We start from the raw sequence: 42,596 nt of genomic DNA, 5'->3' as shown, positions 1-42,596 counted from the left end.
CGTTCGTTTATTGCTTGATAAATTGTAGATCAATTAAGACGTAAGAAGTTGGAAATGAATTTGAATGAAGATCGGTCGTATATTTCGGGGTTACGGAAACGAGACACCCGAACTTATGAGGTCGTATTTAAAAAATACTATCAGCCACTTGTTATGTTTGTTGTGCGTCATGTTGGAAATGAGGATGTTGCGAAAGATATTGTACAGGATATTTTCTTTAAATTGTTTGAAAGTAGTCATTCTCTTCCCGATAATTTTCAGTTAAAATCATGGTTTTATAGGGTTGCCCGTAATGCTGCGGTTGATTATCTTCGTCACCTGCAAGTGGAGGATAAGTATAAATTTCTGATGGCGGAAGCGATGATTAGTATCCCGGATATAGATGAAGAGATTGACGAACAAGTGTACGCTAAAGTGAATTTGGCTATAGAGAGTTTGCCGGAACAATGTAGGTTGATTATTAAGTTGAACGTGTTGGAGGGGAAGAAATATCAGGAGATTGCAGAAGAATTAGGAATCACGATTAATACGATTCGTACACAGGTGTCCAGAGGATATAAAAAGTTGCGGGATATTCTCTCGGAAGAGGTCGATTCTTCTGTTTTATTTTTCATGTTTCTGAAAAATAAATAGTCGAATTCGTTCATGTTATCCGGGGTATTTGCAGGATATTTACGTTATAGTTTCTTTGGTGTCTCACTAAGAGGTCAACGATAGGTTAACGATAGGTCAACGATAGGTTAACGATGCAGACAATGGATTTTTATTTGATTTTGTCTTGAAATTGAATGAATGTATTAACGAGACATCGGTGAGACTTGTTTACAAGTATTACGAGGGATGGATGAAGTCTTTCCAAAAATATTTTTCATATTATTCGGAAAAAAATTGAAATTCTTGTCACACAAAATAAATGGCTGTCCGTTATAGGTATGTTTTTAAGACTGGGATTATGGAAGATAAAACTATATCGGCTAGATTGATTTATCGCAAGATTAAAGGAAAGCTTTCTGCGGCGGAGGAGGAACGTTTTGATGTATGGCTAAAAGAGGGATGGGAACATCGGGAATACTATGAGCGGATGCAGCGAATGTATCAGGAAGAGAATATGCAGGAAGTTACGGTAGGAAAAATTCAGGATGCATGGGAGATGTTTGAAAAGCGTGTACAAGGCCGGTGGTATGTAGAGAGGAAACGGCGTTGGATGTGGGGAATGAGTGTTGCTGCATCTGTGGTGGTCATGCTTTGTTTGGTAATGTATTATCAGGTCAACACGAGGAAGGACGTGAATATAGCCGTACAAAATATTGTGCCGGGACAGTATAATGCTATTTTGGAAATGGCTGACGGGTCCACATACCATTTGGGAGAGCAACAAGGCTCATTGCAAGAGAAAACGGGGAGGCTGATAAAGATTGATAGTACACTAGTGAGTTATCTACCCGTGAGTAACAAGCAGGAAATACCTCAAGAGATCGTGTACAATAAATTGAGCGTGCCCAGAGGGGGTGAGTACCGGATTGAATTGGAAGATGGAACAAAAGTATGGATGAATTCGGAATCTTGTTTACGGTATCCGGTTGCTTTTTTTAATGATATGCGAGAAGTGTATTTGGAGGGAGAGGCCTATTTCGAGGTGCAACGGGATGTGGATAGACCTTTTATAGTTCATTCCGGTGAACAAAAAGTGACGGTGTTGGGAACGAGTTTCGGTATTAGTTGTTATGCTAGTGAGGTAAATGATTACACGACGCTGGTTTCAGGAAAAGTAAAAGTCGATTTTGAGCGGAGAAAGCAAAGTTTCGTGTTAGAACCGGGAATGCAGGTTGTATATAATAAAGAAAGTGGTGTTGCCACGGAGAAGAAAGCGGATGTTGCGGAATTCGTGGCTTGGAAAAATGGGAAATATGTATTTAAACAGAAACGTTTGGAGGATATTTTATCCACCTTGTCTAGGTGGTATGATTTTGAGGTTTTCTATCGAAACGAAGACGTGAAGGAGGTCTTGTTCTCTGGTGAGTTGAGGCGGTTTGATGACTTCAGTTACCTGTTGCAATTGATAGAACGTACGAGTGATGTGAAGTTTGTTATAGATAAAAAGATAGTACAAGTAATGAGATAAAAGCGAAACAGGAGAATACGGCAATATCCTCCTGTCACATATAAGCCGGCAAGCTTATTTGATTGTTTAATTTTACACTACAAATCTATGAAAAAAAGAGGTAAACTGTGCACACCTTTTCAAAAAAGGTGGTGTCAAAAAATTCTTTTATTAATGAAGCACCTTTGTATTTTTTTGTTCGTGTTCAATTTCGGATTGAATGCGGCGGTTCATTCTCAGAACCAGCGAGTAAGTATTGAGTTAAAGAATGCGAGTATCGAGGAATTGATCGGGGCGATCAAGAGCCAGTGTGACATGGGATTTTTGTATGATTACAGCAAAACGAAATCCGTGAAAAATATCACGGTGAGTATGCAAAACGTTTTGTTGTCGGAAGTTCTGGTAAAGGCATTGGCGGGTACTGGTTTCGTGGCGGAGATCGAGAATAATATGATTATTATTAAAGAGGCTCCCCAAAATCAACAAAAAGAGACCCGAACGATTAGGGGGCGGGTGACGGATAACAAAAAGGCTTCTCTGCCGGGAGTAACGGTTTTGATCAAGGGAACGTCTATCGGTGTCGTGACGGATACGGCAGGAATGTATCAGATCACATTGCCGGATCAGAAGGAGGTTATCTTAGTTTTTTCTTTTGTTGGAATGGAAAATGTTGAAATTAAGGTTACTCCTGAACGTCAGGTGTATGATGTCATTATGCAGGAGTCTCGTACGGCCTTGGATGACGTGGTGGTTACCGGATTTTTCACGAAAAATAAGCAGAGTTTTACCGGATCGGTAAAAACTGTTTCAGTTGAAGAAATCAAAGCAGTTTCCAACACGAATTTGATCAGTGCCTTAGCGATGTTGACACCGGGCCTCAAGCTTGTGGAGAATAATCAAGCCGGTTCGAATCCGAATCACCTTCCGGAGATTGTCATTCGTGGAACTTCTTCTTTGACTACCGAGGCGGATGTTAATCCGAATCAGCCGATTATTATTTTAGATGGTATTGAAATTACGCTTCGGGATTTGTATGATCTTGATATTAACGAGATTGAACGAGTTGATGTGTTGAAGGATGCGTCGGCATCCGCTTTGTATGGGGAGAGGGCTGCCAATGGAGTTATTGTTATTGAGCGGAAAAAAATCTTGAATGACAAGTTACGCTTGACTTACAATCTGGATGGATCGGTTGATTTTCCTGACTTGACAACGTATGATTATTTGAATGCGGCGGACAAGTTAGAATTTGAACGAAGGGCCAAGTTGTATGATTTCGAGAATAAGTATGATTTGGAGGATTATAATCGGAAAAAGCTATTGATTTCTAAAGGAATGGATACGGATTGGATGTCCAAACCTTTGCGTACTGGTTATACGATCGGTAATTCGATCGGAATTAGTGGTAAGGGAAATGATATGACTTATCGGGTGAATGCCAACTTGAGAAATGTGAAGGGGGTTATGAAGGGCGATTATCGAAATACGTATAGTGTAAGTGTATTTCTGTCTTATCACATTGCCAATAAAGTAACGGTTTCTTACCAAAGTAATTATTCCGGCGTGAAGTCAAAAAATAGTCCTTATGGGACCTTTTCCGATTACGTGACTTTAAATCCTTATGATAGTCCTTACGATGAAACTGGTGTTCTTGTTCAGAAATTGTCATGGGATGTCAATAATCCTTTGTATGAGGCGAAATGTGGCAATTTTGACAAGACTTCTGATAATACATTTACGAATACGGTTAATATCCGCTGGGATATTATGAAAGGTTTGTATTTGACGGCTAATGGTTCGCTTGTGACGGGTCAATCCAATCAAGAGATTTTTACTTCTCCGACTTCTGCCGTTTATCTGAGTGAAAAGGATTTGACGAAAAAGGGACAGTTATTAGAGAGTCATAAGAAATCTTTGAATTTGAGTGGAAATTTTGTCGTAAGTTATAATCGGCCAATCGGGGATAACAGTTTGTTGACCGTGAATGTTGGTGGTGATATTTATAAAGATGATTCGAAATCTCATAGTTTTGTTGGAACGGGATTCTTGAAACCGGAATTACATTCACCGCAATATGCCGCAACGTATCAAGAAGATTCACGTCCTAGTGGTAGTCAAAGCCTGACGACTAGAGCCGGTTTTTTTGCTTATCTTAATTTTATCTTGCAAAATAAGTATTTTGTTGATGGAACGATCCGTCGTTCCGGTTCTTCTCAATTCGGGGCGAATAATCGTTATGCTCCTTTCTGGTCTGTTGGTGCAGGTTGGAATTTGCATAATGAATCGTTCTTGCAAAGAGAATGGCTTGGTACGTTGAAACTTCGTTATTCTTACGGAGTAACTGGAAATATTTCTTTCCCGTCTTATCAAGCTATTACGACCTATACTTATAACCAGGATAATTATTATTTACATGGTATGGGTGCCGTTCCAAAACAGATGGGGAATAAGGACCTTACTTGGCAGTCGACGAAAACTCATAATATCGGTTTGAATGCGGATTTCTTGGATAATCGTTTTAGTTTGACTTTTGATTATTATATTAAAACAACGGATGATTTGTTGATAGACCAGACGATTCCGCCATCCATTGGAGAAACGACAGTCAAGAGTAACTTGGGAAAACAACGCAATAAAGGTTACGAGTTTGATATTTCTGCCGTGTTGGTTCAAAATAAAGATTGGCGATTTAGCTTGAAAGTGAATGGTTCTCACAATAAGAATAAAATTTTGGCAATTAGCAATGCCTTGGCTGCGGCTAATGATGTGGCTAATGAATCCAGTGCCGGTAAACCGAAAGTGTTGTATAAAGAGGGACAATCCACGACAGCGATATATGCGGTTCGTTCTGCCGGAATTAATCCAGCCACGGGAAAAGAGGTTTTTATCAACAAGAACGGAGAGTATACTTTAACTTATAATACAGATGACAAGGTTGTTATTGGAGATGAGGCTCCTAAATTGGAGGGATCTATTTTCCCGATGTTATCTTTTCGGAATTGGTCGTTAAATATTAGTATGTCTTATAAATTTGGAGGACAAACTTATAATTTAACTCGTGCCGAGAATGTTGAAAACGTGGACCCGAGGAAGAACGTGGATCAACGGGCGTTTGACGAGAGATGGACAAACGTGAATGATCTTTTCCCTTATTTGGATATTGCAGACACGGAGTCAAGGACCAATTATCAGAGTAGTCGATTTGTAGAGGATGATGATATATTAGAAATTAACCGGATAGAAATTGCTTATGAATTCCGTTCGAATTGGCTTAAACAAATTGGTTTTAAACGGTTACGCTTATCGGCTGGAATGAATGATATAGCCCGTTTGTCGACAGTGAAATACGAGCGAGGAACTTCTTATCCTTTCAGTCGAGGATTTTCTTTCACGATTAGTCCAACTTTTTAAACCACAAGAGTCATGAAAAAATTGAAATATATACTGATTATTTTCTGTTTCACGTTTCACTGTTCATGTGATAGTTTTCTGGATGTAAGGCCGGAAGGTGAAGTGGTGAACAATGAACTTTTTAAAAATGCAGCGGGTTTTGAGGATGCTATTTACGGAGTATACTCGACGTTAGCCGGGCCTTCTTTTTATGGGCGTACGATGACCTATAATTTTAATGACGTTTTGTCGCAATATTTCTTTCATGATTGGCCGGGAGACGTTACGCTGAAGATTTGTAACTTCGAATATAAGGATGCTTTGGTTCGTCCGACGGTGGATCAGATCTGGGGTGGGATGTATAAAAATATTTCCTATGTTAATAATATTCTGGAAAATTTGGGCCATCATAGTGAGAGTTCTTTGCCATTGTATAACGTGTATAAAGCGGAATGTTTGGCTTTGAGAGGTTTTATGCATTTCGACATTCTTCGATTTTTCTGTGAGAATATAGTGAATAACCCTTCGGCTCAAGGTATTCCTTACGTGGATAAATATGATTTGACTGTTAGTCCGTTTTTAACGGCAGAGGCCGCTTACGGGAGAATTATCGAAGACTTGAAAGCTGCGGAAGAGATTATGCAGGAAAACGGGGAGTATTTTGATGACGCTGATAAACAAAATAATGAATTCTTGAAAGATCGCCAGATTCATATGAATTTATATGCTATTCAAGGAATGTTGGCCCGGGTGTACTGGATGAAGGGTGATTTAAAAACAGCAGCAGAGTATGCCCAAAAGATTTTGGATTGCAAACATTTTGAGTTGGCTGATAAATCTGAAATTGAGGATTTGATAAATGGAGTTCTTTCTCCTAAAGAAACAATTTGGGGATTATTCTCTGCCAATTTTTACACGAATGTTCGAGCTGATCTCTACTTGTCTGGAGGTTCTTCTAGTTTGTTCTTGAAAGCTGATCATGATGATACTTATATGGCTGATAAAGAGGGTACGGATTATCGATATGAAAAATGGTTTAAGAATTATAGTGCCATAGAAGCAAGTGGTATGCGTTGTATTAAAGTTTTGGATACTTATGAATTGAATTATGCAACACGTTCGGATGCCAGAGTGAAGGGTGTGAATATGCTTCGTTTGCCAGAATTGTATTACATTATTACCGAATATTATTTAAGTATAGATAATCAGACTGAGGCCGTGAAGTATTTCGACAAAGTATTAGTTTCCAGAGGACTTACAGGTTATGCCGATCGTCAAGGTGCTACACTTACTTTAGAAAAAGTTATTCAAGAAAGAAGGAAAGAGCTTGTTTGTGAAGGGCAGTATTTTTTTACGCAGAAGAGATATAATCAAAATATTTATGAGCCTAAAAGCGGTAAAATCTATCAGGCGTCTAATGATATTTATGTACTTCCGCTCCCGGAAAATGAAACCGAATACAGATATTAATTCGATATGACTATGAAAAAAGCATTTGTGTATTTATTATTTTTTAGTGGTCTTATTTCGTTATTTTCTTGTGAAGATACCGATTACCAGATATACGATAAGAATCAGAAAGATAAGCTGTTTTTTACGGAGGATTCAGTCCAGTTTACTTATGGGTTAACCCGAGATCAAGATGTCGATTTGAATTTGGAAGTGAATTTAATTGGTTTCGTGGATTTGTCACAGAACAAGACGTTTAAAGTTGAGATCGTGAAAGAGAAGACGACAGCTTTAGAAGGAGAACATTTCACGTTGGCAGAGGAAAACACGATTCCCAAAGATTCGGCGGTGGCGTATGTCCCTTTGGATTTTCACAAGTTACAACTTGAAAAGAACAAAGAGTATGTGTTGACGCTGCGTTTGGTGGAAAATGAAAATTACGTGCCGACGGATATTAAAGAGTGTATAATCTTGTTTAGCAACAAGGATATTGAAGCTCCCGTGTGGTGGCAATCCGGTAAACTTGGGGAATATAATCAGGAAAAGTTAATTCTGTTCGTTGATTTTTATCACCAGTCTAAAGAAAAGAGTCCTGTAATCTATGAACTTATTCGAAAAACGTGGGGGGAGAACTTAGATCAAGGAACGGCAACGAACTTATTGACAATCTATCGGTATCAAGGATATTTGAAACGTTATATTTTGACCCCGATGTATGAATATTATTTAGAGAGTAATGATCCGATGTATCAAATTCCTAATCCTAATAATTAAGCCATGAAACGATTATATTATATCATATCATTTCTAGTTATTCTGTTTTCGTTCAATTCTTGTTATGATGATTCTTCTTCTCTTGCCGTGAAAGAGATTGCGGAAATTCAGGTAACAAGTAACGTGAAGGATACCATTAATCTATATTTGGGAGATAACATTTCCATTAAAAATCAGTATTCTTACACGGGAGATGACATCAGTTGGCAATGGAGTATCGGTAAATACACGGAAAATGCGGTAACTGATCAGGTGTCGACTGTCTTTAAAGAGATTAGTACGGAGCCGGATTTGGAATATAAAACAACGGATTTGGGACATTATTTCCTTCGTTTGGTGACTACCAATAAATATGGGAGTGATATTAAATATTATCACGTGTTTGTTAATTCCGAATTCGAAGAAGGATATTTGATCTTGGGTAAAAGAGAAGATGGAAAGGGGAGCCTCGCCTTTATGAAGACTTTGACACCGGAAGAAATCGCTCAAGGATTACAACCGGAGTTTCGGCAGAATCTTTTCGCTTACACGAATGATGGAGAAGAATTGGGTGAAGGACCCATTGATTGCGATAAAGTGTACGATAAACTTTATATTATGTGTGGTAAAGCTCAAAAATTATATCAGATAGATGCGAAATCGTTTCAGTTGGTACATGTGTTTGATTACTCTATCTATGGAAATGATTTTGTACCTCAGGATTTAATCTCCTATGATTCCAAGTATTGCAGTGAAATTTATAGTACCTCTCCTAATGGTGGAGTTACCAAGGTACAAATTGCCGATTTGGAAATTTTCCCGTACACGGATCTTCCACAGAATATAAAATTTACCCGGACGTATGATCGACCGAATTATTCTGCCTCTAAAGTGATCGCTTTTATTGATGATGTAAATAGTAAGATATACGCAAGTGGTTTTAATGCAGCGGATTTTAGTTTCAGTTATTTCCCTTGTTATGACTATTTTGATGGACGTGAGATTATTCAGGTATTTTTCGATGTGGATGGGAATATGTTGGTCTACACGATTAAAGAGGATAAGTATTATTTAACTAAGATCGGATCAACTTTAACGAGCTTTGAAACGTTGCAACTGGATGTGGTGTATGAAAGGGAGTGTACGGAGAATACAACCTTATTCAATAAAAATTCTGTATTTGAAGTTAACGATCCTAGTTCTTGTCTTTTCTTTGGAAATCAGAATATGGTATATAAATGGACTTACAATCAATCGGAAATTCCATCAAAGGCTTTTATTACCTTGCCTGATGGTGAGATTATTAAATGTATGAACCAGTCTGCAGATCATAAACAGCTTTATATCGGGACTTATAATAGTAGTCGTTCCGGTCTGAAAGGCTCTTTGTATATTTATGATAGTGATACGGGGAAAGTTATTGGAAAGCCTTATGAAGGAGTTGCTGACGAACCAGTTAAGGTAATGTATAAAGTAAAATAAGTGGCAATGAGTAAAATTATATTTTTTATGTGCGTGGTCGGATTACTTGTTCCGGCCACTCTCATGGCTAAAGTTGAGAAAGTAACTTTGAAAGGTACTATAAAGGGACTTGGTAATGAAGAATTGATTCTTATGAATAGTGACCGAAGTGAAATAACCCGTACGAAAACGAAAAACGATCATTTCGAGATCGTGACAGAAGTGGAGACTGGGGATCTACGTTATTATATTCTTTATGCGCCATCGGTGGGTCCATTAGGACCTTCTATGGCAATTCCTACGATTCACTTTTTTATTGATTCTCCTAAAATAACCGTCGAGGCAGAACTCAAAGACAAACAGATGCGCTTGAAGTCGTTGAAAGGTTCTCCGGGCTGGGAGGAGCATAATCGAATTCTGGAATCTTTGCCATCAAGTTTGACGATTCAGAAGGTGTATGATCGCTATAATCAAGCTTTTCATGAATATAACGAGGTCGAACAGACCGAGGAAAATATGAAAGAATTAAAAGCAGCAAGTCATGAGATTGATGTTTTACAGGGGCAAAGACGTGAAGAGATATTTGGTCTGTTACCCCAATATACGACGAGTATGCCTTTTGCTGTCATCATTTCGTCTTATTTTGGAATTGATAACATTGATGAGGCGGAAAAAGTGTGGAATCAATTTGATCCTTCAATTCGGCATTGTTATGCGTTAAAGCAATTAGAGAACTTAATTCAGCGTGGTAAAAATTGTACAGTTGGGCATGAGGCTCCCAATTTTGAATTGATTACCTCTACGGGTGGAAAAATTGCGTTGTCTTCTCTTCGTGGGAAATATGTACTCATTGATTTTTGGGCCTCTTGGTGTGGACCTTGTCGTCGAGAGATTCCCAATATTAAGAAAGTATATGCGGAATTTAAGGACAAAGGATTACAAGTTGTGGGTGTTTCTATTGATAATTCCGATAAGGCTTGGAGGAAAGCGTTAGAGGAGGAGAATATAGATTATTTGCAACTCTATGACCCGGAGGGGATTACTTCTAAATTATATAATTATAATGGAATTCCTTTTATTATATTGATTTCTCCGGAGGGAATTATATTGGAGAAGGGACTTCGGGGAGAGAATATTCGGGAGAAAATCACGGAATATTTGAAGTAAATGAATTTGAAAATATGTGTTTGATGGGGAAAAATATTTTGATTTTAATGTGTTTTATGAGCTTGATAGCTTGTAAAAGAGAGGCTGTTTTTGAATTGGAGGGGAATAGTGAACAAGTTCTGCGAGAACGTACCGTTGGATTAAGATATCCGACAGCTCCGGGACGTCAATACTTTCTTTCGACTCAAGCGGATTCAAGTGGTCATTTCTTGTTAACCGGAGAAATTATTCCCGGTAAAGCAGCCTCGCTTAATTTTGGTTACCAACATCTTCCTTTGTATGTTGAAAAAGAGCATTATCGGGTGATTAAGGAAAATGATAAGTATTTCGTTGTTTCCGACAGGAAAGAGTCTTTACAGAATCGGTATGTACAGTATATGCGTCGAATAGATTCATTGGATGCGACTTATAACCGATTGAGTCATGGTTATGATACTATTTCTGATATAAATCGGAAAGCTCAACTTTCAGATCAGATGAAAAGGAAGTTTGCATTACGGAATGATCAGGTTATTTCAGGTATAAAAGAATTTGCAGGAACAGAAATCGCTTTGAATATTATTAATGAGCTAATGTATCTCTGTGAGGTTGATTATCGTTTTTTTACAAAGGCGATGAAAGCATTGGGAGATTCAATTCCTGAAGGAGATTTGAAAGATAAGATAACGGAAGCTTATCGTCAAGCACAAGGGCGGCAACTCACGGGGAAAGCTCCTGTATTTCGTTTGCCTGACGTGGAGGGGAGAATGTATACATTAGAGGATTTTAAAGGGAAATATTTGTTAATTGATTTCTGGGCTTCTTGGTGCGCTCCTTGTCGAGCTAAGAATAAAGAACTTAATAAACATTATCAGGAATTAAAAGACCTAGGAGTAAATGTCGTGTCGGTTTCTTTAGATAATGACCGTAAAAAATGGGTAAAAGCAATGGAAGAAGATCAGGTCGCTTGGTTACAATTGGTAGATCTGGATGGGTTCGAGAAAAGTAAAGTTAGGGCTGATTACAAGGTGAGTGGGGTACCAACGGTATATTTGATTGATCCTGAAGGAAACGTGTTGATTACAGGGCCGAGTTTGGAAGAGATTAAAAATGCAATCAAGTAGTATACTGGTATAACAGGAAATATTTGGATTTAAAATAAAGAGTCGTCCGGGAATTTTGGGCGACTCTTGTCTGTATAAAATAAAGTCATACCTTTGTGTTAGCAATATAAACGTGTATGATGAATGTTGATGATGTTTTATTGGCTAAACGTATCACGGAGAGAGATGAAGAGGCGTTTAAAATCTTGTATGAAGAGTTCTTTCATGCGTTACTTTCTGTTGCGTGTAAGTACGTGGGGATAGAAGAGGCTAGGGATATTGTACAGGATACATTTTTCAAGTTATGGAGCGCCCCGCATAAGTTTATGCACATAAATGATTTGCGTTTTTATTTGTATCGTACGGTTCAGAATCAGTGTCTTAATTATATCCGGGATAAAAAGGTAGAGGATAGTTACCGGAGTAAGACGGAGGTGACCACGGAAGATTATTTTTATAACGCTTTGCTGGAAGAGGAAATTTTTATTCGCCTGAGACAGGCGATCGATGAACTTCCGGAAAAATATCGGAACGTGATTAATTTGAACTTGGAAGGGTTGAGTGATAAAGAAATTGCAGAAAAGTTAGAGATCACGATAGATGCTGTGAAACAGCAAAAGAAGAGGGGAAAAGAACAATTGAAGGGAAAGTTAACTCACCCATTTTTACTTTTACTGATAAATTTCATTTAAAATTTTGTCACTTTTTAAAGGGGTTCGTGTCATAAGATAAAATAGTAGAAATTATGACGGAACGATTTAAGCAGATTACCCGGCTTGCGGATTTGATAACAGCAGAATTGACAGGAGAGATTAATGATGCTGATCTCGAAGAATTGGAGCGTTGGAAAGCCGCATCTGCAGAAAATCTTGCTTTATACGAGCAATATAGGTCACAGGCTTTCTTGGAAAAAAAGATACGTTTTATCGGGCAGAATAGTTGGGAAGAGGCTTATCGGGATTTTGAAAATGAAACGAGAAAAGTCAAGCGTCGGAAAAGGAGTTTAATATTTTATCGGTATGCCGGAATTATAGCGGTGTTAATCATTTTAGGTGGTTCTTTTTATTTATTCAAGGATAAACGGAATGAGGATGTGTTACCAGTGGTAACTCAAAAGATTCATCCGGGAGGCTTGAAAGCTATCCTGACTTGTCCGGACGGGACAACGGTGGATATTTCAGATACGACGTATTTGGCTTTTGTTGAAAAAGGAAAATTGAATGTTTCCTCTACTGAAGAGGAGGTGACAACACGGGAGGATCAAGAGCATTTTCATACGATCACGATACCGCGGGGAGGAGAGTATGCCTTGACGTTGAGTGATGGGAGTCGTTTGCGAATGAATTCCGAGTCTGAAATACGCATCCCTGCACATTTTAACGTGAATTCCCGTGATGTATATATGACAGGAGAAATTTACTTTGACGTTACTCGTAACGCAACTATTCCCTTTGTTGTTCACACTCAGCAAGGGACAATAAAAGTGGTGGGGACTTCATTCAACGTGCGGAATTATTCTGATGAAATATTTATGGCCGCAACGTTGGTTTCTGGGAAAGTTGCTTTTGAGGTAGAGGGGAAAGATACTTATTTAAGTCCGGGAAAACAGTTGAAATTGAACAAAGAGAATGGGGAGACAAGTGTCGAAGAGGTCGATGTCGGATTGTTCTGTTCGTGGAAAGACGGGCGTTTTGCTTTTGAAAAGCAACGTTTAGAAGAGATTATGAACACGATTTCACGGTGGTATAATATCAATGTTTTTTATGAAAATCAATCGATGAAAGATATTCTGTTTACAGGAAATATTAAGAGATACGAGGACTTGGATCAAGTGATAGAAATGTTGAGATTAATAAATAAAATAGATATAGAAGTCAATGGAAATAATGTTTTTGTAAAAAATAGTTAATAAAACAGGTGATACTGGTAATATCACCTGTCGTAGTCCCTGAAAAAGGATTCAGGAAAATAATTTATCTAATTCACAAATGTATGAAAAAAAAGTTTAAATGCAAGGGCCGATGTTTCGGTCTTGGAAACTTTCGTTCTATGAAATTTTTTGTATTGTTTATGTTACTTGCGGTGTTTCAGGTGAATGCCGAAGTGAGATCTCAAGAAACGTTCTTGAGTATTAAGAAGACGAATGCTACATTGATCGATATTTTAAAGTCGATTGAGGCACAAAGTGAGTATACTTGTTTGTATAGTTATAGTGATGTGGCTAAAGTGGCTAATCTGACGGTTGAGTTGAAGAATGTTCCCGTGCAGGATGTTCTGGAGGTTTGTCTAAAAGATACGAAGTTGGGATATAAAATTGTTGACCAGACGATTATCATTCGTAACTTAACGGAATTGGAGCAGAAGAAGGACGAGGTGAAGAAAAAAAGTATCACGGGTAAGGTTACTGATTCCAAGAAAGAACCTCTTCCCGGGGTGACAATTTTGGTCAAGGGTACAACTATCGGAGTCGTGACTGATGTGGAGGGTAATTATAAAATCACGTTACCCGATCAAAAAGAAATATCGTTGTTGTTTTCGTTTATCGGGATGGTTTCACAAGAGATAAAAGTAACCAATCAAACTGAGATCAACGTGGTGTTGGAAGAGGATGTCGAGAATTTGGAAGAGGTTGTCGTGAACGGTATTTTTACACGGAAGGCAAGTAGTTTCACGGGGTCTATTGTTTCCGTGACGAAAGAAAAGTTATTACAGGTGAGTAATCAGAATGTTTTTCAGAGTTTGAAGAATTTGGACCCGAGTTTGATGATCTTTGATAATATGGATTATGGTTCGGACCCGAACCGTAATCCCAAGATGCAGTTACGGGGAACTTCTTCTTTTAATTTGAGTGGTGGCGAGGTCGATCTGAAAGGAACGTATGGGACAGACCCTAATGCCCCGTTGTTTATTCTGGATGGTTTCGAGGCAACGGTACAAAAAATCATGGACTTGGATATGAACCGGGTGGAGAGTCTGACGATCTTGAAAGACGCGTCTGCAAAGGCTATTTACGGTTCAAAAGCGGCAAACGGGGTTATTGTTATTGAAACCAAGAAGACGACGGACGGGGAGTTACGGGTATCATATACCGGGAGTGTCGATCTTTCTATCCCGGATTTATCTTCCTATCACTTGACGAATGCCGCTCAAAAGTTGGAAGTGGAGAAAGATGCTGGTTTATATGATGGTGATAAGTATGATCCCACGGGATTGCCTAAAAAATATAATCGTATTCTATCGGCAGTTTTGGCCGGAGTGGATACGGATTGGTTAGCTAAGCCTTTACGTACGGGCGTCGGAACCAAGCATACATTATCCGTGGAACTGGGAAGTAATGATTTGCGGGTAATTGCTGATTTATCGTATAATAATATACAAGGGGTCATGAAGGGGTCCGAGCGCGTGAACACGGCCGGTTCGCTGATGGTGTCTTACCGGCATAAGAAATTTAATTTCAGAAATATATTGACCGTGACCTCCAATGTGAGTAACGATTCCCCTTATGGTCAATTTAGCGAGTATGCACGTTTGAATCCCTACTGGTCTCCTTATGATGAGAATGGTTTATTGTCTCAGAATATCGCGCTTCAATTTATTGATGATAAAGATAAGGAAACGTCCGATGAATTCGTGGCTAACCCGTTGTATAACGCCTCGTTGAATACTCTTTTAAGACAGGAATATATTGACGTGACGAATAATGCCTATATCGAATGGATGATAAAGCCGGGATTGAAGGCAACGGGACGTTTCGGGATCACGGAGAAACGGACGAAAGCCGATGAATTTTATCCGGCCAATCATTTGAAATTCAAGTCTTATTCGGATGATGATTATTTTCGCAGGGGATCCTATCAGATCAACGAGGGAGATAACAAGACGCTGACTGGGGATTTGAACGTAAATTGGTCGAAAGAGTGGGGAAAGCATTTCGTGTTCGGTAATCTTGGATATACCCTTTCGGAAAATACCTTTGAAGAGGATATTTATAATGCCGAGGGTTTCCCTAATGATAAGATGAATAATATCATTTTTGCCAAACAATACACGAAAGATATGAAACCGACCGGAGTGGAGTCAACTACTCGCGACATGGGTTTTTTGGGTGTTGCCAACTATGCATACGATAATCGTATTCTCGTGGATGGTTCTTACCGGGCGAGTGCGTCGAGTCAATTCGGTAGCAATAGTCGTTGGGGACAGTTCTGGAGTGTCGGGATGGGATGGAATATTCATAACGAACGCTGGATGAAGGACAGATGGGAACATTTGAATATGTTGAAATTAAGGGGATCTGTCGGTTATACCGGTTCACAAAGTTCGGAAGCTTACGCGTCAATCGCATCGTATAAGTATTTCATGGATCAGACATACGATCAGTTCTTGGGTGCTTATCTGAAAGGGATGAAGAATGATGATTTGAAATGGCAGGAAAAACTGGATTATAATATTGGTATTGATGTGGATATAGCCCATAATTTCACGTTGAAGTTTGACTATTATATTTCACAAACGACCAATACATTGTTGGATTTTACGATTCCGCCTTCCACGGGTTTCACTTCGGTAAAAGAGAATATCGGTGACGTGAAGAATACCGGATTTGATGCCTACCTGACTTACACGCCTTGGAGAAACATAAAAGATCGTTCTTTTTTCACTTTGACGGCGGCCGTATCACATAATAAAAATAAAATCACCGGTATATCCGATGCCATGAAACAGTATAATAAGAAACAGGACGAGATTGCCAGTGATCGTTTCGATAATCGCCCGGTGCAGAAGTATTACGAGGGTGTTTCCATGACAGCGATATGGGCGGTAAAGTCTTTGGGTATTGATCCCGCGACAGGTGAAGAGATTTTTTTGAGCAAGGATGGAAAAAGGACAAATTCTTGGAGTGCGGCCGATATGGTGATTTGCGGGGATGAGCTGCCGGACTTTTCGGGTAATTTCGGATTCAATTACACGTGGAAAGCGTTGAGTTTGAATTGTGTGTTTCGTTACCAGTTCGGGGGACAGATGTATAACCAGACATTGGTAGATTTGGTGGAGAATGCAGATCTGAATTATAACGTGGATAAAAGAGTGTATGACGGACGTTGGAGAAATCCGGGCGACGTCAAGCCTTACAAGCGCTTGAGATACGTGAATGTGCAGAAACCGGGAACGAACGAGTGGGAGAGTAAGATGATCAAAACACAGGCGACTTCCCGTTTCGTGCAAGACCGGAATGACTTGACTCTTTCTTCCGTGAATCTCTCGTATGATATGATGAATCATGATTTTATAAACAAGATTGGCTTGAAAGTGTTGCGTTTCTCGTTTTACATGAATGACGTGTACACATGGTCATCGATTCGGGTGGAGCGAGGAACTTCCTATCCGTTTGCCCGGAGTTTTAATTTTTCATTGTCTGCAACTTTTTAAATAGAATAATATGAAAACGATCATAAAAATATCTCTGGTTTTATTCACGTCACTCTCGATGTCTTGTTCGGGATGGCTGGACGTGGAGCCGAAGACCGAGGTGAAATCAGATATTATGTTTGAATCGGAAAGCGGTTTTAAAGATGCGATCGTGGGTTGTTATATCCTGATGAGTAATTCTTCCATGTACGGACGGGAACTCACGACCGGTTTCTTGGATGTTATTGCTCAGCAATATAGTATTGATCAGAATGGTGGGGATTACTACCGGATTAAAAATTTCGAGTACGATAAAGCCGAGCCGATTATTAATAACATTTGGTCTCAAGCGTACACGACAATAGCGAATCTGAATAATATTCTTGAGAATATAGAAAATAAAGAAAATATTTTACATCCTACCCACTACAATATTATCAAAGGAGAAGCATTAGGATTACGTGCTTTTCTTCATTTTGAGTTATTGCGAATGTTCGGATGGGGTGATGTGGAGAATCATCCGGAGAATCAGAAAAAAGCCTGTATTCCTTACGTGAAATCCTATAACAAGGAGATCACGAAACAGAATACCGGGGAGGAGGTATTACAATATATTCACAAGGATTTGGAGGAGGCATCCGTGTTGTTGGAAAAATACGATCCGTGGTCCACGGCAAAAAGAGATGAATCGTATATTCTGCCTAACGATGATAAATTTTACACGAACCGGATGACCCGTTTTAATTATTGGGCATTGCAGGCGACATTGGCTCGGGTGTATATGTGGGAAGGTAACCGGGAGAAGGCTCTGTCGATCGTGCAGAATTTTATCAATAACCGTTCTCAAATCAAAAACCTAGATTGGATCAAGGATCAAACGATCAACAATGAGGCAGAGATTGAACGTGATCTGACGTTTTCCACGGAACATATTTTCCGTCTGGACGTGCATAAGTTGTATGATGGTTTGAGAGATTTGATTGATCCTGATTATAATAGTCCGAATCCCAATTACAAGTTATTGTTCCACACGTCGGAATATGCTCAAGAGCTGTTTGAAATTGCTGATCATGTCGGGAATTCCGATTATCGTTACACTCGCTTGTACACGAAAACATCCTCTAAATACGGTATCCGTAAATTTTATGATATGGAGAAGTATAAATACCCGAACATGATGCCGTTAATTAGGATGTCCGAGATGTATTACATGGGAGCCGAATGTTTGAACCAACAGGGGAAAACGAAAGATGCGGTGGGGTTGCTGAATACTGTTCGTCGCAACCGGGGGATAGCTGAAGACAAGATGATACCCGAGGGAATTACTTCCAAGGATTTAACGAAGGAGATAGAGAAAGAGTGGAAAAAAGAATTTTTGGGAGAAGGGCAAATGTTCTATTTCTATAAACGTTTAGGTTATACCAAACTCCCGAATTCTTCGCAGTTGATTAACGAAAAAGTGTATGTGTTGCCAATACCGGAGGATGAAATCAACGTGGGTGGTAGAGAACCTAATAGTAGTACGGACGAGAAAAAATAGGTAAATATGAAAACAATCAATAATTTAAGGGGATTACTGGTACTCGTATTTTTAGGGATAATGAGTTTTTCTTGTAATCAGGAAGAAACCATGATTTTTGATACGGACGGGAGTGTGTATTTCACAACGGCTGATTATTCTTATTCTTTCTTGGATTATCCCGGGAAACAAGTGGATACGATAAAATTGCCGGTTCAGATTTTCGGGAAGACGGCGGATGTAGATCGTTTGGTGAAGATTGAACTGGTGACGGATGATACCAGCAAGGTGAATACGGCCCCGGAGGAATTGTATAGTTTGATAGGTGGTGTAGTCCCGGCTAACGAACAGTTAGGTTCGGTTTCATTGGAATTAAGGCATGCAGATGAATTGAAAGATACTGTTTATGCATTTTATGTACGGATTGTACCGAATGACGATTTCAAGGATGTGACTTACAATAGTCGGATTGTGGAGGTTTTGTTCACGGCGAAGGAAATTCAACCGGCTAATTGGAACGGTTATTTAAGATATTTCTGGGGGGATTATTCTACCCGTTGGTGGCAATTTATCAAGGAGGCAACGGAAAGGACTTCTATTCCTTATTGGCCGGGAAACGCGGATAAAGAAACTTGGTGGATGTCCGATAGTGAATTTGAGGCTTTGCAGGTTGTCGTGAAACGGGCGTTGAAGAAGTATAACGAGACGCATGAAACCCCGCTGACTCACGATGATGGGCCAAGTAAAGGAAAAGAGGTTTCGGTTTTATACTAACGTGTTGTAATATGCAGAATACTATGAAAATAAAATTTATTATATTGATGCTTGCGATGGTTGGCTATTTCACGTCTTGTTATGACGATAAATCCAACGATTCGATAAAAACAATCAATCCTTTGGTGATAGATATGGGGGGAGTACCCACCTCGATGTCAGCCTTTTTGTTGGATACTCTAGAAATTAAACCGGTCGTTTACAAGATCGGTTCGGATGATGCGGATTTGAGTTACAAGTGGGAGATTTCCGGGAATGATATTATACCTTTCGTGTTGGATTCCACGATGACATTGAAAGCGATCGTGTCCGTGGCACCTAATTCGAATCCCTACACGATTATTCTTACCGTGACGGATAATCGAACGAATTTGCAGAATTACGAGAAGTTCTCTTTGTCCGTGTATAGTAATTTGGGGAAAGGCTTGGTCGTGGCTGACACTCGGGACGGGGTGAACACGGATTTGAATTTGATCATGTCACAGAATTTCACGGAAAATTTCTTACAGCAATTTGACGAGAAAGATAACACGATCCTGAAAAACGTGTATTCCACGACAAATAACGGGAAGTTAATAGAAGGTTTGGCGACGGCAATCATGACCTCTTTTTATGATGATAATCGCATACTGACAGTGACTACCGATCATTCCGTCCTTCAAATGGACCCGTTTGATTACGTGCAGGGAATGGTGGATAATGAAATATTCTTTATTCCAATTCCGGAGGAGCGGTTTAAACCGATGTGCCTGATGTACGATAATTCGGCTTATTACGAATTACTGATTATGGATCACGTGGTATATGCACGTCGCACCCGGTGGGGAAACAAGAATTATTCAGCTAGTTTAGAAACCTCGGATCTTTCGCCTTATCGTGCGACGTTGGGATGTAGTTTTATTGAAGGTTCCAATACCCGGTCGCTTTACGTGTATGATGAATTGAATGGTCGTTTCTTGAAATGTCCGTACGAGTATAATGAATTGCAGGTTGTGCAATCAACGGGAACGGGGCCATTTAATTTGAATAATGTCGGCAAGATGAATGCCTTATTCATGGCTCCCGGGAAAGATGATGCGATTTACACGGTATTTGAGACAAAGGATGGCGGGAAACGGTATCTCTATACTTTTGATGGGGGAACTCTTTATGTACCTACGTGTTCGGCTTTAAAATTGTATGATTTGACCTCTTATCCCGGAATCATGAATACCGTGGGTTTTGATTCTTCTCCTTTGGAAAATGTTCTTTATTACGCGACCGATAAGAAGGTGTACTCTTTACTCTTGGAGGGGACTAATCCGCAGACTTTCGAGAGGTACGTGGTGGAAGATCCTAACGAGAAAATTACTTCCATCATGGTCTGGAGAAAAGGATGGCAAGGGAAAATGAAGTTCAAAGATTCTTCTAGTGGTGAGGGATATTATACGGATTGGGCGATGAACCGGATGATGTTGATTACCATCTATAACGAGAGTACGAAGGAAGGAAAGATTGTCGCCGTTCCGATTATGAACATAGGTAGCGGTATTCTTGAAAAAGATAAAGATTTTCATCAGGTATATGAAGGGTTCGGACGTATTCTTTGTATTGCACCTCAGACAGTTTAGGGTTGAATTTTAAGTAGATACAATAATGAAAAAATGGATGATATATTTGTTGTTAGGTGCAATGTTGTTTGCATGTAGCGACTCTGACGATGATGTAGATGTTAAAGTGACTCCCAAGAATAAATTTCGTGTGAAAGAGATCACGGGTAAAAATAGCCACTGGGGAGAATACGTCATGAATATGGTTTATTATTATGAAACGCTTGATTCTGTCGTGGTGCGTGATAAAGAGAATAATAAGCTTGCCGTAATGACTTCTTATGACGTGGATAATGGGTTGAAATATAGTTTGGAAGATTATATCCCCAATATTGATGCCGATTCGATTCAAAAGCTGTATGATAAATACGGTGCTGATGCAAAGGATAGTATTCCTTTGATTGGTCGGGAATTGTTTGCATTGACGAACGAGTATAAACATGAGGAATTGGTGGCGCAGACTTTCGTGTATAATAAGGCTAGGGAAGACGTTGGGAGTGGGAAGGATTTTAATAATAAGTATTTGAAAAATAAGCGGGTTCGTTATATATACGAATATGATGAACGGGGAGATTTGGTCATTTGCCGGGTGTTGGAAGATGCTTATAAAAAGGAGATAAAAGATAACGAGAAATTCGATCGGCTCGTTTATAAGGCCGTGATGGAGTTTAGCGGAAGTACGGTAACATCCGTGGCTCTTTATCAGTCCGATGAAGTTTATGGGAGTGGGGAGGATTATAAGTTGAATGATACATATACTTTTTCCTATTCTGGGGGATTGTTGACAAAAGTCTCCGGTGAGAAGTTGAATCTTGAATATCAATATTCCGGAGGTCAAGTCACCGCTATTCTATACACGGATGGAGAAAGAACATACGAGTATAATAGTGATGGTTTCCTGAAACGTGTAGATTTCGGAAATGGAGAATATATGGAAATCAAGTATGAGGCGGGACATGGTGACTTCCATTTGTTTACACCTCTGATTGAGAATAGTTTTAATATTCCAAGCATTTTGTAAAAGAAGGAATTATCTGGAAAGTTAATTTTGGAATAATTATTACCCTTATCATCCTCTATTAAAGAGGAAGGTAAGGGTAAATCTTTTTACAATTTCACTTTAGTATAATCCGTTGTCTATATAAAATAAAAGTCATATCTTTGAATATTATCTTAAAATCAAGTGTATGGGACGGTTATATGCATTAATTCTTTTCATTTGTTTGGTTTCGTCTGAGGTTACAGCCCAATCGTATAATAAGTTTTTGGACAAGCTTTGCGATTACCAAGATAGTGTTCGTTTAGAGGAAAAATTGGTTGGAGATAAGGAGTTTCAGGACATTGATACAAATACGTTTAATTTGAAAGATTATATGTCTATTTTCTCAAAGTTAATTCCTGAACCTAGGTATATTTTGGAGTATATCTACAATTATAGTTGGGATGGAGGGGTACCGTTGTTATATGCACGGCGGGATGATTTTGAAGAGGAAGAATATATTTCTACTGAAAGAGAAAGAATTCGGGTGCAATGGGATTCGATAATGAACGTGCGAGTTGAAAAAATTGAAAATGGAGATTGGGAAAAGGAGGAGAAAAATAAACGAATAGAGAGAATAAAAGGAATGTGCATGTATATGAGTGAAGTAAGTGACGAACGCCTTCTTCTTGAATTTGCATGGGACTCTGTGAATCATGCTGTTCGACATTTAATACCGGAAGATTGTAAGATGGGGTATTTTCAACTATTGATTTTTAAACTGTATAATAATAATTTTGCTCTATGGTGGCATGCAAACTATAGCTATCGTTTTCCTGTTTACAAGAAAGAACAAATTGAATTCCTGATCGAGAGAAACAGAAGGAAGGATTTTAGTATTTGGTTTGATGAAAAGAATATATTGCCTCTTTTAAAAGAAAATTTAGATCCACGAGTAAAAATGGAGCAACACAGGTGTGTGATTACATTATATGAATTTTATGCGGGTAGTGGTCTTTATCGAAATGTTTACTCGATTTCTCGTGTCGCACCCTATACGATTAAGAAGGAGCAATCAGAAAAATTAGTTTCCAATGATTTCCGAGGGGTTTATTGATATTACGTGTTAACGAATTTGTCGAGGAAAAGAGGTAGGTTAATATTGGCATCCAATTTATAGATAAATTTGAACAAAACATTCATTTTTGTATCAGTGTGGAGTGTTTAAAAATTAAGATTGTTAAAATTTAAGTGATTCTCATGTAAAAAGAGGGATTCGGGTGAAACATACAATATGTTTAGTCCGTATATAACACCGTAAATATTAAATATTTCACAGATTAGAGAGAAAAAGAATGAGAAGGTTATAAATTTTTATTTAAAGGGGGGATTTGATTCGTTTTTGTAAGTAAAATAATTAATTCATGTTAAATATTAAGTTAAAATCGACTTTTGAGTCACCCTTTTTGCTCCTAAAGGTGTTATATGGGTGTAAGTTCAAATTTAAGTATCAAGTATTATGTTGAAAATTGTATTAATCGTAGGTGTTTTATTATTCAATCTTGTTGGAGTGCAAGCTCACGAGAAGGAGATGGATTCATTGGATAATTTAGTGAAGAAGTTCGAGGCGAATCCTGCGGACCCCCAAACGACAATTCAACTTCTGAGAGAGTTGAAAAACCAAGGGAAGCCGAATCGTGATGTTGTGAACAGGTATTTTCAGACTCAAAAAGAGGCGGATTACTTGAAGGATTATAACTGGTCGATTATCCGGGATTACGTGGATGATGTGAATGCTCCCCAGATTAAATATTTGTTTAACAATCAGTCCAAGTTCATGCAGAACTTCTCGAAGGATGATGTGTTTCAGAAGTTGGATAACGTGTTTGTCGGTCATTTGGAACAATACTACAACAGTAACAAGATCGAGTATAACAAGTATCTGGATTTCTTGAAGAGTAGCGGTTACGAGCATTATGACGTGGTGGCTGACTATTTTTACATCAAGCAATTGCGGGCAGAGCGTAAGTCAGAAGATTATTTCTACAAGGCTAGAAAATTATTCCGTTATTTCCCCGAGAACAGGAAGATGATCAAGGAGATCACCGATGGTGCGTTGGAGATCATGAATGATGTTTCCCGTTTGAAGGTGATTCAATTGTGGGCAGGTAAAACCGTCGAGTCAAAGAAAGATTTTGATGCCCTTTATAATTATGCCTTGATCTCTAACAAATGTGGTTTCGAGGATGTTGCTAAAAGATATGCTAAGATTGCTACTTCTTTGGCAGAAGAGTCTTCTAACCAGACCATGATGGAGAAGGCAAAGAAATTGTTGCAGTTGGTAAACTAGAATTTGTAACAAAAATATAGCAGGGGGTGATCGTCATGATTACTCCCTTTTTTTGTATCTTCGCAATCTGAACAGATAAAATTGAAAATGGAAAAGAAAGGTTTGATTGTTGCCGTTGATGGCCATTCTTCTACGGGAAAAAGCACGGTATCCAAAATACTGGCTGCACGTTTGGGGTACACGTATATTGACACGGGAGCCATGTATCGGATCGTGACGTTGAAAGCAATGCGTGAAGGATTAATCCGAAACGGGAACGTGGATGATGAAAAATTGAAAGAAGTACTTCCGACAATTATTTTCGGTTTTAAATATAACGAGGAAAAAAAACGTTATGAATCTTACATGAATGGCGAGTATGTAGAGGTAGCCATTCGCGGATTAGAGGTTTCTGATAACGTGAGTTTGATCGCCGCGTTGCCTTACGTGCGGGAGTTGCTTGTTGAGAAACAACGGGAGATGGCAAAAGAGGGTGGTGTAATCATGGATGGACGGGATATTGGGAGTGTCGTGTTTCCTCATGCGGAGGTGAAGTTCTTTATGACGGCAAGTCCTGAAGTACGGGCTCAACGACGTTACAAGGAACTGATCGAGAAGGGGGAGCAGGTGACTTATGAAGAAGTGGAGGCGAATGTCCGGAAACGGGATTATATAGATGAACACCGGGAAACAAGTCCTTTGGTGAGAACGTCGGATGCTGTGTTGATTGATAATGGCGATATGACCGTGGAGGAAGAAGTGGAAGAGATGTTAAAGATCATTCGTTCGAAATATGAAAGTAGAAATTGACGAAAATTCCGGTTTCTGTTTTGGGGTTGTGAATGCGATTGCCAAGGCGGAGGAAGAGTTGCAACATGGAAGATTATATTGCATAGGAGATATTGTGCATAATAGTTTGGAGGTGGAGCGATTAAAACAACTGGGATTAAGTACGATAGATCATGATGAGTTTGCCCGGTTGAAGGCGTGTCGTGTGTTGTTCCGGGCTCATGGTGAACCACCGAGTTCATACGAACTGGCAAAGAAGAACGGAATTGAGGTGATCGATGCCTCGTGTCCCGTGGTATTGAATTTGCAGAAGAAAATACGAGAGGCATACGAGGAGGTGAGAGAGAACGGGGGGCAGATCGTGATTTATGGAAAAAGAGGACATGCCGAGGTGAACGGGTTGGTAGCACAGACGAATGATGAGGCGCTGATTGTCGAGCAAGAGGAAGATTTGAAATCCATCGATTTTTCCCGTCCGGTAATCCTGTTTTCCCAAACAACCAAGAGTTTGGATGGTTTCAAGCGTGTCGTGGAGTTGGTGAAGGAGAATGCGAGGGCCTCCGTGGTAGTAAACGATACAATCTGCCGTAAGGTGGCAAATCGAATCCCGCAGTTGAAAGATTTTGCAGCAAGACATGATGTGATCTTGTTTGTTAGCGGGGAGAAGAGTTCCAACGGGAAGCAACTTTTCGAGGTTTGTCGGGAGGTGAATTCCCGGACTTATTTTGTGCAGGGGGTGAAAGACCTGCGTGATGAAATGTTTGATAAAGCCGATAGTGTCGGGATTAGTGGGGCCACTTCAACACCGAGGTGGGTGATGGAAGAGATAAAGGAGGAGTTGGAAGCTAAAAGTTAAAAACTAAAAGCTAAAAAATAAATTATAGAATTGGGGGTATAGAGATTAACATTTTTAATTTCCAATTTTCAATTAAACATTGTTTTTATGGGAAAGATTAAAAAAATAGGAGTTTTAACTTCAGGAGGCGATGCTCCGGGAATGAATGCCGCGATTCGGGCGGTTGTGAGGGCCGCTATTTTTAATGGCTGCGAGGCTTATGGTATTTACGATGGATATGAGGGATTGATCGAGGGAAATATTGTGCGTATGCATTCCCATGACGTGAGTAATATTATTCAACGAGGAGGAACGATCTTAAAGACGGCCCGTAGCGAGGAATTTCGTACGCCGGAGGGACGTACGAAAGCTTACGAGAAGATGCAGGAATTGGGAATTGATGCATTGGTCGTGATTGGTGGGGATGGAACTTTTTCCGGAGCTCGGTTGTTCTGTCAAGAGCATAACGTGCATGTTGTCGGGATTCCCGGTACGATAGATAATGATCTTTACGGGACGGATTACACGATTGGATATGACACGGCGGTAAACACCGTGGTGGATGCCGTGGATAAAATCCGGGATACGGCAAGCGCTCATAATCGTTTGTTCTTTATCGAGGTTATGGGACGGGATGCAGGATTTATCGCATTACGGTCGGCCGTGGCTACGGGGGCCGAGGCTGTACTGGTTCCGGAAATCGAGACGGATTTGAATGACTTGGATCGTTACCTAGAACATGATTATAAACCTCATAAGTCAAGTGGTATCGTGATCGTGGCAGAAGGTGATAAATCAGGTGGAGCGTACACGATTGCCGATCAGATCGCTAAAAAACATCCCGAATATGACGTGCGAGTAACTGTTCTAGGTCATATCCAGAGAGGAGGATCACCTTCCGCTTTTGACCGCGTGACGGCTAGTACGTTGGGAGTGGCGGCAGTGGATGCTTTGTTGGATGACCAGACCAGTATCATGGTTGGGATTATGAATAAGGATATTGTTCATGTTCCTTTTAACAAGGCTATCAAGAATTCAAAACCGTTAAATCATAATTTGTTGGACATTACGGAAGTCTTGTCTATTTAAAATCTAAAATTGATTCGTTTGTTGTACGCGGATGTCATTATCCCTCTGGGAGTGGAAAGTTTTTTTACTTATTCGGTACCGGAAGAATATGAACATTCGGTAACGGTGGGTGCGCTCGTGGTCGTTTCATTTGTTAAGAATAAACGTTACACGGGTGTTGTCTATGCGTTGCATACGAATCCGCCTGTCGGATTTGAAACAAAACCGATAGAACGAGTTATCGAGGAAGGATTCGCTCTTTCTGGTTCTCATTTGAAATTTCTATTGTGGCTCAGTGAGTATTACATGACACCACCGGGAGAGGTTATGCGTGCAGCATTACCTGTTTCGATGCGCTTGGAGAGTTACACGAGTTTGAGTTTGGTGAACGGCTGGGAAGAACGGTTGGTAGATGAAAGTGAATTAAGCCGGGAAGAGAAGGAGATCATGGGAGTATTTCGAGAAAGAGGTGAGATATGTATGGCCGAAGTCGAAAAACTCTTGAGGAGAAAGGATGTCTATGTTGCAGTTCGAGCCTTATTGGAAAAAGAAATTATCGGAATCAAGGAGTCGGTAGATGATCTGTTCAAGCCTAAAATTGAACGTTTGGTGAGATGGAAACGAAAGTTCACAAGTGAGGAACTGGACGAGATTCTTGATAGCTTAAAACGGGCGAGGGCTCAATACAAAATGCTGTGTGATTGGGTGTATTATAGCGACGAGCATCGAGTCGAGGGGTTGCCTAGAACGGAGTTTATTCAGAAAATCGGTAGTTCAGCCTCAGCCTTGAAAGGATTGTGTGAACGGGGCGTGTTGGAAATTGTTGTGCAGGAAGTCAGCCGTTTAGAGGTATCTAAAGAGGAAGTGGAGGATGTACACGCTTTGTCGGGGGCGCAAGAAAAGGTTTTTGGCGACATTCAAGGGTATTACAAGGAGAAGGATTGTGTCTTGTTGCAGGGCGTAACTTCTTCGGGTAAGACTGAAATATATATTCATCTGATACAAGAGACGCTAAGGCAAGGAAAACAGGTGTTGTACTTGTTGCCGGAAATTGCGTTAACGGTACAGATCGTGAAACGCCTGCGACGGGTCTTTGGAGATCAAGTCGGCGTTTATCATTCGGGAATGGCAGATAGTACCCGGGCAGAGATGTGGCGTAAACAGAATGGCATGAATCCTTATCCCGTGGTGTTGGGTGTGCGGTCATCCGTGTTCTTGCCTTATAAACAATTGGGTTTAGTTATTGTTGACGAGGAGCATGAAAGTTCTTACAAGCAAAAAGAACCGGCACCCCGCTATAACGGTCGTGATGCCGCCATAATGCTTGGAAAGATGAGTGGGGCAAAAATATTGTTAGGTTCTGCAACACCTTCTTTTGAAAGTTATCAGAATGCCCTAAGCGGGAAATATGGTTTCGTGCAACTGACAACCCGTTACGGGGAAGTTATGATGCCGGAACTGTTGTTCGTGGATATGAAGGAATATCGTCGTAAAAAGATGATGAAAGGGAGTTTTACTCCGGTTTTGTACGAGGAAATGAAACGGGTGTTGGAGAACGGGATGCAGGTGATTTTATTCCAGAATAGACGGGGATATTCGACTTATTTACAATGTGACCGTTGCGGTTCCATCCTGAAATGTAAACATTGCGATGTGAGTATGACTTATTATCGCTACCGGAACACGTTGAATTGTCATTATTGCGGGAGCCTGCGGGCTGTTCCGGCCGTGTGTCAGGAGTGTGGGCAGGGACATTACGTGAATCGTACTCCGGGAACGGAACGGATCGAGGAAGACGTGAAACAGTATTTTCCGGAGGCCCGGATTGCCCGAATGGACTTGGATGTGATGAGTAATAAGGCAAAGTTCAGGGCTTTAATCGATGATTTTGAAAGTGGAAATTTGGATGTGCTGATCGGCACACAGATGGTTTCGAAAGGGTTGGATTTTGAACGGGTGAAACTTGTCGGGGTGATGGATGCCGATAGTCTGATGGGATTTCCCGATTTCCGGGCAGAGGAGCGAGCTTATGATATGTTGATGCAAGTGAGTGGACGCAGTGGACGAAAAGGTGAGCGCGGAAAGGTGGTAATTCAGGTAACAGATATGCAAAGTCGAGTGTATCAGTTGGTGAGGAAGGAAAACTATAGAGAGTTTTACACTCAGTTATCCCAAGAACGGGAAATGTTTAACTATCCCCCCTTTTCCCGGTTGATTCAGGTAGAGTTGAGGCATGTGGATGAGGTGGTTTTGAGAAATGCCGCGAACGAGTTAGCTAGGTTGCTGCGGGAACGGTTGGAACGTAGGGTATGCGGCCCGGCAGAACCGGATGTGTCCCGGGTTAGAAAAATGTATCGGATACAAATTCTGATAAAGGCGGAACAAGGTCTTTCCCTGTCAAAATTGAAAGCTTTCTTAAAGCAGAAAAGTGATGAATTGGTGAAAACTCCTATTGGTAGGGGAGTGCGTATTTATTTCGATGTAGACCCGTTATAATTGGGGTGTATTTTGTCGCTAGTATCGGACGTTGAGCATGATTTATTTCTTATCTTTGTTTGGAACGAAGGCCGTTCCGACTGTTTCGTCGAAAAATAGTATAGGTTATTGTTAAGTCGTAAAACCTTGATTTTTGCTTACTTTTTGAGAGTGGTCTGTTAACAAGTGTGTCATGAGAAAAGGTGAAATGTTAAAAAATAGGCCATATATTAGTAATGTTCTGCATTTTAAGAGGAGATTAGAAATTATTTGGGAAAACCTTAAAATTTGTTTTAACATTATTTAGTGTCTTTGATTTTAACATTTGGCGGAATAATCTCTATTTTTGGAAAAACAGAAAACGGTGAAGATATAGATTCTCTTTTTGAGGAGATTGAAACCGAAGTGGAATATTTACGTTAGACAAAGTAGTAATATAAATCAATATAAAAATCGATGATATGAATACGGTTGATATCAAAGCATTGAATGAGCGCATACAGCAAGAGAGTTCTTTTGTGGATATGATTAGTATGGAGATGAACAAAGTGATCGTCGGACAGAAACATCTGGTAGAAGGACTGATGATCGGTATGCTTTCTAATGGACATATTTTGTTGGAGGGAGTTCCCGGTTTGGCGAAGACCTTGGCGATAAATACGCTGGCACACATTATTAATGCTAAATTCAGTCGAATCCAGTTTACCCCGGATTTGTTACCGGCTGACGTTGTCGGTACGATGATTTATTCTCAGAAAAGAGAAGAGTTCGTGGTGAAGAAAGGACCGATTTTCGCTAACTTTATTCTGGCGGATGAGATTAACCGGGCCCCGGCGAAAGTGCAATCGGCTTTGTTGGAGGCGATGCAGGAGCGTCAGGTGACTATCGGGGATATGACTTACAAGTTGGAAGAACCATTCTTGGTAATGGCAACCCAGAATCCGATCGAGCAGGAAGGTACTTATCCTCTTCCCGAAGCTCAGGTTGACCGTTTCATGTTGAAAGTGGTTATTGATTACCCGAAAAAAGACGAAGAAAAATTGATCGTTCGTCAGAATTTGGAGAAAATTTATCCCCAGTCTAACACGATCCTACAACCGGAAGATATTCTGCGGGCTCGTGAGGTAGTGAAGGAGGTTTACTTGGACGAGAAGATCGAGAAATATATTGTTGACATCGTGTTTGCAACACGTTACCCGCAAGAGCATGGCTTGGAAAAATTCGTTTCCATGATTGCTTACGGGGCATCTCCTCGTGCTAGTATCAGTTTGGCCAAAGCAGCACAAGCGTACGCTTTCATTAAACGTCGCGGATATGTAATCCCGGAAGATGTTCGTGCTGTTTGTCATGACGTTCTGCGTCATCGTATCGGTTTGAGCTACGAGGCTGAAGCGAATAACTTGACCAGCGAGGATATTATCAGTGAAATTTTGAACACGGTAGAGGTACCTTAGTGATTGAAGACCGATTAATTTACGATTTGTGAAAACCGATTTACGATTAAAAAAGCATTGATTTGCGGTTGGAGATCATAAATCTAAAATCATAAATTAAGGGGGCTGGAATTTAAAATCTAAAATTCTTAAATCTAAAATTAACTAAGGTGGAGACTTCAGATTTATTAAAACGTGTCAGGCAGATAGAGATAAAGACTCGGGGGTTATCGAGTAATATCTTCGCCGGGGAGTATCACACGGCTTTTAAAGGTCGGGGAATGACGTTTAGCGAGGTGCGGGCCTATCAATACGGGGATGACATCCGAAGTATTGACTGGAACGTGACCGCTCGTTATAACCATCCTTACGTGAAGATATTCGAGGAGGAACGTGAGTTGACCGTGATGTTGTTGATTGATGTGAGTGCCTCGCGTAATTTCGGTACAGTGTCGAAACTGAAAAAGAATCAGATTACCGAGATTGCGGCCGTGTTGGCTTTCTCTGCCATTCAGAACAACGATAAGATTGGCGTGATCTTCTTTTCTGACCGGATCGAGAAATTTATTCCGCCGAAGAAAGGACGCACACATATTTTGCATATCATCCGGGAACTAGTGGATTTTTATCCGGAACACAAGGAAACGAATATCTCTGTGGCGTTGCAATATCTGACAAACGCTATCAAGAAACGGTGTACTTGTTTCCTAATTTCCGATTTCATGGATGATCACGATTTCGAACACCCGTTGATTATTGCCAATAAGAAGCATGACGTGGTGGCTTTGCAATTGTATGATCGTAGAGAGAAAATATTGCCTCCTGTCGGGTTGATGTACTTGACGGATGCGGAGACGGGAGAAAGTGTTTGGGTGGATACATCCGACAAGAAAGTCCGGGACGAGTTCGAAGCGTATGGCATCGAACGAGACAAGGAACTGGATCGGATATTCAAACATGCCGGTGTCGACATGGCATCTATCAGTGCTGATGAAGATTACGTGAGGTCATTGATCACGTTATTCAAAAAAAGAGGGGCTGGATATTAATTGAACATTGAAAATGGAGAATTAAAATGAAAAATAGAATTATTCTATTCGTAATTATCCTACTAGGTTGTGTCAGTGCTTTGAAAGCACAAAATCGGGAATATAGTGCCGAGATTGACACAAACTATATCATGATCGGGGATCAGATTCATTTCCGGATGAAAGTGAAGGCTGAACCGGGTGTGAAAGTGGCATTCCCTCAATTGAAGGACACGATAGCACAAGGAATCGAGATTATATCCGGACCAGTTCGTGATTCTATCGTGGAAAAGGACGGGCGGGTACTCGTGCAGGAAAGTTACGTGATAACTTCTTTTGATTCGGGCGTGTTCGTGATCCCACCAATGCCCATCGAGATTCAACAGGAAAGTTATAATAACACGCTCAGGACCGATCCGTTGCACTTGATCGTGAATACTTTTGTGGTCGATCAGCAGAAAGGAAATTACGATATTGTGATGCCTTTGGCTGCCCCGTGGACATTTGCCGAGATATTACCTTACTTGTTATGGACATTGTTGGGAATCGTGGTGATTCTTCTGGTTGTCTGGATTATCAAAGTTCGGAAATCCCGTAAGAGTCTTTTCCATCACGAAAAACCGGCAATTCCTCCGTACGTGTTGGCCATGAAGGCTTTGGAGGAGATCAAGAAGGAGAAGTTATGGCAGAGTGGAAAGACCAAAGAGTATTACACGCAATTAACTGACACGATCCGGAATTATTTGGATGGAGAATTGGGTATCTCAGCGATGGAACAGACTTCTTTTGAGACTTTGAAGGCTTTGGAGAAATGTGAGCAGGTAGATGCAAAACAACGGGATAAGTTGGCTGATATGTTTGAAACGGCTGATTTCGTGAAGTTTGCTAAAGCGGAGCCGTTGCAGGATGAGAACGTACGAAATTTGGATATTGCCTATGATTTTGTACAGGAAACTAATGATACAATTCGAGCCGAGCATGAGAAAGAACGTCTGGAGCAGGAGTTGAAAGAGCAACAGGAGAGGGAGGCGAGAGAGAAGGCGGAAAAGGAAGGGAAGGAAAACGGAGAGGAGAAAGATAACGAAAATTAATTTATGATTTATGATTTATGATTTATGATTCGTTTGCAATCAAAACCTTAAATCAAGAAATAAAATAGGATCTAAAATAGAAGATATGTTTGGATATGAATTTGCAAATCCCGAGTACTTTTGGTTGTTGTTGGTGCTGATACCAATGATTATCTGGTACATATTCAAGGAGAAACGCTCGCATGCTGATTTGAAGTTTTCTTCAATCCGGGTGTTCAAGCAAATGAAACGGGGTAGCCGGATCTGGTTACGTCATTTGTTGTTTGCAGCTCGGGTTTTGGCCATTCTATTTTTGGTTCTGGCATTGGCTAGACCACAATCCAGCACGAGTTGGCAGACCTATAACAGCGAGGGTATTGATATTATGCTGGCATTGGATATTTCCGGTAGTATGTTGGCACGAGATTTTACTCCTGATCGACTGGAGGCAGCCAAGGAGGTTGCGACTAAGTTTATATTGGAGCGTCCTCAGGATCGTATCGGACTGGTTGTTTTTAGCGGGGAAAGTTTCACGCAAAGTCCTTTGACAACGGATCAAGCCGTGTTAGTCAACGTGATGAAGGATATTCATAGCGGGATGATTGAAGATGGAACAGCTATTGGCCTCGGGTTGGCAAATGCGGTAAATCGTTTGAAGGACAGCAAGGCGAAATCCAAGGTGATCATCCTTTTGACGGATGGAGTCAACAACCGGGGAGCGATTGCACCGATAACGGCGGCAGAATTGGCAAAAACTTTTGGTATCCGGGTTTACACGATCGGTGTCGGGTCTTTGGGTGAGGCTCCTTATCCCGTGCAAACGCCCTTTGGGATGCAATTACAGCGAATGCCGGTTGAGATAGATGAAGATATATTGACCCAGATTGCTGACATGACAGGCGGTAAATATTTCCGGGCAACAGATAACAAAAAACTGGAGCAAATTTATCAGGAGATTGATCAATTGGAGAAGAGTAAGGTAGAAGTCAAACATTTCAGTCGTAAGAACGAGCAGTATTTCTATTTTGCTTTGATCGGGGCTTTGTTATTAATTGTGGAGGCGTTAGGGCGATACACGTTGTTGAGGAAAATTCCATAATTGTAAGTTTTAAATCTTAGATTGTGAATTGATGCAATCCGGAATTTAAAATCTAGAATCATTAAATTTAAAATTGAAAGGGTTATGTTTAGATTTGCACATCCTGAATTATTATACTTGCTGATTATCATACCATTGTTGATTGTTTTTTACGTGGTAGCAAGGATTCGGAAGAAAAAAGCGATTGCTGAATTCGGGAGTCCCGAATTATTGTCAACACTGATGCCTTTGCAATCTTATAAGCGGGAGACATTAAAATTTATACTTGTTCTGGTAGCTTTGTTTTTCGTCATTCTTGGAGTTGCAGGTCCTCAGTTCGGGTCAAAATTGCAACAGGTAAAAAAAGAGGGCGTGGAGTTGATTATCGCATTGGATGTGTCAAATTCCATGATGGCGCAGGATATAAAGCCCAGTCGGTTGGATGCGGCGAAGCAAGCCATTTCCCGGATGGTGGAAAAATTAAGTGATGATAAAGTGGGATTGATCGTGTTTGCAGGGGATGCTTACGTGCAATTGCCGATCACGACGGATTATTCTTCGGCTAAATTATTCCTATCGGGAATCAATACCGATATTGTCCCGATACAGGGTACGGCGATAGGAACGGCAATAGATTTGGCCGCAAAGTCGTTTACCCCGGACACGGAGGCATCAAAAGCGATTATCGTGATCACGGATGGTGAAAACCATCAGGACGATGCGATTGCCGCGGCTAAAGCTGCCCGGGAAAAAGGTATCTACGTACACACGATCGGGATGGGATTGGCACAAGGAGGACCGATCCCGGAGAAGGGAAATCCCGGACAATACATGAGAGACGGGAGTGGTAACCCGATTATATCCAAGTTGGACGAGGAGACATTGAAAGAGATTGCCAAGGCCGGAGAGGGAATATTCGTGCGGGCAAGTAATTCGAACGTGGGGTTAAACACCTTGTTGGACGAAATTGATCGTATGGACAAGACATTGTTGGAAGAACGGGTATTCAGTGATTATGCTGAAAAATACCAGTATTTCCTGATCATGGCATTGATATTCGTGTTGCTGGATTTCATGGTACTGGGACGTAAAAACAAGAATTTCTTGAAGATCAATATATTTGGTAGTGAGACGAAAAGTGTTGAAACGAATCGGTAAATTTTAAACGAGACATTATGGTGAAGATATTGATAACGATGATAGCAGCTGTAGTTATAAGTTTACCATCGGCTGCGCAACAGGAACGAAAGTTTATCCGGGGTGGGAATGATCTGTTTAATAAACAGGATTTTGAGAAGGCTGAAGTGGAGTATCGTAAGGCTTTAGATACGGAAGTGAAATCATACGAGGGTGCGTTTAATCTGGGAGATGCGCTTTATAAACAGAAAAAGTTTGACGAGGCATTACAACAATTCCAATCATTGGCACAGAATGAGAAAGACAAGGAAAAGTTAGGAGAGTTGTATCACAACATCGGAAATACTCTTTTGGCTATGAATAAGTTGGATGAGAGTATAGAGGCTTACAAACAGTCGTTGAGAAACCGTCCGAATTCTCAAGAGACAAAGTATAACTTGGAATTTGCCCGCAAGCAGAAACAGGATCAACAAAATCAAGATCAAAATAAGGACCAGAATAAGGATCAGCAGGATCAAAATAAAGATCAACAGAATCAAGATCAGAACAAAGATCAGAATAAGGACGAGAATAAAGATCAAAATAAGGATCAAAACAAGGACCAGCAAGATCAGAACAAAGACCAGCAAGATAAAGATAAACAGGATCAAGATCAGAAAGATCAGCAGAATAAAGACCAGCAAAACAAGGATCAGCAAAATAAGGATCAACAACAGCAGGACCAACAGGCCCAGCCTAAAATCTCTAAAGAGGATGCCAAACGCTTATTAGAGGCTTTGGAGGCAGATGAAAAGAAAACACAGGAAAAGGTACAGAAAGATAAAGTTCAAGCTCAAAAGGCAAAGAAGATGAAGATTGAGAAAAACTGGTAACTTTGTACGTTTTTCCATAGAGGTAATAAAGAATTAAAAGATAAACAAATGAAGTCATTCATTATCATATTGCTATTATGCGTTATTGGTGGGTCTAAGTTATTTGCCCAAAAGACAGAATTTATCGCGTCCGCACCTTCCGTTGTGGAAGTCGGGGAGCAATTCCGTCTTTCCTTCGTGTTGAACAACAAGGGGGAGAACTTACAGGTTCCCACGATAAAAGGGTTTGATTTACTGGCAGGACCGTCATTGAGTACGTCTTCTAACATCACGATTATCAATGGCGATATGAAACAAAATCAAGAGTACACGTACACTTATATTTTGGAAGGACAGGAAGAAGGAGAGTTTACGATCGAGCCGGCCACGATCACCGTGGATGGTAAAGAGTACAAGTCCCAGCCCTTGAAGATAAAAGTGATTAAAGGTTCCGGGAAACCTCGGAATAATACCCAAAGTTCCGGGGATGTTTCTGAGAACCGGGGAAGTACTTCGATTACGGATGATGATTTGTTCCTGCGAATGGATGTGAGCCGCAACACGCTTTACGTGGGTGAGAGTTTGACTGCCACGTTGAAAGTATATGCCCGGGTAAATCTGGTTGATGTGCAGGGGAAAAAGATCCCGCCTTTTGACGGGTTCCTGACAGAAGACGTGAAGATTCCCCAGATTCATTTGGAACGTGAGGAATATAACGGGAAAATATATGATCGGGTAGGCGTGTTACAAAAAACGATTCTTTTCCCGCAACATGCCGGAACGTTGACGATCGAGCCTTACGAGTTGTATTGTCTTGTCCGCCAACGGGTGGGGAGTCGTGGTGGAAGTATCTTTGATGACTTTTTCGGGAATTCCCGTGATGTCCGGGTACTCTGCAAGAGCAAACCCGTGAAAATTACCGTGAAACCTTTACCAGAGGCCGGAAAGCCTTTAGGATTTAGCGGTATGGTGGGAACTCTTGCCATGACAACCTCTATGTCAACAGATACCTTGAAAGCGAATGACGCGTTGACGTACAAGGTGGTGTTACGCGGGAATGGAAACATGAAATTGTTAGAGGCTCCGAAAATCACTTTCCCGCATGATTTTGACGTGTACGATCCGAAAGTGACTAGAGATATAAGCGGAACGTCCGGAACTGTTACTTTTGAATATCTCGTGATTCCTCGTTACGCGGGGGATTACAAGATTCCAGCCGTGCAATACTCCTATTTTGACCCGCAAGCCGGGGCTTATAAGATGTTGAAGGGAAAGGAGTATTCTGTTCGGGTTGAAAAGGGAAATGAATCCAGTCAAGGATCCGGGGAGGCAGCCTTACAGTCGTTCAAGAAAGAAGATGTCAGGATGTTGGGACAGGATATTCGTTATATCAAAACTCACAAGAACGATCTCCGTCCGAAAGGCGTGTTGTATTTCGCCACGATGGAATACTGGTTGAGTTTCTTGATTCCTTTTGTACTTTTCGTGGTCGGAATGATTCTTAATCGTCGCCGGATTAAGGCGAATGCCGATTTGGTACGGGTGAAGAGTAAAACGGCGAACAAAATGGCTCAGAAACGTTTACGGGCAGCCTCTGTCGCAATGAAAGCCGGAAACTCTGAGCTATTCTATCAAGAGACATTGAACGCTTTGTGGGGATATGTTAGTTATAAATTAAACATAGCCGCATCAGAATTGAATCGGGATAATATCAGTGATCACCTGACTCGTCGGGGGGCAGACGCGACGTTAATTCAGAGCTTTATCGAGGTGCTCGATCATTGCGAGTACGCTCGTTATGCCCCGGGTGCTAATCAAGGCGAAGAGATGGATAACGTGTACAAGGATAGTATATCCATTATCACGAAATTGGATAAAGCGATATGAAAGCTAAAAGTTAGAAGCTAAAAACTAAGGTTAAAAACTAAAAGTTGAAAAGAATGAAAAGGATATATATAATATTGATGTTGCTCTTATCCGGTGTGATGACCTATGCTACTGATGTCAAGACGCTGGCGGAGGAGGCAACTAAAATGTATCAGGAAGGCGACTATCAGAAAGCGATTGATTTGTATAACGAGATGTTGTCCGATGACATGGAATCTGCGACCGTGTATTACAATTTGGGAAACTGTTATTACAAGCAAGGGGAGATTGCAAAAGCCATACTGAATTACGAACGTGCTTTATTGTTGCATCCGGGCGATAATGATATAAAGTATAATCTGACGATGGCGCAAAAGGCCACGGTTGACAATATCAAGGTATTACCGGAACTTTTCCTTGTACGTTGGTATAATGCTTTTGTGACCGCTTTCACGGCTGATCAATGGGCGTACGTGTCTGTTATTCTGTTTATAGGATTTCTGATCATGGCAGCGTTGTTCTTCCATGCGACATCTATATCTTTAAAGAAAAGTTGGTTCACTTTAGGGATAATCATGCTGTTGGTGTCCGTGATGACCATTTTCTTCGCTTTGAAACAATATCACCGGATGACCGACAGGGATAGCGGTATTATTATGACACCCAGCGTGGTGGTACGAGGGGCTCCGGATAATAGCGGTACCGAATTGTTCGTGATCCACGAAGGACTGAAAGTACAAGTTATCGGAACTCTAGGAGATTGGTACAACGTGCGTTTGGCCGATGGAAACGAGGGGTGGATTGCTAAAACGGACTTGGAAAAAATATAGTAGCGGGATACATAAAATGTACAGTGAAGGGGATAGCTGCAAAAATAAGCAGTTATCCCCTTTATTATTGGGAGATTGTATGAAATGATTAAGGGATTAAAAGAGCGTTGGGTAGAGGGGCGGAATCGCTAAATCGGAAATCACGAAATCAAAAAATTAGTAGGATCTAAAGTTAACAGGATGACTAACATCCCTTTTCCCGGGGTGATCCATACCCGTTACATGACGGCAGGGTGACTGTTAGGCGACAGTTAGGCGCCATCGCCCGATTGTCGCCCGATTATCGCCCGATTATCGCCGCCATTTTAACAGATAATAAGCAAAAATAACATACTCGAATAACCCGTTAACCGGGCCAATAACAAGGCTATTCACGTTCAAGAATAATATTGCGGGCCATTATATCCCCGGTAAAGGGCTGGGGGAAGGGATGCATCTCCTGATATATTTATTTGAATAATATTGATATCGTGATAAAAGTAGCCTTGTTTTGATTATATCGAATTCACATTAAATCGTACATAGTTTCGCGTGATAAGAAAAATTATTAGGCTTTGTGGCGTGATAAATCATTTTACTTTGTAAATTTGTAATCCGGTACGATTTTTTACTCGTGCTGGGTAACAACCTGTAATAGATTATCATGGAGAATTTTATTGTTTCGGCGCGTAAATATAGACCTGCAAGTTTCGACACTGTGATCGGGCAGCACTCGATTACATCCACGTTGAGGAATGCGATTCTTAATAAACAATTGGCTCAGGCTTATTTGTTCTGTGGACCCCGTGGGGTGGGCAAAACAACCTGTGCCCGTATATTTGCCAAGACGATTAATTGCATGAATCTACAACCGAATGCCGAGCCTTGTAATGAGTGTGAGTCGTGCAAGGCGTTTAATAGCGGGCGTTCGTTGAACATTCACGAGTTGGATGCTGCCTCTAACAATAGCGTGGATGATATTCGAGGTTTGGTTGATCAGGTGCGGATATTACCGCAGGTGGGGAAATACAGCGTGTATATTATTGATGAGGTGCATATGTTGAGTGCCTCGGCTTTCAACGCTTTCTTGAAAACGTTGGAAGAGCCGCCTGCCCATGCCATTTTTATTCTGGCAACGACCGAAAAGCATAAGATATTACCGACGATTTTGTCACGTTGTCAGATTTACGATTTTAACCGGATAAAAGTACCCGACACGATCGAGCATCTGAAACGAATTGCAACTAAAGAAGGTGTACAGGCCGAGGAAGAGGCGTTGAACGTGATCGCGCAGAAGGCCGACGGGGCCATGCGTGACGCCTTGTCGATCTTCGATCAAGTGGTGAGTTTTTGCGGGAAGGATTTGACCTATGATAAGGTGATCGAGAATCTGAACGTGTTGGATTACGATTACTATTTTAAGTTGACAGATTTATTCCACGATGGTAAAGTGGCCGAAACGTTCTTGCTTTTTAACGAGATCATGGAGAAAGGTTTTGATGCCGGTAACTTGGTTTCCGGGTTGGGACGTCATTTCCGTGATTTATTGGTTGCTAAAGAAGAAATCACCGTGCAATTGCTGGAGGTGAGTGCGTCCATCAAGGAACGTTACCTGAAACAAGCGAAAACTGTAACTCCCGAATTCATATTTGATGCCTTGAAAGTGATCGAGCAATGTGAGATGCAGTATAAAATGCGTGTGGAGAAACGTTTATGCGTGGAACTCACCTTGATCAAGTTATGCCAAATTAATGAACTAAAAAAAAAAGTCTTAGCATAGAGGAATTTACCGGGCTATTAAAGATAGCTGATTTTAATGGGAAATTCCAACAAACGGACGGTGGGACAACGGCTCCGGTTTCCGGGGAAAAGCCTTCTGTGCCTGCCGGGAAAACGAATACTTATAAGGCAGAACCGCCACATTCATTTAAATTGAAAATGGCAATGGCGGAGACCCGGGAGAGCTTGCAGGTCCGGCAGGAAGAAGGAAGTGCAAAAGTTGAGGATAACCGGGTAAAAGCACAAAGCGAATTTACTGTGGCGGATGTAATTTCCGCATTGGAAACTTACGTCGCAACTTCGCAGGAAGATACGACCGTTAAGATTGCCTTGACTTCTCACACTCCCAAAGTGCAAGGGTTTGTCATCACGCTTGAAGTTGATAATGACTTTTTATTATCCAAGGTGACGGATATACATCCTTACTTGCTCTCCTTCCTTACCAAAAGATTGAATAATGGTTTTATTACCCTGAATGTTCAAGTTTACACGGAACCGGAAAATGGCGAGGAGAAAAAACGGCTTTTCACGGCTAAGGATAAATTCGATCATTTTGTCGAGATCAATCCTGCCGTGAGTGAGTTGAAAGCCTTGTTCGGGTTGGAGATAGAATGATGTAATTTTCAATTCTCCATTTTCAATTTTCAATTGTTAAATAGTTTCTCCCGCGGCGAGATGGAGCAATTTGTCTTTTTCACCGACGATCCAAACCACGTCACCGGCCTCGAAGGCAGTGTCCGGGGTGGGGTTCATGGTGGAGGTGCCGTTGCGTTCGATGCCGATGACGAGACAGGCGGCTTTATCACGGATGCCGGATTCCCGGATGGTGCGTCCCACGAGTGGTGTGTCGGCCTCAATGGTGAATTGTTCCAAGCTGACTTCCGGGGGACGCTGTTGTTCAAGTTCATGTTTCCGTTTTTCCATGCGGTTTTCGACAAACTCACGGAAGACGTTAATTTCTTTGTCCGTGGCGGCCACGATGATGTGGTCGAAAGGATACAGGCGTTCTTCCCCACCGGGAATGTTTATGCGTTCTTCTCCCCGGATGATTGTTACCACGCTGACCCCGCAGGTCTGGCGGAAATTCAATTCCTTTAGCGTTTTGCCGACGCTGGGAGAGGATTGCGACACTTCGAAGTCGGCGAGGTGGAGATCCCGGTCAAGTAAATGTTTGACAAAACGTTGCTTGATGGGAGACTTGCGTTCTTGTTCCTTTTGGCGGGCCGTGAAGTTACGCAGGAAACGGCGTTCCAGTTGTATGGAGTATTTTTTTAACCGTTTGGAATAGATGAAGAATAGGATGACCGCAGTGGCGATCACCAGCAGGAGACCGGCAGCGACGTTCACGAGGCTGGATATGACGAACATCACGATCCCGATGCAGAGCGCTACCCGTAGAACGATGAGAGATACGAGTGGTCCCCGGTTGTATTTACTATCATTCCATAATTGTTGGAATTCTTCCGAATGGTTCTTTTTCATCATGATCGCCCGTAGGAAGGGGGAGATAAGTAGCAGGATGGCAACGGCACTAACAAGGCCGCCCTGTATGCCGGGAAGTTCTTTGCGGATTAGCGGGGTCAGGTATTGTAGGAAAAGAGCTATGGTGAAGACCGACAGGATGGTGTAGGTGATCACTATGCGGCATAACGCTTTCAGTAGTTGGTGCCATGTGCTTTTATGGTGGATCGTGTTCGTTCCCGTGCTATACCTGTCGAGGAAATGAATCCAAGGGGCCGGTAGGTGTTTGGTCACGAACTGGTAGGCGGGGTCTGCCAAGCGAATCATGTAGGGGGTGAAAAAGGTGGTGATGACGGAGACGGTAACCACTATGGGGTAGAGGAATTTGTCCGTCACGTGCAGGGTCATACCGAGACTTGCGATAATAAAGGCAAATTCACCGATCTGTGCTAACGAGAATCCCGATTGGATGGCAATCCGGAGGCTTTGCCCGGACAGGAGTATACCGGATGCGGCAAACGTGATTTGTCCAGCCATGACGACTGCGGTGATCAGTAATATCGGGAACCAGTACTCGAAGAGCATGGCGGGATCGATCATCATTCCGACCGAGACGAAAAAGATCGCCCCGAAGAGATCTTTCACGGGTTTAATGAGGTGTTCGATGTTTTCGGCCTCGATGGTTTCCGCTAGGATGGACCCCATGACAAAAGCCCCCAGTGCGGAGGAAAAACCGGCTTTCACGGCAAGTAGAACCATGCCGAGACAGAGTCCGAGTGACACGACTAATAACGTTTCCCCGTTGAGCCATTGTTTCGTTTTTTTCAGGAAGGTCGGGATAAGGAATATCCCGGTAATAGACCAGAAAACGAGGAAGGCGATGAGTTTAAGGATACTGTCGACCATTTCCATACC

At 41.2% G+C, this 42,596-nt stretch carries 30 protein-coding genes and 1 pseudogene (1 of these 31 only partly in view); 30 read left to right on the top strand and 1 reads right to left on the bottom strand.

Annotated elements, in window-relative coordinates; genetic code table 11:
- Positions 1-54: 54 nt before the first annotated feature.
- The 30 genes and pseudogenes from QVC79_RS16680 to QVC79_RS17835 all read left to right on the top strand — a co-directional run bounded on the left by QVC79_RS16680 (position 55) and on the right by QVC79_RS17835 (position 40,835).
- The gene (locus tag QVC79_RS16680; protein WP_270594941.1) at positions 55-633 is read left to right on the top strand and encodes an RNA polymerase sigma factor; all 579 of its coding nucleotides are present in this window, start codon (positions 55-57) and stop codon (positions 631-633) included.
- Positions 634-952: 319 nt separating this feature from the next.
- Positions 953-2,122, top strand: coding sequence for a FecR family protein (locus QVC79_RS16675; RefSeq protein ID WP_270594939.1), 1,170 nt, complete (start codon positions 953-955; stop codon positions 2,120-2,122).
- Positions 2,123-2,275: 153 nt separating this feature from the next.
- A complete protein-coding gene (locus QVC79_RS16670; RefSeq protein WP_270594938.1) occupies positions 2,276-5,512 on the top strand; it encodes a SusC/RagA family TonB-linked outer membrane protein in 3,237 nt (1,078 codons plus the stop codon).
- 12 nt (positions 5,513-5,524) lie between these two features.
- On the top strand, positions 5,525-6,961 hold the full coding sequence (locus QVC79_RS16665; RefSeq protein ID WP_270594936.1) for a RagB/SusD family nutrient uptake outer membrane protein: 1,437 nt from the start codon (positions 5,525-5,527) through the stop codon (positions 6,959-6,961).
- Between the two features lie 12 nt (positions 6,962-6,973).
- Positions 6,974-7,714 (top strand): DUF4843 domain-containing protein, encoded by a 741-nt coding sequence (locus QVC79_RS16660; RefSeq protein WP_270594935.1) that lies wholly within the window; start codon positions 6,974-6,976, stop codon positions 7,712-7,714.
- Positions 7,715-7,717: 3 nt separating this feature from the next.
- A complete protein-coding gene (locus QVC79_RS16655) occupies positions 7,718-9,175 on the top strand; it encodes a hypothetical protein (RefSeq protein WP_270594934.1) in 1,458 nt (485 codons plus the stop codon).
- 6 nt (positions 9,176-9,181) lie between these two features.
- Positions 9,182-10,321: a TlpA disulfide reductase family protein gene (locus QVC79_RS16650; RefSeq protein WP_270594932.1), complete on the top strand. Its 1,140-nt coding sequence runs from the start codon at positions 9,182-9,184 to the stop codon at positions 10,319-10,321.
- A gap of 23 nt (positions 10,322-10,344) precedes the next feature.
- Positions 10,345-11,424: a TlpA family protein disulfide reductase gene (locus QVC79_RS16645; RefSeq protein WP_270594931.1), complete on the top strand. Its 1,080-nt coding sequence runs from the start codon at positions 10,345-10,347 to the stop codon at positions 11,422-11,424.
- A 116-nt stretch (positions 11,425-11,540) separates the two neighbouring features.
- On the top strand, positions 11,541-12,095 hold the full coding sequence (locus QVC79_RS16640) for an RNA polymerase sigma factor (RefSeq protein ID WP_270594929.1): 555 nt from the start codon (positions 11,541-11,543) through the stop codon (positions 12,093-12,095).
- 53 nt (positions 12,096-12,148) lie between these two features.
- Positions 12,149-13,312 carry a FecR family protein gene (locus QVC79_RS16635; RefSeq protein WP_270594928.1) on the top strand — a complete coding sequence of 388 codons (1,164 nt, stop codon included), beginning with the start codon at positions 12,149-12,151 and terminating at the stop codon, positions 13,310-13,312.
- Positions 13,313-13,452: 140 nt separating this feature from the next.
- Positions 13,453-16,833, top strand: a complete 3,381-nt coding sequence (locus QVC79_RS16630) for a SusC/RagA family TonB-linked outer membrane protein (protein ID WP_270594927.1) — start codon at positions 13,453-13,455, stop codon at positions 16,831-16,833.
- A gap of 10 nt (positions 16,834-16,843) precedes the next feature.
- Positions 16,844-18,352: a RagB/SusD family nutrient uptake outer membrane protein gene (locus QVC79_RS16625; RefSeq protein ID WP_270594926.1), complete on the top strand. Its 1,509-nt coding sequence runs from the start codon at positions 16,844-16,846 to the stop codon at positions 18,350-18,352.
- A 6-nt stretch (positions 18,353-18,358) separates the two neighbouring features.
- The gene (locus QVC79_RS16620; protein ID WP_270594924.1) at positions 18,359-19,105 is read left to right on the top strand and encodes a DUF4843 domain-containing protein; all 747 of its coding nucleotides are present in this window, start codon (positions 18,359-18,361) and stop codon (positions 19,103-19,105) included.
- 23 nt (positions 19,106-19,128) lie between these two features.
- The gene (locus QVC79_RS16615; RefSeq protein WP_270594922.1) at positions 19,129-20,715 is read left to right on the top strand and encodes a PKD-like family lipoprotein; all 1,587 of its coding nucleotides are present in this window, start codon (positions 19,129-19,131) and stop codon (positions 20,713-20,715) included.
- Positions 20,716-20,740: 25 nt separating this feature from the next.
- Positions 20,741-21,715, top strand: coding sequence for a hypothetical protein (locus QVC79_RS17840; protein ID WP_270594921.1), 975 nt, complete (start codon positions 20,741-20,743; stop codon positions 21,713-21,715).
- 166 nt (positions 21,716-21,881) lie between these two features.
- Entirely contained in the window at positions 21,882-22,790 is a 909-nt protein-coding gene (locus tag QVC79_RS16605; protein WP_287642523.1) for a hypothetical protein, read from the top strand.
- 402 nt (positions 22,791-23,192) lie between these two features.
- The gene (locus QVC79_RS16600; protein ID WP_087421808.1) at positions 23,193-24,023 is read left to right on the top strand and encodes a hypothetical protein; all 831 of its coding nucleotides are present in this window, start codon (positions 23,193-23,195) and stop codon (positions 24,021-24,023) included.
- An 87-nt stretch (positions 24,024-24,110) separates the two neighbouring features.
- Complete coding sequence (cmk, locus tag QVC79_RS16595) at positions 24,111-24,812, top strand: (d)CMP kinase (RefSeq protein ID WP_118304926.1); 702 nt, start codon at positions 24,111-24,113, stop codon at positions 24,810-24,812.
- On the top strand, positions 24,796-25,647 hold the full coding sequence (locus QVC79_RS16590) for a 4-hydroxy-3-methylbut-2-enyl diphosphate reductase (RefSeq protein ID WP_270594915.1): 852 nt from the start codon (positions 24,796-24,798) through the stop codon (positions 25,645-25,647). The genes cmk and QVC79_RS16590 overlap by 17 nt, the downstream gene beginning before the upstream one ends.
- Positions 25,648-25,734: 87 nt before the next feature.
- Positions 25,735-26,715: a 6-phosphofructokinase gene (gene pfkA, locus QVC79_RS16585; protein ID WP_270594913.1), complete on the top strand. Its 981-nt coding sequence runs from the start codon at positions 25,735-25,737 to the stop codon at positions 26,713-26,715.
- Positions 26,716-26,724: 9 nt separating this feature from the next.
- Positions 26,725-29,190, top strand: coding sequence for a replication restart helicase PriA (gene priA, locus QVC79_RS16580; RefSeq protein ID WP_270594912.1), 2,466 nt, complete (start codon positions 26,725-26,727; stop codon positions 29,188-29,190).
- Positions 29,191-29,630: 440 nt separating this feature from the next.
- On the top strand, positions 29,631-30,623 hold the full coding sequence (locus tag QVC79_RS16575; RefSeq protein ID WP_027199954.1) for an AAA family ATPase: 993 nt from the start codon (positions 29,631-29,633) through the stop codon (positions 30,621-30,623).
- 149 nt (positions 30,624-30,772) lie between these two features.
- Positions 30,773-31,651: a DUF58 domain-containing protein gene (locus QVC79_RS16570; RefSeq protein ID WP_270594911.1), complete on the top strand. Its 879-nt coding sequence runs from the start codon at positions 30,773-30,775 to the stop codon at positions 31,649-31,651.
- A 26-nt stretch (positions 31,652-31,677) separates the two neighbouring features.
- Positions 31,678-32,721, top strand: coding sequence for a hypothetical protein (locus QVC79_RS16565; RefSeq protein WP_124317344.1), 1,044 nt, complete (start codon positions 31,678-31,680; stop codon positions 32,719-32,721).
- An 85-nt stretch (positions 32,722-32,806) separates the two neighbouring features.
- The gene (locus tag QVC79_RS16560) at positions 32,807-33,799 is read left to right on the top strand and encodes a vWA domain-containing protein (protein ID WP_270594910.1); all 993 of its coding nucleotides are present in this window, start codon (positions 32,807-32,809) and stop codon (positions 33,797-33,799) included.
- 84 nt (positions 33,800-33,883) lie between these two features.
- Positions 33,884-34,936, top strand: coding sequence for a VWA domain-containing protein (locus QVC79_RS16555; RefSeq protein WP_270542901.1), 1,053 nt, complete (start codon positions 33,884-33,886; stop codon positions 34,934-34,936).
- A 17-nt stretch (positions 34,937-34,953) separates the two neighbouring features.
- Positions 34,954-35,787 (top strand): tetratricopeptide repeat protein, encoded by an 834-nt coding sequence (locus QVC79_RS16550; protein WP_270594909.1) that lies wholly within the window; start codon positions 34,954-34,956, stop codon positions 35,785-35,787.
- Between the two features lie 48 nt (positions 35,788-35,835).
- A complete protein-coding gene (locus QVC79_RS16545; RefSeq protein WP_270594908.1) occupies positions 35,836-37,653 on the top strand; it encodes a BatD family protein in 1,818 nt (605 codons plus the stop codon).
- A gap of 53 nt (positions 37,654-37,706) precedes the next feature.
- Positions 37,707-38,462, top strand: coding sequence for a tetratricopeptide repeat protein (locus QVC79_RS16540; protein WP_124317349.1), 756 nt, complete (start codon positions 37,707-37,709; stop codon positions 38,460-38,462).
- A 643-nt stretch (positions 38,463-39,105) separates the two neighbouring features.
- A pseudogene (locus tag QVC79_RS17835) lies at positions 39,106-40,835 on the top strand (DNA polymerase III subunit gamma/tau).
- Between the two features lie 36 nt (positions 40,836-40,871).
- On the opposite strand, the gene QVC79_RS16525 reads toward QVC79_RS17835, so the two are convergent.
- Positions 40,872-42,596 carry the 3' portion of a monovalent cation:proton antiporter family protein gene (locus QVC79_RS16525; protein ID WP_270594907.1) on the bottom strand. 540 nt of this gene lie beyond the right edge of the window, so the window shows 1,725 of its 2,265 coding nt (coding positions 541-2,265); its start codon lies beyond the right edge, outside the window; its stop codon occupies positions 40,872-40,874.

It is taken from the genome of Butyricimonas sp. (assembly GCF_019423355.1).
Taxonomy (GTDB): domain Bacteria; phylum Bacteroidota; class Bacteroidia; order Bacteroidales; family Marinifilaceae; genus Butyricimonas; species Butyricimonas faecihominis.
The sequence above is the reverse complement of the archived record's forward strand: the minus strand, read 5'-3'. Positions and strand labels throughout refer to the sequence as shown.

What these genes read in the sequence shown, in the direction of transcription:
- QVC79_RS16660 (WP_270594935.1), top strand. Translation starts at nt 6,974, where the DNA reads ATGAAAAAAGCATTTGTGTATTTATTATTTTTTAGTGGTCTTATTTCG.
- QVC79_RS16550 (WP_270594909.1), top strand. Translation starts at nt 34,954, where the DNA reads ATGGTGAAGATATTGATAACGATGATAGCAGCTGTAGTTATAAGTTTA.
- QVC79_RS16555 (WP_270542901.1), top strand. Translation starts at nt 33,884, where the DNA reads ATGTTTAGATTTGCACATCCTGAATTATTATACTTGCTGATTATCATA.
- QVC79_RS16655 (WP_270594934.1), top strand. Translation starts at nt 7,718, where the DNA reads ATGAAACGATTATATTATATCATATCATTTCTAGTTATTCTGTTTTCG.
- QVC79_RS16680 (WP_270594941.1), top strand. Translation starts at nt 55, where the DNA reads ATGAATTTGAATGAAGATCGGTCGTATATTTCGGGGTTACGGAAACGA.
- QVC79_RS16665 (WP_270594936.1), top strand. Translation starts at nt 5,525, where the DNA reads ATGAAAAAATTGAAATATATACTGATTATTTTCTGTTTCACGTTTCAC.
- QVC79_RS16615 (WP_270594922.1), top strand. Translation starts at nt 19,129, where the DNA reads ATGAAAATAAAATTTATTATATTGATGCTTGCGATGGTTGGCTATTTC.
- QVC79_RS16590 (WP_270594915.1), top strand. Translation starts at nt 24,796, where the DNA reads ATGAAAGTAGAAATTGACGAAAATTCCGGTTTCTGTTTTGGGGTTGTG.
- QVC79_RS16620 (WP_270594924.1), top strand. Translation starts at nt 18,359, where the DNA reads ATGAAAACAATCAATAATTTAAGGGGATTACTGGTACTCGTATTTTTA.
- QVC79_RS16575 (WP_027199954.1), top strand. Translation starts at nt 29,631, where the DNA reads ATGAATACGGTTGATATCAAAGCATTGAATGAGCGCATACAGCAAGAG.
- QVC79_RS16600 (WP_087421808.1), top strand. Translation starts at nt 23,193, where the DNA reads ATGTTGAAAATTGTATTAATCGTAGGTGTTTTATTATTCAATCTTGTT.
- QVC79_RS16560 (WP_270594910.1), top strand. Translation starts at nt 32,807, where the DNA reads ATGTTTGGATATGAATTTGCAAATCCCGAGTACTTTTGGTTGTTGTTG.
- QVC79_RS16565 (WP_124317344.1), top strand. Translation starts at nt 31,678, where the DNA reads ATGAAAAATAGAATTATTCTATTCGTAATTATCCTACTAGGTTGTGTC.
- QVC79_RS16645 (WP_270594931.1), top strand. Translation starts at nt 10,345, where the DNA reads ATGGGGAAAAATATTTTGATTTTAATGTGTTTTATGAGCTTGATAGCT.
- QVC79_RS17840 (WP_270594921.1), top strand. Translation starts at nt 20,741, where the DNA reads ATGAAAAAATGGATGATATATTTGTTGTTAGGTGCAATGTTGTTTGCA.
- QVC79_RS16625 (WP_270594926.1), top strand. Translation starts at nt 16,844, where the DNA reads ATGAAAACGATCATAAAAATATCTCTGGTTTTATTCACGTCACTCTCG.
- QVC79_RS16670 (WP_270594938.1), top strand. Translation starts at nt 2,276, where the DNA reads ATGAAGCACCTTTGTATTTTTTTGTTCGTGTTCAATTTCGGATTGAAT.
- QVC79_RS16635 (WP_270594928.1), top strand. Translation starts at nt 12,149, where the DNA reads ATGACGGAACGATTTAAGCAGATTACCCGGCTTGCGGATTTGATAACA.
- QVC79_RS16630 (WP_270594927.1), top strand. Translation starts at nt 13,453, where the DNA reads ATGAAATTTTTTGTATTGTTTATGTTACTTGCGGTGTTTCAGGTGAAT.
- QVC79_RS16640 (WP_270594929.1), top strand. Translation starts at nt 11,541, where the DNA reads ATGATGAATGTTGATGATGTTTTATTGGCTAAACGTATCACGGAGAGA.
- QVC79_RS16605 (WP_287642523.1), top strand. Translation starts at nt 21,882, where the DNA reads ATGGGACGGTTATATGCATTAATTCTTTTCATTTGTTTGGTTTCGTCT.
- QVC79_RS16540 (WP_124317349.1), top strand. Translation starts at nt 37,707, where the DNA reads ATGAAAAGGATATATATAATATTGATGTTGCTCTTATCCGGTGTGATG.
- QVC79_RS16675 (WP_270594939.1), top strand. Translation starts at nt 953, where the DNA reads ATGGAAGATAAAACTATATCGGCTAGATTGATTTATCGCAAGATTAAA.
- pfkA (WP_270594913.1), top strand. Translation starts at nt 25,735, where the DNA reads ATGGGAAAGATTAAAAAAATAGGAGTTTTAACTTCAGGAGGCGATGCT.
- cmk (WP_118304926.1), top strand. Translation starts at nt 24,111, where the DNA reads ATGGAAAAGAAAGGTTTGATTGTTGCCGTTGATGGCCATTCTTCTACG.
- QVC79_RS16650 (WP_270594932.1), top strand. Translation starts at nt 9,182, where the DNA reads ATGAGTAAAATTATATTTTTTATGTGCGTGGTCGGATTACTTGTTCCG.
- QVC79_RS16545 (WP_270594908.1), top strand. Translation starts at nt 35,836, where the DNA reads ATGAAGTCATTCATTATCATATTGCTATTATGCGTTATTGGTGGGTCT.